The organism is Blautia sp. MSK18_10, assembly GCF_020553185.1.
Lineage (GTDB): Bacteria > Bacillota > Clostridia > Lachnospirales > Lachnospiraceae > Blautia_A > Blautia_A wexlerae.
In genome coordinates this window covers 1-57,671 of sequence record NZ_JAJCGT010000017.1, presented here as the reverse complement: position 1 = coordinate 57,671, position 57,671 = coordinate 1, and the positions used below count along the sequence as shown (strand labels likewise).

Annotated in this window: 48 protein-coding genes, 1 tRNA gene and 1 riboswitch (1 of these 50 running past the window's edge); of the genes, 3 read left to right on the top strand and 46 right to left on the bottom strand. The window is 42.5% G+C overall.

Annotated features, from left to right (window positions below; all coding sequences use genetic code 11):
- The 14 genes from LI074_RS08865 to LI074_RS08800 form a co-directional block, all read right to left on the bottom strand.
- Positions 1-120: the 5' portion of a DNA alkylation repair protein gene (locus tag LI074_RS08865; RefSeq protein ID WP_055151962.1), read on the bottom strand. It extends 603 nt beyond the left edge of the window; only the first 120 of its 723 coding nucleotides appear in the window; the start codon lies at positions 118-120; its stop codon lies off the left edge, out of view.
- Positions 121-435: 315 nt separating this feature from the next.
- Positions 436-1,710: a phosphoribosylamine--glycine ligase gene (purD, locus tag LI074_RS08860; RefSeq protein WP_055057206.1), complete on the bottom strand. Its 1,275-nt coding sequence runs from the start codon at positions 1,708-1,710 to the stop codon at positions 436-438.
- Between the two features lie 19 nt (positions 1,711-1,729).
- Positions 1,730-2,371, bottom strand: coding sequence for a phosphoribosylglycinamide formyltransferase (purN, locus tag LI074_RS08855; protein ID WP_025579492.1), 642 nt, complete (start codon positions 2,369-2,371; stop codon positions 1,730-1,732).
- A complete protein-coding gene (purM, locus tag LI074_RS08850) occupies positions 2,365-3,390 on the bottom strand; it encodes a phosphoribosylformylglycinamidine cyclo-ligase (RefSeq protein ID WP_008705483.1) in 1,026 nt (341 codons plus the stop codon). The genes purN and purM overlap by 7 nt, the downstream gene beginning before the upstream one ends.
- A gap of 49 nt (positions 3,391-3,439) precedes the next feature.
- Positions 3,440-3,940 (bottom strand): 5-(carboxyamino)imidazole ribonucleotide mutase, encoded by a 501-nt coding sequence (gene purE / locus LI074_RS08845; protein ID WP_008705484.1) that lies wholly within the window; start codon positions 3,938-3,940, stop codon positions 3,440-3,442.
- Between the two features lie 233 nt (positions 3,941-4,173).
- Positions 4,174-6,192 (bottom strand): aminopeptidase, encoded by a 2,019-nt coding sequence (locus tag LI074_RS08840; protein WP_008705485.1) that lies wholly within the window; start codon positions 6,190-6,192, stop codon positions 4,174-4,176.
- 53 nt (positions 6,193-6,245) lie between these two features.
- On the bottom strand, positions 6,246-6,566 hold the full coding sequence (locus tag LI074_RS08835) for a DUF6142 family protein (RefSeq protein ID WP_008705486.1): 321 nt from the start codon (positions 6,564-6,566) through the stop codon (positions 6,246-6,248).
- Positions 6,550-7,023, bottom strand: a complete 474-nt coding sequence (locus LI074_RS08830) for a VanZ family protein (RefSeq protein WP_008705487.1) — start codon at positions 7,021-7,023, stop codon at positions 6,550-6,552. Before LI074_RS08830 ends, LI074_RS08835 begins: the two co-directional genes overlap by 17 nt.
- 25 nt (positions 7,024-7,048) lie before the next feature.
- Positions 7,049-7,201 carry a hypothetical protein gene (locus LI074_RS08825; RefSeq protein WP_022380872.1) on the bottom strand — a complete coding sequence of 51 codons (153 nt, stop codon included), beginning with the start codon at positions 7,199-7,201 and terminating at the stop codon, positions 7,049-7,051.
- Positions 7,202-7,279: 78 nt separating this feature from the next.
- Complete coding sequence (pyrE, locus tag LI074_RS08820) at positions 7,280-7,960, bottom strand: orotate phosphoribosyltransferase (RefSeq protein ID WP_008705489.1); 681 nt, start codon at positions 7,958-7,960, stop codon at positions 7,280-7,282.
- A gap of 26 nt (positions 7,961-7,986) precedes the next feature.
- The gene (locus LI074_RS08815; protein ID WP_008705490.1) at positions 7,987-8,889 is read right to left on the bottom strand and encodes a dihydroorotate dehydrogenase; all 903 of its coding nucleotides are present in this window, start codon (positions 8,887-8,889) and stop codon (positions 7,987-7,989) included.
- Complete coding sequence (locus LI074_RS08810) at positions 8,889-9,677, bottom strand: dihydroorotate dehydrogenase electron transfer subunit (RefSeq protein WP_008705492.1); 789 nt, start codon at positions 9,675-9,677, stop codon at positions 8,889-8,891. The genes LI074_RS08815 and LI074_RS08810 overlap by 1 nt, the downstream gene beginning before the upstream one ends.
- 10 nt (positions 9,678-9,687) lie before the next feature.
- Complete coding sequence (gene pyrF, locus LI074_RS08805; protein ID WP_008705494.1) at positions 9,688-10,614, bottom strand: orotidine-5'-phosphate decarboxylase; 927 nt, start codon at positions 10,612-10,614, stop codon at positions 9,688-9,690.
- 33 nt (positions 10,615-10,647) lie between these two features.
- Complete coding sequence (locus LI074_RS08800) at positions 10,648-11,934, bottom strand: dihydroorotase (RefSeq protein WP_008705497.1); 1,287 nt, start codon at positions 11,932-11,934, stop codon at positions 10,648-10,650.
- Positions 11,935-12,208: 274 nt separating this feature from the next.
- On the opposite strand from LI074_RS08800, the gene LI074_RS08795 reads away from it, so the two are divergent.
- Complete coding sequence (locus LI074_RS08795) at positions 12,209-12,409, top strand: cold-shock protein (protein ID WP_008705499.1); 201 nt, start codon at positions 12,209-12,211, stop codon at positions 12,407-12,409.
- Positions 12,410-12,541: 132 nt separating this feature from the next.
- Here LI074_RS08795 and LI074_RS08790 read toward each other — a convergent pair whose 3' ends face one another.
- Both LI074_RS08790 and LI074_RS08785 read right to left on the bottom strand, forming a co-directional pair.
- A complete protein-coding gene (locus tag LI074_RS08790; RefSeq protein WP_020993366.1) occupies positions 12,542-13,015 on the bottom strand; it encodes a hypothetical protein in 474 nt (157 codons plus the stop codon).
- Positions 13,016-13,089: 74 nt separating this feature from the next.
- Positions 13,090-13,929, bottom strand: coding sequence for a DegV family protein (locus LI074_RS08785; RefSeq protein WP_008705503.1), 840 nt, complete (start codon positions 13,927-13,929; stop codon positions 13,090-13,092).
- A 254-nt stretch (positions 13,930-14,183) separates the two neighbouring features.
- Here LI074_RS08785 and LI074_RS08780 point away from each other — a divergent pair, with 254 nt between their 5' ends.
- Positions 14,184-14,684, top strand: a complete 501-nt coding sequence (locus LI074_RS08780) for a DUF5721 family protein (RefSeq protein WP_020993367.1) — start codon at positions 14,184-14,186, stop codon at positions 14,682-14,684.
- A gap of 13 nt (positions 14,685-14,697) precedes the next feature.
- On the opposite strand, the gene LI074_RS08775 is transcribed toward LI074_RS08780, so the two are convergent.
- The 7 genes from LI074_RS08775 to LI074_RS08745 form a co-directional block, all read right to left on the bottom strand.
- Complete coding sequence (locus LI074_RS08775; protein WP_008705507.1) at positions 14,698-15,027, bottom strand: sporulation initiation factor Spo0A C-terminal domain-containing protein; 330 nt, start codon at positions 15,025-15,027, stop codon at positions 14,698-14,700.
- A 353-nt stretch (positions 15,028-15,380) separates the two neighbouring features.
- On the bottom strand, positions 15,381-17,453 hold the full coding sequence (htpG, locus tag LI074_RS08770) for a molecular chaperone HtpG (protein WP_173698112.1): 2,073 nt from the start codon (positions 17,451-17,453) through the stop codon (positions 15,381-15,383).
- 268 nt (positions 17,454-17,721) lie between these two features.
- The gene (locus LI074_RS08765) at positions 17,722-20,430 is read right to left on the bottom strand and encodes a COG1470 family protein (protein ID WP_020993368.1); all 2,709 of its coding nucleotides are present in this window, start codon (positions 20,428-20,430) and stop codon (positions 17,722-17,724) included.
- A gap of 323 nt (positions 20,431-20,753) precedes the next feature.
- Complete coding sequence (locus LI074_RS08760) at positions 20,754-21,011, bottom strand: glyoxalase (protein WP_008705512.1); 258 nt, start codon at positions 21,009-21,011, stop codon at positions 20,754-20,756.
- Between the two features lies 1 nt (position 21,012).
- Entirely contained in the window at positions 21,013-21,816 is an 804-nt protein-coding gene (locus LI074_RS08755; RefSeq protein WP_020993369.1) for an HAD family hydrolase, read from the bottom strand.
- The gene (locus LI074_RS08750) at positions 21,809-22,474 is read right to left on the bottom strand and encodes an HAD family hydrolase (RefSeq protein WP_173679492.1); all 666 of its coding nucleotides are present in this window, start codon (positions 22,472-22,474) and stop codon (positions 21,809-21,811) included. The genes LI074_RS08755 and LI074_RS08750 overlap by 8 nt, the downstream gene beginning before the upstream one ends.
- A gap of 6 nt (positions 22,475-22,480) precedes the next feature.
- Positions 22,481-23,074, bottom strand: a complete 594-nt coding sequence (locus LI074_RS08745) for a Maf family protein (RefSeq protein ID WP_173679491.1) — start codon at positions 23,072-23,074, stop codon at positions 22,481-22,483.
- A 219-nt stretch (positions 23,075-23,293) separates the two neighbouring features.
- Between LI074_RS08745 and LI074_RS08740 the strand changes: the two genes are divergently transcribed.
- Positions 23,294-23,698, top strand: a complete 405-nt coding sequence (locus tag LI074_RS08740) for a hypothetical protein (protein ID WP_173698111.1) — start codon at positions 23,294-23,296, stop codon at positions 23,696-23,698.
- A gap of 109 nt (positions 23,699-23,807) precedes the next feature.
- Here LI074_RS08740 and LI074_RS08735 read toward each other — a convergent pair whose 3' ends face one another.
- The 23 genes from LI074_RS08735 to LI074_RS08625 form a co-directional block, all read right to left on the bottom strand.
- Positions 23,808-25,475, bottom strand: a complete 1,668-nt coding sequence (locus LI074_RS08735) for a glutamine--tRNA ligase/YqeY domain fusion protein (RefSeq protein WP_008705518.1) — start codon at positions 25,473-25,475, stop codon at positions 23,808-23,810.
- Between the two features lie 760 nt (positions 25,476-26,235).
- Positions 26,236-26,307 (bottom strand) — tRNA-Thr (locus LI074_RS08730).
- Between the two features lie 113 nt (positions 26,308-26,420).
- Positions 26,421-27,023 (bottom strand): RNA polymerase sporulation sigma factor SigH, encoded by a 603-nt coding sequence (gene sigH, locus LI074_RS08725; protein WP_049947391.1) that lies wholly within the window; start codon positions 27,021-27,023, stop codon positions 26,421-26,423.
- A 115-nt stretch (positions 27,024-27,138) separates the two neighbouring features.
- Entirely contained in the window at positions 27,139-27,876 is a 738-nt protein-coding gene (rlmB, locus tag LI074_RS08720) for a 23S rRNA (guanosine(2251)-2'-O)-methyltransferase RlmB (protein WP_019161073.1), read from the bottom strand.
- Positions 27,873-28,352, bottom strand: a complete 480-nt coding sequence (locus LI074_RS08715; protein WP_226824671.1) for a Mini-ribonuclease 3 — start codon at positions 28,350-28,352, stop codon at positions 27,873-27,875. Before LI074_RS08715 ends, rlmB begins: the two co-directional genes overlap by 4 nt.
- Entirely contained in the window at positions 28,337-29,746 is a 1,410-nt protein-coding gene (cysS, locus tag LI074_RS08710) for a cysteine--tRNA ligase (RefSeq protein WP_118633840.1), read from the bottom strand. Before cysS ends, LI074_RS08715 begins: the two co-directional genes overlap by 16 nt.
- Positions 29,747-29,773: 27 nt before the next feature.
- Entirely contained in the window at positions 29,774-30,256 is a 483-nt protein-coding gene (gene ispF / locus LI074_RS08705; protein WP_008705528.1) for a 2-C-methyl-D-erythritol 2,4-cyclodiphosphate synthase, read from the bottom strand.
- A gap of 2 nt (positions 30,257-30,258) precedes the next feature.
- A complete protein-coding gene (locus tag LI074_RS08700; RefSeq protein ID WP_118330053.1) occupies positions 30,259-31,533 on the bottom strand; it encodes a sn-glycerol-1-phosphate dehydrogenase in 1,275 nt (424 codons plus the stop codon).
- A gap of 181 nt (positions 31,534-31,714) precedes the next feature.
- Positions 31,715-33,208, bottom strand: a complete 1,494-nt coding sequence (locus tag LI074_RS08695; RefSeq protein ID WP_173698110.1) for a serine hydrolase — start codon at positions 33,206-33,208, stop codon at positions 31,715-31,717.
- Positions 33,209-33,333: 125 nt separating this feature from the next.
- Positions 33,334-35,691 carry an ATP-dependent DNA helicase gene (locus LI074_RS08690; RefSeq protein ID WP_173698109.1) on the bottom strand — a complete coding sequence of 786 codons (2,358 nt, stop codon included), beginning with the start codon at positions 35,689-35,691 and terminating at the stop codon, positions 33,334-33,336.
- 357 nt (positions 35,692-36,048) lie between these two features.
- Positions 36,049-37,368, bottom strand: coding sequence for an aspartate kinase (locus LI074_RS08685; protein WP_008705535.1), 1,320 nt, complete (start codon positions 37,366-37,368; stop codon positions 36,049-36,051).
- A gap of 145 nt (positions 37,369-37,513) precedes the next feature.
- Positions 37,514-38,224, bottom strand: coding sequence for a tRNA (N6-threonylcarbamoyladenosine(37)-N6)-methyltransferase TrmO (tsaA, locus tag LI074_RS08680; protein ID WP_173698115.1), 711 nt, complete (start codon positions 38,222-38,224; stop codon positions 37,514-37,516).
- Between the two features lie 226 nt (positions 38,225-38,450).
- A complete protein-coding gene (gene tenpIN, locus LI074_RS08675; protein ID WP_173698108.1) occupies positions 38,451-38,717 on the bottom strand; it encodes a type III toxin-antitoxin system TenpIN family toxin in 267 nt (88 codons plus the stop codon).
- A gap of 321 nt (positions 38,718-39,038) precedes the next feature.
- Positions 39,039-41,174, bottom strand: a complete 2,136-nt coding sequence (locus LI074_RS08670) for an Ig-like domain-containing protein (protein WP_161233744.1) — start codon at positions 41,172-41,174, stop codon at positions 39,039-39,041.
- Positions 41,161-42,051: an ECF transporter S component gene (locus LI074_RS08665; protein WP_022380417.1), complete on the bottom strand. Its 891-nt coding sequence runs from the start codon at positions 42,049-42,051 to the stop codon at positions 41,161-41,163. Before LI074_RS08665 ends, LI074_RS08670 begins: the two co-directional genes overlap by 14 nt.
- A complete protein-coding gene (locus LI074_RS08660) occupies positions 42,030-43,787 on the bottom strand; it encodes an ABC transporter ATP-binding protein (RefSeq protein ID WP_173698107.1) in 1,758 nt (585 codons plus the stop codon). Before LI074_RS08660 ends, LI074_RS08665 begins: the two co-directional genes overlap by 22 nt.
- The gene (locus LI074_RS08655; RefSeq protein ID WP_161276301.1) at positions 43,784-44,776 is read right to left on the bottom strand and encodes an energy-coupling factor transporter transmembrane component T; all 993 of its coding nucleotides are present in this window, start codon (positions 44,774-44,776) and stop codon (positions 43,784-43,786) included. Before LI074_RS08655 ends, LI074_RS08660 begins: the two co-directional genes overlap by 4 nt.
- Positions 44,769-46,019 carry a DUF4430 domain-containing protein gene (locus LI074_RS08650; RefSeq protein WP_025580293.1) on the bottom strand — a complete coding sequence of 417 codons (1,251 nt, stop codon included), beginning with the start codon at positions 46,017-46,019 and terminating at the stop codon, positions 44,769-44,771. Before LI074_RS08650 ends, LI074_RS08655 begins: the two co-directional genes overlap by 8 nt.
- Positions 46,016-48,553 (bottom strand): Ig-like domain-containing protein, encoded by a 2,538-nt coding sequence (locus tag LI074_RS08645; RefSeq protein ID WP_173698106.1) that lies wholly within the window; start codon positions 48,551-48,553, stop codon positions 46,016-46,018. The genes LI074_RS08650 and LI074_RS08645 overlap by 4 nt, the downstream gene beginning before the upstream one ends.
- A gap of 356 nt (positions 48,554-48,909) precedes the next feature.
- Positions 48,910-49,380 (bottom strand): hypothetical protein, encoded by a 471-nt coding sequence (locus tag LI074_RS08640; RefSeq protein ID WP_022381184.1) that lies wholly within the window; start codon positions 49,378-49,380, stop codon positions 48,910-48,912.
- Between the two features lie 58 nt (positions 49,381-49,438).
- Entirely contained in the window at positions 49,439-54,685 is a 5,247-nt protein-coding gene (locus LI074_RS08635; RefSeq protein ID WP_173698105.1) for a fibronectin type III domain-containing protein, read from the bottom strand.
- Between the two features lie 91 nt (positions 54,686-54,776).
- Entirely contained in the window at positions 54,777-55,703 is a 927-nt protein-coding gene (locus LI074_RS08630; RefSeq protein ID WP_173698104.1) for a hypothetical protein, read from the bottom strand.
- A riboswitch (cobalamin riboswitch) is annotated at positions 55,694-55,908 on the bottom strand. (Overlaps the previous gene by 10 nt.)
- A 551-nt stretch (positions 55,909-56,459) precedes the next feature.
- Entirely contained in the window at positions 56,460-57,332 is an 873-nt protein-coding gene (locus tag LI074_RS08625; protein ID WP_173698103.1) for a hypothetical protein, read from the bottom strand.
- Positions 57,333-57,671 lie beyond the last annotated feature (339 nt).

The window sequence follows — 57,671 nt, the reverse complement described above, 5'->3', positions numbered from 1 at the left end:
ATCCACACCCGGCAGAAGATTGCTGTGAAAAACCCGATAACCGGTATCTTCATTCTCCTGCAGAAACTGGCGCACCATATGTGTCGTCACCTGAATCTCTTTCTGACTTTTCCTGTTCATAATATTTCTCCCATTACTGTGCATATGCTGAACAGTAACTTTCTCCTTGCTGTTTCTGCTACGTTACAATTCATCTCAATCTGTAACTTTGCTTTACAGCACTTTTCTATTTTATAACAGATTGCATGAAAAGTAAAGGAAATCGCTCGTATTATTTATGCAAAATAATTTATGTGGATTCTATCGTTCTTTCAAAAAATATTACATCGAGATCATTTTGGACAGAAGAAGTATCTGCCAACCATAAAACAGGAGACAAGAATGGGACTTTTATCCCAGCTTTGTCTCCTGTTTATTTTTAAACATCAATATTTTTTATGCTTCATCAATTGCTTTTCCAATATCATGGCGCATATATTTATTTGCGAATGTAATCCACTCTGTAGCTTCATATGCATTCTTTCTTGCTTCTTTTAAATCTTTGCCTGTCGCAGTAATTCCCAGAACACGGCCACCATTAGTAACAATCTGACCGTCTTTCAGTTTGGTTCCTGCGTGGAAGCAGTAATATCCGTCTTTGCCTTTGAAATTTTCAAAGCCGTACATTGGGATACCTTTTTCATATTTTACAGGATATCCATCACTTGCAAGTACTACGCACACTGCTGCATTATCCTCGAACTGAAGGTCTACCTGGTCCAGTGTTCCATTTACGCAAGCTTCCATTACTTCAATGATATCATTCTTCATACGTGGCAGGACTACCTGTGCTTCCGGATCTCCGAAGCGTGCATTATATTCCAATACCTTCGGGCCATCTGCGGTAAGCATAAGACCAAAGAAAATGATTCCCTTAAATGGGCGTCCTTCTGCAGCCATTGCGTCCACTGTCGGCTGATATACATATTTCCTGCAGAATTCATCTACCTCTTCTGTGTAGAATGGACTCGGGGAGAAAGTTCCCATTCCGCCCGTATTCAATCCCTGATCACCGTCCTGAGCGCGTTTATGATCCTGTGCGGATGTCATTGTACGGATAGTTTTTCCATCTACAAATGATAACACAGAGACTTCACGTCCTGTCATAAATTCTTCGATGACCATGGTATTTCCGGCATTTCCAAATTTCTTATCTTCCATGATCTCTTTTACGCCATCTTCTGCCTCTTTCAGATCCTGACAGATCAATACTCCCTTGCCGAGTGCAAGACCATCAGCCTTCAGAACAATTGGAAATCTGGCTTCTGTGCGGAGATATTCCAGTGCTTTCTCAGGATCATCAAAATTCTCATATGCCGCTGTGGGAATATTGTATTTTTTCATCAGATCTTTTGAGAACGCTTTGGAGCCTTCAAGGATAGCTGCATTCTTTCTCGGGCCAAAGACTTTCAGACCACGTGCTTCAAATACATCTACCACACCGCCAACCAGAGGATCATCCATACCGATAATGGTAAGATCGATTGCTTTCTCCTGAGCAAAATCAGCAAGTTTCTCAAACTCCATAGCACCGATATCTACACATTCTGCAAGTTCTGCAATCCCTGCATTTCCAGGTGCACAATAAATTTTATCCACTTTCGGACTCTTTGAAACACTCCATGCAATGGCATGTTCTCTTCCACCGCTGCCTACGATCAAGACTTTCATTTTATTTTTGCTCCTTTATCTACTCTTCTGTATCAAATTCCTCTGTTTCTACTCTTCCATCCACCACTTTCACTTTGTCATTGGCAATAAGATTGATAGCTTTCGGAAGAATCTTCCACTCCGCTTTCTCCATAACACGTCTCTGAAGAACTTCCGGGGTATCATCAGATTTAATCTTTACGGCCTTCTGAAGAATGATCGGACCTGTATCTGTACCTGTGTCAACAAAATGTACGGTCGCACCTGTCACACGTACGCCTCTTTCCAGAGCTTTCTCATGTACATGCAATCCATAATAGCCCACTCCACAGAAAGACGGAATCAGTGACGGGTGGATATTGATGATCTTATTTGGATACGCTTCCACGATCATTGGAGGAATAGCCACAAGAAATCCCGCCAGAACGATAAGCTCTACACCACTTTCTTTCAGCTTCGCAAGAAGTGCCCTGTGAAATTCTTCTCTGTTCTCAAACTGTTTTGGGGAAATACATACAGCTTCTATGTTGTGATTCTTTGCTCTCTCCAGCGCATAAGCCTTCGGATTATTGCTGATAACCAGAGAAACTTCTGCATTTGTAATCTTTCCACAGTCAATGGCATCCAGGATAGCCTGCAGATTCGTGCCGCCTCCTGAAACCAGTACACCGACTTTTAACATAAAGTCACTCCCTTTTCACCATCTTCGATACGTCCTACTACATACGGAGTGTCACCTGCTGCTTTGATCGCTTCCATTGTTTTGTCCACATCTGCTGCATCTACAGCAAGGATCATTCCAAGTCCCATGTTATAAGTATTGTACATCATCTGTTCATCAATATTGCCTTTTTCAGCAAGAAGTTTGAAGATTGGAAGTACCGGATAGCTGTTCTTTTCCACAACTGCACGTGTTCCCTCTTTAAGCATTCTCGGAATATTTTCATAAAAACCGCCGCCTGTGATATGACTGCATGCGTGCACACGAACTCCGGCATTTTTAATGCTCTTTAATGCTTTTACATAGATTCTGGTTGGTGCCAGAAGTGCTTCACCAAGTGTTGTTCCAAGTTCTTCATAATAAGTATCAAGAGATTCCTTTGTCATATCAAAAACTTTACGGACAAGAGAAAATCCGTTACTGTGAACACCTGTGGATGCCATACCGATCAAAACATCTCCTGCTTTCAGTTCTTCACCTGTGATCATCTCTTTTTTATCGCAGACACCTACTGCGAAACCAGCCAGGTCATATTCGTCTTCCGGCATCAGTCCCGGATGCTCTGCTGTCTCACCACCGATCAGAGCTGCATCTGACTGCACACAGCCTTCTGCAACGCCGCCTACGATAGCTGCAATCTTTTCCGGATAATTCTTACCACATGCAATATAATCAAGGAAGAATAATGGTTCTCCGCCTGCACATGCAATATCATTGACACACATGGCAACTGCATCAATGCCAATGGTGTCATGCTTGTCCATAACCATAGCAAGTTTTACTTTAGTTCCACATCCATCTGTACCTGATAATAATACCGGTTCTTCCATTTCTTTGATCTTAGCAAGAGAAAAGGCACCGGAAAATCCTCCCAGTCCTCCCAGCACTTCTTCACGCATGGTTCTCTTTACATGCTCTTTCATCAGCTCTACTGATTTATATCCTGCTTCAATATCTACTCCAGCGGTCTTGTAATCCATGATAATCCTCCGTTTTTACCCCTGATCCTGTTTATGGACCTGAGTTATCTTAGTAATTTTTATATCCGACTTCCTGTAATCTTGCGTCTTTTGCTTCCACCTGTTCTTTTAATTCCTGGCTGTAAGCCTTTAATTTTGCAAGAAGTTCCTCATCTGATGTTGCAAGTATCTTAGCTGCCAGAAGTCCTGCGTTTGCGCCTCCGTTGATAGCGACTGTTGCAACCGGGATTCCTGACGGCATCTGTACGATAGAATAAAGGGAATCTCTTCCTCCCAGAGAAGTGGTGTGCATAGGAATTCCGATAACCGGCATCGGGAAGATTGCTGCGCACATTCCCGGCAGATGAGCTGCCATTCCTGCACCTGCAATGATTACTTTAAAGCCTTTTTCCTCTGCTGTTTTTGCATATTCAAAAAAGACATCCGGTTCCCTGTGTGCGGAAATGATCTTTATCTCGTAATCAATTCCCAGTTTCTCCAGAATGTCTGCTGCTTTGCTCATGATCGGCATATCTGAGTCGCTGCCCATCACAATTCCTACTTTTGCCATGATTATTCTCCTTTTCTTCTCAAGTATTCTCAGACAGACCAGATTTTATCTGTCCGGGACTTTGTTTTTATTTTATTGATAAAAAAAGTACGGTCAGAAAAGATTTTATCAAAACCCTCTCTAACCGTAGATTCTACTAAGATTCCCTTTTTCTGTCAATAAAATTAATGCAAAGAAATATTTTAACGAACTAATAAATTTTTTTGTATTCCGAACTTAATAGGAAAATGCCTTTATTCCCCAAACGGCTCGTTCAGAGCTTCCGTACCCGGAAGGACAAATCTTCCATCTTCAATAATAGAGATCATATCCCCCTCATCATCAATCGTACGGATGCTTCCCAGTTCGTCATATGGGATCGTAATATCTGTGTGACATCCATAATAAGCAAGGCTGACGTCTTCTTTTCGCATCTCGGAAATCTCATTGTCTCTTGCGATGATCTCTTTACCATCCGGATTATAGACCGGAGTATCTTCTGACCAACTGTAACAGGTATCACCAACTGCAAAATGCGGTCCCATTTTCTCCGCGATCAGAATCGGAAGTTTGTCTGCGATATTATATTTCTGCGCTGCCACATAAGCTGTTGTATTAGTTCCGATCGCAAATTCTCCCATTGCAAGTTTCGGATGATGGAACAGAATATTATCTTCAATATATTTACGGTTCTCTTCCTCTGTCTCAAAATTAGAACAGCTGTAATCGATCACCTGTCCGCAGTCAAACACAAGCTTCAGGTCACAAAACTGCAGTCCGTTAAGATATACTTTTGAAACATGAAGCATTCCGCCTGTTCCTGCAAGCACCGGTGAAGTAAATACTTCACCCAGAGGAATATTTACATCTGCCACACAGTTCTCAAAATTTGTCTGTGTTTTCGCATCTGTTAATGTATGAAGATGAATGAGCAGATCTGTCTCATTCTCTCCCTTTCCCTTGATTTCCACCCATTCACAGGTATCAAGAGTATCTATGATCGTCTGCTGGATCTTCTGATATTTCTTATAATCCAATGTATTGATCTTTACGATCTCGCGGAAAATTTCCGGAAAATCCTCTCCGATCTCAGGTATCGGATAAGCAATGATCGTAAAACTTCTTTCCTCACCTTTGATATAACGATTTGTGATTTGACCGGATTCATTGTCCAGTTCCAGCTGAAGCTTCTGCTGTGCTTCTGTAAACGCCCAGCTTTCCGGTTTACTTACCGGTGAAAACGGCTTCTCTCCAAATGTCTCGATCACAGCCGGTCCGCCATGTACATCTGCCAGATCTGCATATTCATCATAAGAAGTCTGCATGGCACGAAGTTTACGCTTTACAAAATCCGGATTCAGAAACAGCGCACTGTCCTGTCTGTGGTCATAATCAAACTGCGGATTTGCAATTCCTCCTGTAAATCCATTTCTGAACTGATTCCGTCTGTTCACCGCATGAAGTGCATGGCGGTAAATAACCGTCTGCAGCCCCATCTCCCGGAACTGAAGAACAGCCGCTTTTACCATACGCTCAAAGCCAAGATGATAACGTATATTAACCGTTTTCTTCTTTGTAATATCTTTTCTTCCTGTGATGAATCCCATCCGATAGCCTTCTGTATAAGTACGTGCCATCTCATCAATTTCCCTCTGGGAAAGTGAATTCATAAATTCTGCTGTTTTCAGTTCATTTTCCGATACATATTCGCCGGACTGATACAGATAACTCAGATCGCTCAGATCAGAATCCATGATCATTTCAACCACAAAATTATTCTCAGGATCAATCGCCTCTCTGATCCGATTTTCCACCATATCCTGGCAGTAGTCATTCACATAGGAAACGAGAATTTCTTTCACCTGTTTCTCAGCAGGAATTTCTTCCTGCGTAAATGCAGAATAGATTTCCAGAAACAATTCAAGTACAACCGTAAGATCCCATGCTTTTTTTTCAAACGCATAAGCAATCGTGCCATGAAGCTCTGTATAAAGAAAGGTAAATACTTTTCCGTATTCTCCCAGCATTTTCTGTGCATATGCAGGATTTCCATAAGAATTTTCATAATTTTCGGGCAGAATATCCTGATATAATTCATGATTCTGTTCCTGAAGTTCTTCAAGATTTTTCCCCGCAATTCCATGGTCCATCACATGAATCACCTGCTGTAAAAACATTGCTTCCTTTGTAAAAAAATCGCAGTACGGTTCTTCTGCCATTTTCTCGTCCGGTATCTGAGCGATTCTTTCTTTCGCCAGTTCATACCGTTCCATAACCCATTCGTCCAAACTATATTTCTCCTTTTTCTATCAGACTTCCCTGTTAATCAGCCGGAAATTCCCATCAGAAAGATTCCCAGCCATCCGATCATTATGATTCCGTTTGCAATAGAGCCGATCATACCTGCTTTGTGTGTCCGGTTTTCTTCTGAAAAGCTTTTCAGTCCCATCGCAAATCCATATACAGACAGAAGCATTGCGCAAAGACTGATCCCGCCTACAATATATCCGTATTGTCCCTGCAAAAAAAATGCCAGCAAAACTGCAGTCACAAATAAAACCAGTGAAACAGCCGCCAGCACTGCTGACAGTTTTCCCTGCTGTGCCTCTCTTTTCTTTGCAAACGCATATCTATATCTTTTTGCCATAAATTTTTCTCCTCAGGTGATCGCAGATAAAAAAAAGCAGATATCCAAGAGCCGCCCCTGCTGTATTCAATATCATATCATCTACGTCAAAGCACCCAACCTTTGTAATAAGCTGGATGACCTCTACCGTAACACTAAGCCCAAATCCTGCCAGTACGATCAGCCATCCGCTTCTCATTTTGTCCAGAATAACCGGCAGTATAAATCCAAATGGAAGAAAACCAATTACATTTCCAAAAAGATTTGTAACTACCGCCATAAGTCCAAGCTGTTTTCTGTATACCCAGAAACGCCTTATCTCAACAAACGGTATCAGATTATATCTGTACTGTCTTTCTTCCATTGCTGCTCTTCCGTATTCTTCTGAAAAGAACAGAAAATAAATCAGTGCCAGAACATACAGGATAAACAAAATGGTTCCCAGTGTCCGTATGATATGCTTCGTTTCTTTTTTCAATGTTTTCTCCTGTTTCTGAAGCCTTTTATATCAATATCTCTGATTTCTTTTTCAGCAGTCTTGCACCGTTTACGATCATCATGATCCCTGTTACGATTCCCGTTGCCAGTACAATGATCCCGACTGTCAGACTGCAGGCTCCTGTGGAAGACATGGTTTTATAAATTTTTTCGTTCATAATCGTCCTCATCAGTATCATGATCTGCTTTCGCAGATCATGATATCTTATTTATAAATCGCTGTTACCTGTATTTGCTTATTTTGCACCGTACTGCTCATAATATGCGTCGATTGCGGCTTTCAATGTATCGTCAATGATTACTTTTCCTTTATATTCTTTATTATAAAGATGTTCAATGACCTCTCTCATTGTAACAATCGCATTTGTTTCAAACCCATAAAGGTCATGGACTTCGTCAAGGGCACACTTCACGCCGCCTTTTCCGACTTCCATGCGGTCCAGAGAAACCATAAGACCGACGATTTCCACATCAGCCGCACCTTTTACCTTCGGTACTGTCTCTTCCATGGATTTACCGGATGTTGTTACATCTTCGATCATCACTACACGATCGCCGTCTTTTAATTTACTTCCGAGGAAGCTTCCCTTATCTGCACCATGGTCTTTTTCTTCCTTACGGTCTGAACAGTAGCGGATTTCTTTTCCATATAATTCGCTGAATGCAATTGCAGTTACAACACTTAACGGGATTCCCTTATATGCAGGTCCGAAAAGCACATCGAAATCATCGCCATATTTATCATGAATGGCATGTGCGTAGTACTCACCCAGTTTCTTTAACTGAGAACCTGTCACATATCCGCCTGCATTCATAAAAAACGGGGACTTTCTTCCGCTTTTAAGGGTGAATTCTCCGAATTTCAGAACTTCACTGTCTACCATAAATTCAATAAATTCCTGTTTATACTGTTCCATCTTATGTTATGCCTCCTGTATCTGTTTTATTTTACAATACCAACCATCTCTTTTACGGAATTGAATCCATTCTTCTTCATGTACGCTTCAATTCCATCGATCACTTCCAGTGTCACTGCCGGATTGTGGAAATTTGCCGTACCCACAGATACTGCGCTGGCTCCTGCAAGAATAAACTCAATTGCATCCTCTGCGCAGGAAATTCCGCCCATTCCGATGATCGGGATATTGACTGCCTGTGCAACCTGATAAACCATACGGACAGCAATCGGTTTCACGATCGGTCCGGAAACACCACCGGTTTTATTTGCAAGCGCAAAAGTCTTCCTGTTGATATCAATCTTCATTCCTGTCAGTGTATTGATCAGGGATACCGCATCTGCACCGCCTGCTTCCGCACCTTTTGCAATCTCTGTGATATCTGTGACATTCGGTGTTAACTTCATGATCACAGGCTGTTTTGCAATCTTTTTGATCTGAGCGGTAAGTTCCTCTACATGATGTGCATCCTGACCAAATGCAAGGAATCCTGCGTTTACATTCGGGCAGGAAATATTAATCTCCATCATATCAATTGGCTGATCTGCCAAACGTTCCACCACTGCCAGATATTCTTCCGGCGCATGACCGCATACATTTACAATGATCTTTGTATCATACTGTTTCAAAAAAGGAATATCCCTCTCACAGAAAAGATCGATACCAGGATTCTGCAGACCAATCGCATTCATCATGCCTCCGTAAACTTCAGCCACACGCGGAGTCGGATTTCCGGCCCACGGGACATTGGCTACGCCCTTGGTTGTCACTGCTCCCAGCTTATTAATATCTACATAATCAGCAAATTCTGCTCCTGAACCAAAGGTTCCGGATGCCACTGTTACCGGATTTTTCCACTCTACGCCGGCAATATTTACACTCATATCCATCAGATTTCCACCTCCGTAGAAAGAAATACCGGGCCATCCTTGCAGATTCTCTTATTATTCACATTGCTATGTGCATCTTTTTCTCTGGATTTGCACACACAGGCAAGGCAGGCACCGATTCCGCATGCCATACGTTCCTCCAGGGAAATATAACATTCAATCCCATTTTCTTCGGCATATTTCTTGATTGCACGAAGCATCGGAGTTGGTCCGCAGGCATAGATCACGTCCGCTTCCAGAGCATTCTCTCTGATAGCATCCATAACATTGCCTTTTGTTCCCACACTGCCATCCTCTGTGGCAATATAAAGTGTTCCCGCCGCCTCAAATTCCTCTCTGAGGAACGTATGACAGTCCCTGTATCCTGCAATGATCTGTTTTTTCTCACATTTCATCTGCTTTGCAAGTTCCAGGATCGGAGGAACACCGATTCCACCACCCATAAGGAAAACTTTTTTCCCCTCAGCCTTCTCTACAGGAAAACCATTTCCCAGAGGTCCCAGTACCGGAATGGTATCTCCGGCTTTCATCTGTGAAAATTCATCGGTTCCGGTTCCCTGTCCGGTCACTCTGTAAACCAGATGAAGACGGCCATTTTCTTTGTCAATCTCACAAAGACTGATCGGTCTGGGAAGAATTTTGGATTTATCATTTGTATAAAGAGATACAAACTGTCCTGGTTTCGCATCTGCTGCAATTCTGTCAGTCTGGATCCACATACTGTAAATGCCTGCACCAATGCTCTCCTGACTTACAACAGTGCAGATTTCTCTTGTCTTTTCGCTCATTTCATGCCTCCTAGCGATTGTTTAAAGCAGTACTGATGTCTTCGATCATATCTTTTACCGCCTGGCGGGATGCATCTGCATAATTTAATTCACCAAAGGAAGCATATTTTTCCTGTTTGTAAGCTGCAATGATTCCTCTGGAGGAATTGACGATCGCACCAAGTCCGTCTTCATTAAAGAAATGAACAAGATCGGCACCTTTTCCGCCCTGTGCACCATATCCCGGTACCAGGATGAAGGTTTTCGGCATGATCTTACGGAGAGTTTTTCCCATTTCCGGATAGGTTGCACCTACTACAGCACCTACATAGCTGTATTCATTTCCCATATGTGATTCTCCCCACTGGGCAACCTTCTCTCCAACCCACTCATAAAGCGGACGTCCGTCAATGATTCTGTCCTGAAACTCTCCGCTGGACGGATTGGATGTTTTTACGAGTACAAAAAGCCCTTTGTTCTCTTCTTTACATACATCGATAAACGGGTTGACACTGTCAGATCCCATATATGGATTGATTGTCGCAAAATCTTCGTCAAAACCTGCGATTCTGTTACTTCCCACCTGAACTTTACCCAGATGTCCGACTGCATATGCAGCAGATGTGGAACCAATGTCACCTCGTTTGATATCTCCAATAACTACCAGACCTTTTTCTTTGCAATAATCAATGGTGTTCTTATATGCCATTAAGCCCGGAATACCAAACTGCTCATACATTGCGATCTGTGGTTTCACTGCAGGGATCAGATCGCTGATCGCATCAACGATTCCTTTATTATACTGCCAGATAGCTTCTGCTGCTCCCTCTAATGTTTCCCCCAGTTCAGAAAAAGCTTTCTTCTGAATATGCTGCGGGATATAGTTGAGCATCGGATCCAGTCCTACTACGATAGGAGCGTTTGTTTTTTTAATGTTTTCAATAAGTTTGTTGATCATGAGTCTTTCCTCCTGAATATTGATATGGTATTTTTATGCATTCTGGTATACAACTTTTCCATCACAGATTGTATAGAGAATTTTTCCCTTTACTTTCCATCCGTCAAATGGTGTGTTGCGTCCTTTGGAAGCAAATTCATTTTTATCTATTTTATATTCGTGATCAATGTCTGCAATGACAATGTCTGCCGGATGTCCCTTCTGAAGTGTACCTCTGTCACTTCCCAGAATCTGTGCTGGGTTCCAGCTCATTTTCTCAATAAGCTGTGAGATTGTAAGAATTCCAGTTTCTACAAGTGCAGTATAAGACAATGCAAAGCTTGTCTCAATTCCCACAATGCCAAAAGCCGCATTCCGGATAGAGCCTGTCTTCTCCGGCACTGCATGAGGTGCATGATCTGTACTGATCACTTTAAAGGAACCATCCTTCAGTCCTCGGATCAGTGCATCTACATCTTTCTTCGTACGAAGAGGAGGGTTCATCTTATAGTTTGGATCATCACATTTAATATCATCGGAAGTGAGGATAAAATGATGCGGGCAAACCTCTGCTGTGATATTGTCCAATCCCTCTTCCTTCACAATCTCCATCATCTTCGCAACACCTTCTGTGGAACAATGGCACAGATGCAGTCTTGCCCCTGTCTCTCTGGCAAGAAGAATATCTCTCGCTGCGATCACATCCTCAACTGCATTGCAGATACCTGGCAGACCAAGTCTCCGCGCATTCTCATCCTCATTCATACATCCATCACCGCGCAGATCAATATCCTCACAGTGAGCAAAAATCGGAACATTGAATTTCTCTGCCACTTCCATAGCTTCTTTGCAAAGTCTGGTATTCATAACAGATTTGCCGTCTTCAGATAATGCCGGGATTCCCGCTTTTACCATTCCTTCGATATCAGAAAGTTCCTGTCCCTTCTCCCCCTGCGTAATGGCACCTGCTTGGAGCACATGAATGCCGGCAAGCTGTTTTGCCTTATTATGCACATAATTTACACGATCCGGACTGTCAATTACCGGTGTTGTATTCGGCATTGCAACAACCGTTGTCACACCACCTCTTGCAGCAGCCCGGGAACCTGTCTCTATATCCTCTTTCTGTGTCTGTCCCGGATCTCTGAAATGAACGTGAAGATCGATCAGTCCCGGCATTACCAGACATCCCTTCGCATCTATTACTTTGTCGCTTTTATCTTTTATTTTAAGTTTCTCACCGATCTCGGTGATCACGCCATCTTCCAGATAAATATCGCCTTTTTTATCAGTGTCAGTAGCCGCATCTACGATACGTCCTCCCTGAATCAGAATACCCATGCAATTCTCTCCCTTCGTTGTCGTTTGACAATAACTTTCTGATATACATAATACACGAAACTTCTTCTTTTATAAAGCCTTTTTTTACTGATGTGCAGTCTTTTTTGCTTGACAATTCAAAATGCGGGAGATATAATCAGTTCATATCTGGATTATTTAATGTATAGTCACTGGTTTTTAGAGATTATATAACAGTATATAATCTGTAAAATCTGGTGATTTTTTTATTTGCCAGAAACTATATAATTTTTTTATTTTTTATGGAGGTAACAACATGAACAAGGGAACTGTAAAATGGTTCAACGCAGAAAAAGGTTACGGATTTATCACTGGTGAAGACGGTGCAGACGTATTTGTACATTTCTCCGCTATCAATGGTGAAGGATTCAAATCCCTTGAAGAAGGACAGGCTGTAACATACGACTTAACAGAAGGTGCTCGTGGTATGCAGGCTGCAAACGTTACAAAATTATAATTTATAATTTTTGTTAACGCGAGAGGATTGAATTCCGCACTTTTCTATACGGATTAAACCTCAAAAAAATCCCCGGATCATCCGGGGATTTTTTATTGCTTTTCTTCTGTGAATCCATCAGAGATTCAATTTCTATTTAGCATCTGCGCTGTCTGCATCCGTTGTTGAATCTGCTGTTTCTGCAGCTTTATCGTCTGCTACATTTGTATCATCTGCTTCTTCAGATTTATCTGCGGTTTCCGTTTCAGAATCATCTGCGGTTGTGTCTGCTGCATCAGCATCTTCACTGTCTGTATCAGTGGAAGCTGTTGTATCTTCTTCCTCCGCTGTATCTGCATCAGTGCTGTCTGTACCATCGGATGCATCTGTTGACAGATTCGAAATGTAATTGTCAAGTGCAGTAGTATCCATTACTGTATTCTGAACCACATTCTCTTTGGCTCCTGTCACTTTTACATATGCAGAATAACCAATCCATGCAACAATCACAACACAAATGAATGCCCAGGCAAACATTTCCAGTCCAAAAAGTACTTTTTCTTTTCTGTCTGTTTTGTTATGCAGTCCTTTTCTGGCCTTATAAGCATCGACTTTCTTCTGGCTCATGATAGATCTCCTTTGCATCAATATTTCGTATTTTCTGATTATAGCACACTTTACTGCAAAAGAAAACAATTAGTTTATACTGCAACGATCACTCCGCCGTCATTTGCATACATAGAACTTACACCCGCTGTATCAAGGACTACGATCTTTGCAAGTTTCATTCTCTCTTCAAAAGCCTCTTTGAGCACCTGTGCTCTTGCCGGACAATTGCAGTGACTGATGGCAAGAACCTTCTCTGCACTGTCCGGAGTTTTCTCGATTACCTGCTCTACAAGCTTGATCAGAGCACGATTCATGCCTCTTGCCTGATCCAGCTGGCAGATATTTCCATCATCCGTAGAACCCATGACCGGTTTGATTTTCAATGCACTGGCCACTAACGCTTTCACTTTGCTCAGACGGCCGTTCTTTCTCAAAGTATCAAGATTCTCAAGTATAAAAAATGTATGCTGTCCTTCAATATAATGTTCCACAGTTGAAACAACTTCTTCAAAACTCATCCCTGCTTCTTCGCATTCCTGTATCTTCATTCCGATCAGGCTTTCCCCGATGGATGCGGAACGTGAATTAAACACATGTATTTTTTTATCCGGATGGTCTTCCATAATAAGATCTCTGCCAAGTAACGCACTGTTATAGGAACCACTCAGCTCAGAAGACAAAGTCACTGCATAAATATGCTCAGCCTCGCAGTCATATGCTCTCATATATCTCTCAGGTGACGGGCAGGCTGATTTCGGACATTCCGGGCAGGCTGCCACTTTATTAATAAACTCTGCCTGATCAAATGTTTCATCATCTATGATCTGTTCAGCTCCTACCATCAGCGTCAGTGGAATGGATTCAAAACATTCATCTTTCTTCCATTCGTCCAAAAGTTCTCCACAACTATCTATGATAATCTTATATCTCAATTATATCGTCCTCTTTTCCATTATATGTAGTATTCAATACCAGATATATCTTATCACACCGCTTTACGTTTGAAAAGACTTTTTAATAAAAACACTGTTCTTTTTTTCAAAAGTGCTTTATAATAAAAAGACGCTTCCCGCAAAGTGCAGGAAGCGCTGCCTGATCCACAAAATATGTTCAGAAATATGCAGCAATCCAGAAGTCTTTTTTTAATTCTGAACAGCTGTAAATCATGTTATCAGAGAGGTGTTGTATGCTTGCTTTAAAAATTACTGATGTAAAAGATTTTATGAATAAACTCCTGATCGGTGAGGTATTTGACCGTTTTTCTCTTGTCGAGGCATCTGTGACAACCTTCAACACTTTTACCATAAACGGAAAACTTCATTACGATTTCTTTGATACTGACACAAAGGCTGCTTTTGAGGAGAATTCCACAGAATATTCCCTGTGGCATGATGTAAAACCTTATTGTTTTTCTATCATACGCGGCAGACGCACACCTTTGAATTTCAGGATTGTATTTGAACTTTCTCATGATCAGACACAGTCGTTGTTAAAAAATGAACAGCATATTGCAGATATTCCTGTGCAAAGCTTTTATCTGAATATCCGGTACAAGAACCAGTCCCTTTTATGTACAACAGGTGTTTCTTATACTTCATTCAGTCCGGATAAACGTCTGGAACATCTCTGGGATGATTCCATGACTGTTTTTCTCTCCAGTCATCACATTCCCTGTGAGAAATTATGAGTAGATTCTGTTATCAGTCTTTATCCGAATAACGCAGATAATAGACCAGAATATCTATAAACTCACTGTTCGTCGGTTTATCTGCCATTGTACACCCTGCCATTTCTTCCAGTGTATCCTTATGATTCATCCAACATAAGTTTACCAGTGTTCTTATGTTGTGTTCTACATTAGACGGCGTTGATTTATATTTTCTTGCAATGACCGGATAAATATCTTTGGTGACTTTTACCGGTCGCTCATAAATTTTCTGTGCCATTTCTACTGCATCCACAACATAATAATATCCTTTATACTTTGATGTTGCACCCAATTTTCTAATAACTCCATAAACTGCACTCATACATCGTTCCTCCTGTAACTTCCATAATCTGTGTTTTTACAGATTTGGATATCTCATTTATTTACACACATTTCTCTATAAGTAAATGAAAGTCACGATATTGGCTGCCCGGAAGCACCATTGCAGTCACTATTCTCTGTAACCCGTTATATCTTCTGCGGATTCGGCATATTCATTAAAATATCGGCAACTTAATAATAGGAATTCATAAGACATTTGTCAATACCAATGTAATTGTTTTCCACAAAAATAAGGAGCAAAAATTATTCTCTGCTCCTTATTTGATATTCTGCTATTCTGACAGGCGTATCTGTCCTCTCATTGATCTGCCGGCAAATTGCCTGCTTTCTATCTTATTTTGCAATCATCAGCAAAATTTCATTGCTTCTCTGAACAAATCTGGTCATTTCGTCCGGTGAAAGCTGTTTATGGCTCATCATCGCAAGGTCATACAACTGTTCACAGATAAGCGGAGCCTTGTCAGATTCCTGATTCTCTGCCAGATATTTAACCAATGGATGATTCGCATTCAGAACCAGTGTTTCCTGTCCGCCAAACATATTCGGATCCATTCCATACATATTATACATCTTCATCATATCCTGCATACGGCGGCTCTCTTCGGAAAGAGTCATCATTGCTGATACATTTTCATTTTTCAGATTCTCAACATGTACTTCCAGTTTATCTTTATTAAGGCTCTTGCGGAAAAGTTCTGTCAGTGCTTTGACAGTTTCTTCATCGGCAGTACCCTCACCCTTCATTTCTTCGGTCAGATCCGCATCAATACGCTTAAACTGTACTTCCTGATGTTTCTGCTCAAGACTGGAAATAAATGCACTGTCAATATTATGCTTCAGGATAACGGCATCTTTTCCTGCTTCCTTAAACATATTGATATACTGACTCTGCTGAACTTCATCAGTTACATAGAAAATTACTGTCTTCTCAGGTTCTTTCGCTTCCGCATTGTCTTTGTTTTCAGACTCTGCTGCATCTTCTTTCTTTTCTTCTGTCTGAGCCTCAGTTTCTTCTGTTTCTTTTTTATTCTCTTCAACGCAGTCCTTTAATGTGAGATATTTGCCATCAAGATTCTTAAAGAGTACATAATCTCCCATTTTCTCTGCAAATTTAGCATCTTTAATACAGCCATATTTAATAAACGGGCTGATATCATCCCAGTATTTCTCATAAGATTCTCTGTCAGTCTTGCACATTCCGGTAAGCTTATCTGCCACTTTTTTGGAAATGTATTCAGAAATCTTCTGTACAAATCCGTCATTCTGCAATGCACTTCGTGACACGTTCAATGGAAGATCCGGACAATCGATCACACCTTTCAGAAGAAGCAGGAATTCAGGAATTACTTCCTTGATATTATCTGCGATAAATACCTGATTGTTATAAAGTTTGATCGTTCCTTCAATGGAATCATACTCTGTATTGATCTTCGGGAAGTACAGGAGACCTTTTAAATTAAACGGATAATCCATATTCAGATGTATCCAGAATAACGGTTCCTTATAATCCATAAATACTTTGCGGTAAAATTCCTTGTATTCATCATCTGTACATTCATTCGGATGCTTCATCCAGAGAGGATTAATATCACTGATGGAAACCGGACGTTTATTGATCTTTACTTTATCCTTTGCAGGAGAAATTTCAACAACTTCCTTTTCACCTTTATCATTTTCTTTTTCTTCTGTCTTTGCTTCCTCATGAATATGTTCAACAACTACATCATCGTCTCTTAACTCAGATTCATCAATTGTCTCATATTCCTGAGGTGCATTTGCTTTGGAAAGGTAAATATGAACCGGCATGAAGGAACAGTATTTCTCAAGAATCTCACGCATACGGTATTCATTTGCAAATTCCAGGCAGTCTTCATTCAGGAACAGGGTGATTTCTGTACCAATCGTATTCTTGTTGCCTTCCTGGATATCATATTCTGTTCCGCCATCGCAGGACCAGTGTACAGGCTGTGCACCTTCTGTATAGGAAAGTGTATCAATATGCACTTCATCCGCCACCATAAATGCAGAATAAAATCCAAGTCCAAAATGACCGATCATCTGATCATCTGTAGTTTTGTCTTTATATTTCTCAAGAAACTGAGTTGCACCTGAAAAAGCAATCTGGGTAATGTATTTCTCTACTTCATCAGCAGTCATGCCAATACCATTATCGATGAATTTCAAAGTTTTCTCATCAGGATTAACAATTACCTGAATCTCCGGTTTATATCCTTCCGGAAAAGTATATTCTCCCATTACTTCCAGTTTTTTCAGTTTAGTGATCGCATCGCATCCGTTGGAGACCAGCTCTCTTACAAAAATATCATGATCGGAATATAACCATTTCTTGATGATTGGGAAAATATTTTCACTGTTAATTGATAAATTTCCATGTTTTACAGCCATGCTGTCCACACTCCTTTTTGTTTTTAATCATTTGCCGCAACTTTATCTGTCAATATACTGCATTCTTATCTGCTCTGCCTCCGGAGCCAAAACTATCCTCTCCTGTTTATCCTTTGAAATAGCTTTTGACTCCTGTAAGTTGCTTCTCTGAAAGATATAGTAATACCATTTATTCCAAAAGTCAAGAAAAAATTAGCACTCACCAAAAATGAGTGCTAATAATTTTATATTTTACATATTCCCCTGTATTTTTTTCTTCAGATAACTCTTATTTCTTTCGTCTTTTGTATACCACAACTCCCACAATACATCCCGCTGCAATCGCCAGAATAATCACAAACGGTGTAATATTAGTCGTATCTCCTGTCTTTACCGCTGATTTCGCAGTTGCTCCATTCGGCTGCGGAGTCGGAGTTGCGGTTACAGTCTGCGCCTGTGTAATACTGAAATTCACCTGTTTAGTATCCTGCTCCCCTGTATTCTCCCATTCACTTCCATTATACTTCTGACGGTCAAATGTAACTGTCAATGTGTAGGTTCCGGCCTTTGTAATTCCAAATGCAGCAGTATAAGGTGCACTGCTCCAGCTATTTGTATTGATCACTTTCCAGTTATACGGTACATAGCGGACATCTCCCTTTCCCGGACTTTCATTGTCCATACCCGCTCCGACTGCTGTAAATGTAATCTTTGACTGTGTTGTATATCCATCTGAACTGATTCCTGTAATCTTATTATCTGCCGGATCTGCAATTTTCGCCTTGCGGGCAGCTTTAACCGTAAACTGAACTTTCACTTCTGCACTGATCTGCTGTTCATTATCAATCACAACTGACTCTGTATAGGAGCCGGCCTTTAAACCCGCCTTCGGGCGGATTTTAAATGTACAGCTCTCCCCCGGTGCAAGCTCTGTGGCTGAAAGTTTCCCGATTTTAAAGTTTTTACCTGACGGTGCATTTAAAGTTACATTTGTATTCCCCTCATTCGTCACTGTAACTTTCTGCGCTTCCGGTGCCTCACTATATCCTTCTTTTGCTTTTCCAAAATTCAGTTCTTCCGGTGTTACGGATAATTTATAAATCTTTTTCACTTCCGAAACAGTCGCAGAAGCTTTGATCGTTGTCAATACATCCTCCTGTCCTTCCGAACTGGTCTGGGCTATCTGAATACTGTCCAGATAATTGCCGACTTTCAGACCGGTCACCGGTACTGCTGTAAATGCAGCAGAATCTCCCGGCTCCAGCACTGATGCCGAAAGTTCCCCAATATCAAAATACTCTGCATATGGCTGCATCAGCGAAACAGTTGTATTTCCTGTATTGGTAAGTGTAATGGTCGTCGCTTCAGGAGTATCATAACCTTCCTTCAGATCATCATAACTGAAAGATTCCGGATCTGCCTGAACTGCTGTGATCTGTTCCTGTTCTGCCTCTTTTACAGACACTTCCGCAGTTACCTGCGCTGCTACTTCCGAATCCTCTTCACTTTCAAATATCAGGGTATCACTGTAATCCCCCTTCGTCAGACCGGTTTTTGGCTGTACCATGAACATAAGAGAATCACCTTTTGCAATCTGTATTCCTGATACAGCTTCACTTCCATCTTCGTTCATCACCTCAAAATAATCTGATTTCGGTATCTTTAAAGTGATAATTCCGTCCCCTGTATTTATTACGGTTACAGACAGTGTCTCATTGGCCTGTGTATAATTTTCTTCGATATCGCTGAAATTAAGACTTCCTGTATTTACCTCAAGAGACTGTGCCTCAAGAGATGCATCTGCATTGTCACCTGCCGATGGAGCCTCGCTGTCATCCGGCGTCTCTGTCGGTTCTGCAGAAGGCTCATCCGAAGGCTTCAGGTCTTCGTCATCTGATGAATCATCCTCACCTTCAACTGCAATCTTCGCTTCAAAAGAAACCTCAATACCTTCTTCCGTCCGGTATGTGATCATATCATCATATTCACCCGGTTCCAGCCCTTCCCTCGGCTGTATCCATACGCTTACAGATTCACCTGCACTCAGCGGTTCTATAATATCCTGAGCCATAAAATGTTCCGGACTGATCTCCTGAAAATTCAAGCTCTCATTTCCGGTGTTCGTAATCTGCACATACTGTGCTTCCACATCCTCAAGATCACTCTTTACTGTTCCAAAATCACAGATCTGATCTTCGCTGTCCTCTACAGTGACAGTCGCTTCGTAAGTCTTTTTATCTTTATCATCTTCACCTGCTGCCTGTCCATCTTTCTCTGATCCATCTGTCTGCACATTTCCGTTCTCATCCACCTGCAGCTGATCTTCTGTATAAATTTTCATCTGGGAATCATCAGTACCTTCTGTTGTTTCCTCCGGCTGACCTTTTGTGTTCTGAGATTCATCTTCCTGTTCATTCCCTGCATTCTGCTGTACATCTTCTGTTCTATCTACATCCTGATTTTCAGAATCCTGACTGCCTTCTGCATTATCTGCTGTTTCTTCCAGCTGTGCATCCTCTGTTCCATCTGCCGTTTCTTCCAGCTGTGCATTCTCTGTTCCATCTGCCGTTTCTGTCTGCTGTGCATCCTCTGCTTCCTGTTCCACTGCTTTCGCCTCTTCTTCAGTTGCAGCTACCTCTAACGTCTTTGCAGTAAGAGTACCTGTCAGTCCGCTTCCATCTACAGGGGTCAGATCAAGCACCAGTCTGCATCCCAGATCATCCTGAGTGATCGTATAGGTCTTCTCAGTACCTACCTGTGTTAACTCCTTCTCCCCGGTCTGTCTTGACCAGGAAAAAGTAAAATCTTCATCCGTAACCTCTTCCGGTGTAACCTTTGCATAATCTGCACTCAACACTACGCCTACAGCTGCAAGTCCCTTAATCTTAAGCTTACCGCCCAATTCTCCTGACGGAGCTGCCGCAAAAACCATGGATGGAATCATTGAAATAACCATCATCACAGTCATTACAACTGCAAGAAATCTCTTTCTCTCCATCTGTAGTCCTCCTTTTCATTTATAATAAGATTTGTAATTATTCAGCAGCCACTCTGAAGGTACTGAATAATTACAGTTCTGTGATGCTTCTGTGTCTGTCTGCCCTTTTCATTCCCATCACAGACCACAACATCGTTTTTTCTCTGTATAAAAGCATTATAGCATCACATTTTCCGGAAATGTAATCTGTATTTTCTCCCTTAAAACAACTTCAGCCCCTGAGTATCAGAGTTCAATTTTCTCCAATATTCAGGGACCGAACTGTGTTTTACAGTTATTTCTCCGATATATCACGTGATATCCATAATTTGACCGAACAGTTTTTATCCTTCTACTATCAGATATTTTCCATCCGGCAGAGCAAATACTTCACTTGCATCTTCCAGTTCTTCATCTGACATTCCTTCCACATCAGCGCCTGACTCTTCCAGATATTCTCTCACTTCTTCAATAGAATCCACAACCTGCGCCATGCAATCCTCAAGGAATGCTTCCGCTGCTTCATATGATTCTGCTACCGCCTGTGGAAAAAGCTGCTCCTGATTTTCAAGAAACGTATTAATACATTCTTCTGTAAACAATTTAAATAACCTCCTCAATCTTTCCCTTTGCCCGGATCAGCTTCTCAAGGACCGGTTCAACCTGTTTTGTCATATAGGACGTAGCTGCCCGTACCCCCTCCTTGGAATGCTCCATGGCAAAGCCATATTTTACCGCTTTAAGCATCTCTATATCATTATATTCGTCTCCGAACGCAATACATTCTTCCGGCGAAATATGATATCTTTTCTGATATTCTCTGATTCCTTTTGCCTTGTTTGTTCCAAAAGGAATAAAATCAATCCACTCATTTCCCGAAGTGACAACAACACATTCTTTTCCAAATCTGTCCATCCAGTATTTCACAGATTCTTCTGTAAGGCCGGCCGGTTCAAACACAGCCAGCTTCATGATAGGAGCCGTCATCTCTTCCATGCTGTTTACAAATCTGCATTCATTTTTTACTTCATATAACATATGGTCATGAAATCTCTTTGTCTTCGGCATCAGGTAGTGGTAATCCTTTGCAGAACAGGTAAACTCGGCATCCTTCTTTTCCAGGATTGCAGAAATAATCTCCCCTGCCAGCTTTCTGTCAAAAGAATCCTGATACAGTACCTCTCCATGATCCACTGCCAGTGCACCATTCTCCGAAATATAGGAAATCTCTGAAGCAACAGGCGCAAACAGCTTTGTCATATTCGGATATTGCCTTCCACTGGCTGCTACAAACATAATCCCCAGTTCCTCTAACTGCCTGATCAGCGAAAAAATTTCTTCAGGCAGAGACTGTGCCTTATGTAAAAGTAACGTCCCATCCAGATCACTTGCAACCAACTTAATCATTTCCTTGTTCCTCGCAAATCTTTACCAGATCTGTCGGTTTCTCAGCGACAAAATCTGCTCCATTCTCATTCAGTTCTTTTCGGTCACGAAAGCCCCATAGCGCACCTACTGTATACATTCCTGCTGCTTTACCGGTCTTCATATCTGTACTTGTATCTCCCACATACATACATTCTTCCGGTTTTACACCAAATTTTTCCGCAACCATAAGCGGACCATCAGGTGCCGGTTTCCTGCGGATTGCTTCACTCTGACCAACTACCATATCAAATTCCCCATCAAAAAGCTGCGCAATTACTTTCACAGCTGCAGGATGAGGTTTATTTGAACAAACTGCCAGCTTCACTCCATGTTCCTTCAATTTCTTTAAGGTTTCCGGCATTCCCTTATAGGGAACTACTTTATACATCGGATCTGCTTCAAACATTTCCCGGTAAAGCTTCTGTCCCTCATCATAATGCGCAAGTTCCGGATCCCCCGCATCCTTAAGTGCGCGGCGAATCAGCATATTTGCCCCTTCTCCGCTGTAATATCTGAAATTATCCACCGGAAGTGTTTTTAACCCGAATTTTTCCATAATAATATTAGTCACATAAGCCATGGAATCCAGCGTATCAGCCAGTGTTCCATCCAAATCAAATATACATGCTTTAATCATCTTTTGTCATCCTCTTAAGTTAATTCCTGATTTCTTCATTTCATAAAATAATCTGGCAACCGGGAGTCCTACCACATTATTGTAATCTCCGTTGATCCCCTTTACATAAATTCCGAAAAGTCCCTGGATGCCATAGCTTCCAGCCTTATCCATAGGCTCTCCTGTAGCAACATACTCTCTGATCTCCTCATCTGAAACCGGATAAAACGTCACATCTGTACTTTCATAAAAAGTATGTTCTGTCCAGACTTTTTCTTTCTTTTCCCATACAGAAACGCCGGTATATACCTGATGAGTATTTGCCTGAAGTTTCTTTAATGTATTCACTGCATCCTCTGTATCATGAGGTTTGCCAAGGATCGCATTCTCAAACACTACCACTGTGTCAGATCCGATCACAATTGTTCCGTCGGCACTATCTTTCATAGTGCGGATAACAGAAGCTGCTTTATCCGAAGCCAGCTGTTTTACTGCCTCTCCCGGATTGTCTGAGATACGATTCTCATCACCTGATGCAGGCAGCACTTCAAAATCCACGCCAGCCCGTTCCAACAGTTCTTTTCGTCTGGGTGAAGCAGATGCCAAAATAATTTTTCTCATAATAACCTCTTCTTTCCTGTCATAGTATACCTTGTATCTTTTTGGTATGCAACTGCTTTCATTAACTCTTTCCATAAAATTTCGCTTTCCTTTTTATCTGAAAAGTATTAAAATAACAATAACCTATAGCTGAATAAAATGGTGTCAGGAGTAAAAGATATTTTTATCCTGACTCGCTGTCAAAAATAGGAGAATATCAGAAAGGAGTTTATGATTATCATGGCTAAAATTAATAAATACTGGGGATATGTTGCAATAGGTGCCCTTACAGCAGCTGCTGCCGGTGCTGTAGCTGCCCTTATTGCCAAAAAAGGATCCTGTAAAGAGGATTTTGATTTTGAAGATGACTTTGATGATTTCGATCTGACTGATGAAAAGGAAACTGCTAAGGAAGATCAGGAACCTGCCGAAGATTTCCAGTCCTGGGAACATACAGGCGAACAGTCTGCAACAGATGACACCGAAAGCGAAGAAGCTGAAAAAGCTGCTGATACAGACGATTCTGAGAAGTCTTCCGATAAAGCTGCTGAAGTTGAGATTAAAGATGCAGAAGAGGAAGAAGATGCCGATGAACCCGAGAATTTTGAAGAGACTATGGACGCTGCATCTGAATCTGAAGAATAAACGTTACCGTTCACAGTAACGTAACCAAAAAGGAATGTTACTTCACGATTATACAATCGTAAAAGCAACATTCCCTTTTTATTCTGATTATATTACTATTTCAGTCTCATTATGCTTTCGGAAGTTTAAATGAGCTCTTCAGAGACACGATACGGTTGAATACCGGTGCACCCTCTTTAGAATCATGGATATCTGCACAGAAAAATCCTGTTCTTACGAACTGGAAGCTGTCATAGCCTTTTGCTTCCATAAGTGCTGGTTCTACATATGCAGTAACTTTTGTCAGAGAGTTCGGATTTACATTCAGAGAACCATCTTCTTTGTTGTATACACCCTTCTCCTCGTCTACGATATTCTCATAGAGACGTACTTCTGCTTTTCCTGCCTGACTTGCTTCTACCCAGTGAATGGTTCCTTTTACTTTTCTGCCATCCGGCGCATTGCCACCCTTTGTTGCAGGATCATAAGTACAGTGTACAACACGTACAGTTCCATCTTCATCAGCTTCATATCCTGTACAGGTTACAAAATATGCGTTCATAAGACGAACCTCTGTGCCCGGGAACATTCTCTTATATTTCTTAGGCGGATCTACCATGAAGTCTTCTCTCTCAATATAGAGTTCTCTGCCAAACGGTATTTTACGGGTTCCCAGTTTTTCATTCTCCATATTGTTCGGAGCTTCCAGATATTCTACTTCGCCTTCCGGATAATTATCGATCACAAGCTTAATCGGATCAAGAACAGCCATCAGACGTGGACGTTTCAGTTTCAGATCCTCACGGATGCAGTATTCAAGCATTGCATAGTCAACAGAGCTGTTTGCTTTGGATACACCGCAGAGTTCTACAAACATCTTGATGGATTCCGGTGTAAATCCACGGCGGCGCAGTGCTGCGATGGAAACCAGACGCGGATCATCCCATCCGTCTACGATGCCTTCCTCTACCAGTTTCTTGATATAACGTTTACCTGTAACTACATTTGTCAGATACAGTTTTGCAAACTCAATCTGCTTCGGTGGCTGTGGGTATTCCAATTCTTTTACAACCCAGTCATACAGTGGTCTGTGATCCTCAAACTCCAGAGTACAGATGGAATGTGTGATTCCCTCAATCGCATCCTCGATGGGATGGGCGAAATCATACATTGGATAGATGCACCATGTATCACCTGTTCTGTGGTGAGTCATATGAGCAACACGATAGATAACCGGGTCGCGCATATTCATGTTCGGAGATGCCATATCGATCTTGGCACGAAGCACTTTCTCTCCGTCTGCATATTTGCCTTCTTTCATCTCTTCAAAAAGCTGCAGGTTCTCTTCTACGCTTCTGTTTCTGTATGGACTTTCTTTACCCGGCTCTGTAAGAGTTCCACGATATTCACGGATCTGATCTGCTGTCAGGTCACATACATAGGCTTTGCCTTTCTGGATCAGCTTTACAGCAGCTTCATACATCTGTCCGAAATAGTCAGATGCAAAAAACAGTCTGTCTTCCCAGTCTGCACCAAGCCATTTGATATCTGCCTTGATGGATTCTACAAACTCACTCTTTTCTTTGGTCGGGTTTGTATCATCAAAACGCATGTTGAACTTGCCGTTATATTCCTGTGCAAGACCATAGTTTAAAAGAATAGATTTCGCATGACCGATATGAAGATATCCATTCGGTTCCGGCGGGAAACGCGTATGCACGGTGTCATAAACACCCTCTGCTAAATCTTTATCAATGATATTCTCAATAAAATTTTTGGAAACTGTTTCGTTCTCCATCTTTTTCCCTCCTGTTGTCGTATTTTATACTGTTTTATCACACATCTATATATAAAAAATACAACTGAATATTTTTTATGTCGAATGAATTTATATTATCATTGGAAATTCCATCTGTCAACCGTTTACACAACAGTGACAGGCCTTATATTTCTCAGACGTTACTGTTCACTCCGTTCACAGTAACGTAGCCAAAATTCATTCCAGATTGCCTGCGGCAATGGAATTTTGGCTTGTATGTCTCGGGATTTTGGCATATTCATGCCAAAACACCTCGCGGGACAGTGGTGTGTGAACAGTAACTTTTTATTTGTTTCAGAATGTTTCAGAATCACTTGCATATTGATTTCCTGATCTGCATATGCTATAATGCCAGTAGGCGAAAAGAAATAGCAAGTCCATGTAGACAAAAAGAATGAAGCCCTCAGTAGTGCGAATACTGGGGGCTTCTTCTTATTTTTTATGGTAGACAAGAAACTGCCAGGTTAGTGTTGCCCTACTTATCTCCGTCTAACCATTTGCAAACATAATAGGCGGCTATGCTTGCCATAAAGGAGACAAGAAAAGAAATAGCAAGATTCTCCATATAGACTTCACCTCCTCCCGTTGCCGGGTATCGGTTGGACAACACTGTAAGTATAACATATCTCTTGTCATTCTTGAAGTACAAACAGTTCTTAGAAGTATATCAAAACTTCTGTTCTGATTACTTTTGAGTTACTGAAGTTCAAGAAACCCTTTATTTTTAAGCAATAAAAAAAGCTGATGACGGGAATTGAACCCGTGACCCCTTCCTTACCAAGGAAGTGCTCTACCTCTGAGCCACATCAGCATTGTGTCGGATTTACCGCTCACATTTAAATATACTATCAGAACTTGTTTGTATTGTCAATCCCTATTTTTAACTTTTTGATTTTTATTTTTGGGTTTTATACAGATATCTTTCTATTTTTGATATTGCTCCAACTGCTCTCTGATCTTGATTCGGATACGCTGTAATGCATTATCTATGGATTTGGGTGTTTTTCCCATGATCCGGGCAATCTCTCCGTATCCGTTTCCTGCCAGATAATATTCAAGAACCTGGTTCTCCATTGGACTTAACGTTGCTGTTATCTCCTGCTCCAGATCCTGGACATTCTCCTGGTCAATAATGATAGACTCCGGGTTCTCTCCCCAGTTATCTCCAAGATGTTCTTCATTTTCCCCATCCTGTTCGCTGAGGGAAATATAGGAATTCAGCGGCTGGTGCTTCTGCCTGTTGGAGCTCTGGATGGCGTTGTAGATCTGTCTGTCCACACATATACTGGCAAAGGTCTGAAATGCAGCATCTCTGTCCGGCTGGTAATCGCGGACTGCCTTAAACAGTCCGATCATACCTTCCTGTATCAAATCATCGTTCTCCCCGCCTATCAGGAACATGGTCCTTGCTTTCTTGCGGACCATGTTCTTGTATTTTTCCATCAGATAGTCGAGGATTTCTGATTCCCCGTTTTTGAAACGGGAAATTAATTCTTCATCTTTAATTCCGTCATACTGTTTCATCAATTTAACCCTTCCGTTTTTCTGAAAATCTCTATCATTCGCCCAGAGGGCTTCTTATAACATAACAATATTGTGGAATAATTTTCTGCTGCAAAAATTCAAGCAGTCTGAGATAAACTTACTTCTTCTGCAGTCTCTGACGTACAATCTCATATCCAAGTACTCCGGCTGCCACAGATGCATTGAGGGAATCAATGTCACCCTTCATAGGAATAGATGCCACGAAATCACACTTCTCACGGATCAGTCTGCTTACACCTTCACCTTCATTGCCGATCACTACGCCGATCGGACCTGTCAGGTTAAGATTGTACATGGTTTCACCGCCCATATCCGCACATACAAACCACATGCCCTGTTCTTTCAGTTCATCGATGGTATGTCCCAGATTGGTAACCTTTGCAACAGGTGTATAGTTTAATGCACCTGCTGAAGTCTTGGCAACTGTGGAAGTCAGTCCAACTGCTCTTCTCTTGGGAATAATCACCCCATGTGCACCTGCAAGATTTGCTGTACGGATGATTGCACCAAGATTATGAGGATCCTCAATATTATCCAGGATAAAGATAAAGGGATCTTCTCCTTTTTCCTTTGCCTTCGCAAGAATATCTTCTACACTTGCATATTCATAGGCTGCCACCTGAGCGATTACGCCCTGATGTGCGCCTGTCTCACTTAACTGATCCAGACGTTCTTTTGCCACATAGTTAATAATCGTATCTTTTTTTCTTGCCTCTCTGGCAATAGTGCGGACCGGTCCGTCCTGGCATCCGTCCAGGATAAAAAGCTTATCTACACATTTGCCGGAACGAAAGGCTTCCAGAACCGCATTGCGTCCTTCTATCTGTTCACTCATATCTTATCCTCTCCGATCCCTGCACGGACCAGTTCTATGATCCTGCTGAAATCATCTTTTAAATATAAATAGCCCATCAGAGCTTCAAACCCTGTTGCCCTGCGGTAGTCTGCCATGGTTGCATGTTTGGCCATTGTAGGAGAATGAGCATTCCTTCCTCTTCTGTAAACGCTGTGTTCCTCCTCTGTGAGCATGGGTTCAATCACTTCCATCATGGAAGACTGGGTTCCTGCCTTAACCAGACTGCTGGCTTTTCTGTGAAGCTGGTTTACCGGACAGTTGCCTTTTTTTACAAGGATCGTGCGGATCACCAGTTCATAGACGCCATCTCCGATATACGCCAATGTCAGCGGAGAATAGGTTCGCAAGTCTTTATCTTCCAAATGAAATACCTGATTAAGCAAACCTTTCAAACTACTCAAATTCTCTTCATTAAGTCCGTTTGTTTCACTCATATCATTTAAGCTCGTTTCCATTTTACTCCCTCGCGGGTATCCTTAAGGATGATTCCCTTAGCCAGAAGCTCATCTCTGATCTCATCTGCTCTTGCGAAATTCTTTGCTTTTCTTGCTTCCTGACGCTCTGCGATCAGGTCTTCGATTTCTTTATCAAGGATTTCTTCTGTTTTCACAGCCTTCAGACCAAGTACATCGCATAATTTCACCATTGTGTCAAGAAGTGCTCCTGCAAATTCTGCGGAACTTGCCTCTGATACATTTGTATTTGCAAATTTAACCAGTTCAAAAATTGCTGCCAGTGCATCTGCTGTGTTGAAATCATCATCCATAGCTTCTTCAAATTTCTTTACGAATTCCTGTGCCTGTGCAAGCAGTTCTTTCTCTGCATCTGTTGCAGTTTCTGTCTGTGCTGCTGCTTTTCTGTCCTTTAAGTTTGCTGCTGCATCTGTGATACGTTCTAATGCATTCTTTGCAGCTTCCATCAGATCTGCGCTGAAATTCAGCGGACTTCTGTAATGGGCGTTCAGCATGAAGAAACGAAGCACCTGCAGGTCATACTGTTCACTGATTTCACGAACAGTACGGAAGTTTCCAAGAGACTTGGACATTTTTCTGTTATCAATATTTAAGAATGCATTATGCATCCAGTATTTTGCAAAGATTTTGTCGTTGCAGCATTCACTCTGTGCGATCTCGTTCTCATGGTGAGGAAAGATCAGGTCTTCTCCGCCTGCATGGATATCAATCTCATCACCAAGGTATTTTTTCGCCATAACAGAACACTCAATATGCCATCCCGGACGTCCGTCACACCATGGTGAAGGCCAGGATGGTTCTCCCTCTTTCTTCGGTTTCCAGAGAACAAAATCCAGTGGATCTTCTTTCTGGTCTTCACCGGATACCTGCAGAGAACGGAAGCCGGACTGCAGATCATCCAGGTTCTTGTGCGAAAGTTTGCCATATTCTTTGAACTTCTTAACTCTGAAATAAACAGTACCGTCTGCTGCCGGATAAGCATATCCCTTATCAACCAGAGTCTGGATCATACTGATCATTCCGTTGATTTCCTGGGTTGCCTGTGGATTGGTTGTGGCAGGTTTTACATTCATGCCATCCATATCTTTCTTACACTCTGCAATATAACGCTCGGAAATTTCCTGTGCGCTTACGCCCTCTTCGATTGCTTTCTTGATGATCTTGTCATCTACGTCTGTAAAATTGGAAACATAGTTTACTTCATATCCTTTGTATTCCATATATCGGCGTACGGTATCGAAAATGATCATCGGACGTGCATTTCCGATATGGATCAGGTTGTATACAGTCGGACCGCAGACATACATACGAACTTTTCCCTCTTCGAGAGGTACGAATTCTTCTTTTCTACGTGTCAGTGTGTTAAAAAGTTTCATGTTCTATTCCTCCAGTTTTCTCTATCATTAACTCTCTTTTCTTTCATTAAGAAGACAGATTGCCTGAGACGCAATTCCTTCTTCTCTTCCCGTAAATCCCAGTTTTTCCTCTGTAGTGGCCTTAATGTTCAGCTGAGACTCATTGATTCCCATTGCTTTCGCCATATTGGCTCTCATCTGTGGAATATGAGGTGCCATCTTTGGTTTCTGTGCAATGATCGTTGCATCTATATTTCCGATCTCATAATGGTGCTCTCTCAAAAGCTTCGTCACATGTTCCAGCAGCAGAATACTGGAAATTCCTTTATATGCAGGGTCTGTATCCGGAAAATGTTTTCCGATATCGCCCAGTGCAGCAGCTCCCAGAAGTGCATCCATAACTGCATGGATCAGTACATCTGCATCTGAATGTCCCAGGAGACCTTTTTCCCAGTCTATCTTCACACCACCCAGGATCAGATCTCTGTCTTCGGTCAGTCTGTGTACATCATATCCCATTCCAACACGCATAATCATTCTCCTCTTATATCCAGCATCTTGCTGATTCTCAATAAGCTTAACCGTCTCCTTGTATAAGGAGCAAGTCTGAGACTTGGCAAAACAGCCGATTCATCGAGTCCGATATCATAAACGGTTTTCGCGCATCCGGCTTTCTCCAGCAAACGGAACATAGTCTGTTCACTGGGAAGCTCATCAATAATCTCCTCTATCCCGTTCAGGCATTTTTCCAGATGCTGGGGTGAAATAGTTTCTAACAATTCCGGCTCGTTTTCTTTTCTTATTTCTTCCAGAAGTCCTTTTTTTCCAAAAGTTTCTTTCAGAAGCTCCTCGTCCTCATTCTCATAGGGTTTTGCGTGACATCTTCCCTGTGTGATGGCTGCAGCGATACGCTTGTATTCTTCCAGTACAAGAAGTGCTGCTACAGAAACCTTCTCTCCGTGGAGTGCATCCAGCGGACCATTGATCACTTCCATATCCCACAGATGTGTGACCTGGTGCTCTGCACAGGACGCAGGCCTTGAATTACCAATCATCTGCATTGCAAGTCCGGAAAGAATCAATGCATACATAAGCTGTTCGCATTCATCTTCCTCTCCCTCTGTAATATCCTGAATCGAAGATTTCACAGTTTTTAACGCTTTCTCTTCCAGCTTTACAGTTTCGCAGCAAAAATACTCTCCGGTGACCAGGTTCGCGATCTTCCAGTCTGCAAGACAGATGTATTTCGCCATCAGGTCTGAAATCCCGGCTGCAGTCAGGCGCTGTGGTGCTTTTGAAAAAATATCTGTATCTGCATATACACAGATCGGAGCTACTGAAGGCACAGTCTTCTTTACTCCATCCAGGGTCATTGCTGCTACTGTTGTTACAAATCCATCTCCACTTGCTGCGGTAGGCACTGAAATGAAAGGTACTTTGTAATTATGTGCAATATAACGGCTGATATCATGGATCGTGCCTGCTCCTACTGCAAGGATCAGGTCAATGTCCTCTTCCATGTTGTTCTCCACAATTTTTATTGCATGCCGGTCTGCCTGAAGTCCCTCTGCATCCAGAACAAGTACCTGGCACCTGTCATAGATATCCTCCATAAGTTCCTCTGTTGCCGCATAGATATTGGTATCGCAGATGACCAGCGGAGATATGTACTCTCTGAGCATTCCCTCTGACATCTCTTCTTCAAGCTTCTCTACAGCTCCGGCTTCTATCAAAATCTCTTTCACTGCAATCTGGTGTTCCCTGCCGCAGCTGCAAGGTCGGGCAAAATCGTCCGCATCAACTCGCATTTAAATTCTTCCTCCTGACTTTCCTGAATCAATCGGATAAAATCATCCGTTTGACTATCTGCTCATAATTGAATAGTTGTTTCACAGCCTGATTCGGTTAAACTTTTTTCTATAGGCATAGTTCGTTGGTATTATACATGATTTTCCTGTAAAAATCAATCATTCCGCGCAGGTCTGGCGGCTACAGGTTCAAATAATTATATACAATCTTTGAAATATTCTGTATGTTCGTCACCGCCGTACTCTCCGGGCAGTTTTCAGACATCACACATAGGATATAAGTTGTCTTTTCGCCATAGACAATTGCGATATCGTGCTGATCCTGGTCTGTCTCGCCGGTCTTGTTGGCAGATTTTATTCCATCCGGAAGTCCCTGGGGGATTTTCCAGGTGTTTTCCTGATTTGACAGAAGATTTAACATTTCTTCTGACGCCTCTTTGCTGACACATTCCCCCTTGTAGATTTTTTCAAGCAGAGTGCCGCAATCTTTTACAGAAGTCATGTTTCTGCCACCCAGACTCTCCTGTGCGGATGCTGCAGGATGGAGGGTGTGCTGCACACTTGTCTCTGTATAGCCCTCTTTTTCCAGATATTTGTTAATATCCTCCGCACCTTTTTTGAAATCAAGGGAATCTGTCTGAAGCTTCACCAGTTCATTGCAGGATTCATTGTCACTGACTGTGATCATATTCCACAGCAGGTCATTTAATTTTACATCTACAGTTTTTGTATCTGCAGTATTTAATTTCTTTGTCTCATCTGCCTTTACCTGCTCCATGTCCTCATATGTCTTTGCCATTACAAAGGCTTTGATCAGACTTGCAGAATAAAGGGAAGTATCATTGATCAGAATTTCCTTTTCTTCATTAAGGTCTTTCACATAAACACTCCAGGTTCCCTGATATCCGGACAGCATCTTCTCAAGCTGGGGCTTCAGATTATCTATCCCAAGATCATCCATATTCACGATCTTTCCCGTATCATCCACAATAAAACCATCATCCGTCACTGTGCTTTCCTGAAGCAGGGCGCCATTTGTACCGCCAAAATAATAGCTCCCGTCAAAATTCATCTCATAACAGTCCATCTCAAGCGAATGGATGCCAGGTTCTGTTACCAGTCTGCCATTTTCATCAAAATAATAATATCCGTTCAGAGTAATCCCGTCTATTGCCAGATTGTCAATATACCTTACCTGCGGTGCTGCTGACAGACGCCCCAGATTGTTCACAAAGTAATATCCGTCAAATTTCTCTGCCTCCTGGGTATTCTGTGTATCAGCTTCCTCATCTGTCTTATCCCCAAACACTGCAACACCTTTCAGATGCTCCATATGAGGACTGCAGGCTTTGAATTTCCCATCTGTATCATGGTAATAATATCCGTCAAATACAGTTCCGTCTATCTCATAATCCTGAAAATAATGGATCTCCGCCTGGGTACTTCCGGCACCGTTCACATCCAGACAGTAAAATCCGTCACTCTTCATCATATATTTCCCGCTTCCGTCTCCCATGGGCTGAATCTGTGCCTGCCCGGTGACAGATGCAAGACTCTGCTGTGCAGCCATAACAGGAACCGGCAAAACCAGTGCCATGGAAATGGCTCTGACCAGACTTCCGGCTATGATATAACTTTTAATATAATATTTCGCTGTTTGTCTATTTTTTCTCATGCAAAACTCCTTTTACGGTTTCTTTTCACATCCCATTCACAGTAAGCAAAGTATATATTGTTTTATTCAGGATAGCAAGATTTTTATCTTTTTTCCAGCAAAGACCAGAATCTCAGTATCCGTGTTCAGTTCTTTTCTCTGATCCTGTTCCAGAAGCTTCCCAGCTGTTCTTCCACAGTATTTAAAGTACAGTTTCCCCTGTCAGACCATTCAGCAGGAAACAGATTCCTGTAATCTTTTCCTGTAAATCTCTCGTCCAGCAGAAGTATGATCCCTGTGTCCTCCTGGGTTCTGATCACACGCCCGGCTGACTGCAGCACCTTATTCATTCCCGGATATCTGTATGCATAATCAAATCCATTCACACCCTTTTTATCATAATACTGCCTGAGGATCTCCCTTTCTGTTCCAATCTGAGGAAGACCAGTCCCTATGATGATTGCTCCGATCAGCTTCTCTCCCATCAGATCAATCCCCTCTGAAAAAATCCCGCCCATCACGCAAAATCCTACCAGCGTTCCCTCTGATGCAGAAAATTCCTCCAGAAATTCCTCTTTCTCCCTTTCATTCATTCCCGATGTCTGCGAAATACAACGAACCCATTCCGCTGAAAACTCATTCTCATACACCTCCAGAACATCTTCCATAAATTTATAAGAAGGAAAGAATACCATATAATTTCCTTTTCTTGTCCATACAGTTCTGGCAATGTAAGATGCGATCCTGTGATATTCCTCATATCCTCTTCTGGTATACCTGCTGCTCACATCCCGTCCTGTGAGAATGCACCTGTTCTCCTGCCTGAAAGGAGAAGTCACATAAATCCCATAGTCATCCTTTCTGGTGCTTAAAAGTGCACGGTAATAATCCATGGGAAGCAGAGTCGCAGAAAAGAACACCGCACTTTTTCCCTTTTCCAGACATCTGTGAATATTTGCTGCAGGATTTACACAGAAAAGCCGCAAAATCACCTTTCCCCCTTCTCCCATTTCTGTATAAACCACATAATTTTCATCCAGAAGTTCATCAATGTTCAGGAAATCTCTCACACAGAAGTAAAATTCCAGCAGCTGCTCCGGAAGTTCCTTTCCATGAAGTTCCTCCAGGAGCTTATCCATCTCCCCCATCACCTGAAGCATTCCCAGAGAAACTGCTCCGGGATTTGGCAGGATTTCGTACTCTGTACACTCCTTTTCCAGAGTTCGAAGCTGTCTGTTCACTTTTTCCAGTGCACGCACCAGACCTTTGCTGTAATCAACAGCCAGCTTCTTTGCCTCCAGTACATCTGCTCTGTCCACATGGGCACTGTACATTTCCCTTCCCCTGTCCACCAGATTGTGAGCCTCATCGATCAGAAAAATGTATTCTCCAGAAGTACCCTCCCCGAAAAATCTTTTCAGATAAACATTGGGATCAAATACATAATTATAATCACAGATCACAGCGTCCACCCAGACTGCCAGATCCAGACACATTTCAAAGGGACACACCTGCCATTTCTTCGCATATTCCAGCAGAGTATCCCTGTCATAGTTGTCCTGCGTGGTCCACAGTTCAAAAACAGCATCATTCACTCTGTCCAGATGTCCTCTCGCCCACAGACAGTTCTCAGGATTGCATTCTGTTTTATCGCAGAAGCACAGCTTTTCCTTAGCGGTAATGGTTATCACTTTAAATTTCAGTCCATGCTCCTTTAATATGGAGAAAGCTTCTTCAGCCACAGTCCTGGTAATGGTCTTTGCTGTAAGATAGAAAATATTTTCCCCCAGTCCTGCACCAACTGCTCTCACTGCCGGAAAGATCGTGGACATGGTCTTTCCTACTCCTGTAGGTGCCTGGACAAAAATCTGTCTTTCTGTGGATATAGTGTGATATACACCGGATACGATTTTTCGCTGTCCCTCACGATATTCAAAAGGGAACTCCAGATCACTCATGGACACATTCCGTTCTTTTTTCCATGCAAGCTGGTATGCGATCCATTTATGATACCTGTCCAGAAGCTTCTGGTACCACAGCCCGAGTTCTTCCAGCGTATATTCTTCTCTGAAAAACTTAAGCTCCTCTGTGTCCAGATTCCCATATGTCATCTGCACTCCGATCTTCTCTGCTTTCTGTTCCTGCGCATAGATCCAGGCATAACACATTGCCTGTGCGCGGTGAACCTCTACAGGCTTCTCCAACTGACTGACATCTGCATAGACACCCTTGATCTCATCGATCCAGCACTGTCCATCCTCTGTAAAAATTCCGTCAGCCCTGCCCTCTACCTGGATACTTACATCTTCATATTCTGTTTTATATTTAAGAGAGACCTCCGCTCTGTAATGGCTTCCCATCCTGCCCTGTATTTTTCTGTGCAGTCTGCTGCCCTTCTGCATTGCTTCTCTGTCAGAAGATCCTCCCCGGTTGTCAAGATCCCCGCTTCTTAATATAAACTCCACCAGATTTCTGACGGAAATACGAACCACCGGCTTATCCATATCAAAACACCTCACGCAACAATAGCTATCAAATAATTATCCAACATCGTCCGTTCATTATAACACAGAATTCATCATCATGTAAAAACTCCTGAATTTAAGAAAGAATCCTGCTTGCAGGATTCTCCGCCTGCAACGGGTCGCTTCAGCGACATAATTCCTCTCCGTCGCAGTGCGATCCTGCCCGGAGGGCTTTTTTATGTTATAGGAACATTACGGAGTAATTTCCTATAATATAAAAAGCCGCCAGAAATCTCTATGCTGATTTCTGACGGTCCATTATTTTATTTATCCTATAATTGGTAAACATCATATCCACAAATTGCTCCGCTGTGAAGGAGCTCCTGCAATTCTCAATTAGATCTGGGTAATTACAAAGATATCATAAATTGCCTTTACCGCAGTCTCAAAATCTCTGTTCTCCACACCGATAATGATATTCAGCTCACTGGAACCCTGGTCGATCATCTTCACATTTACATTTGCATGGGCAAGTGCTGAGAAGATTCTTCCTGCTGTACCTCTGGTGGATTTCATACCACGTCCTACAACAGCGATCAGTGCAAGGTCAGATTCCATTTCTACGAAATCCGGCTGTACTGCACGATGAATTCCGGCAATTACCTGCTGTTCCTTTTCTTCGAATTCATCCTGATGTACATATACAGTCATTGTATCGATTCCTGATGGAACATGCTCAAAGCTGATTCCCTGATCTTCGAATACCTGAAGTACCTTACGTCCGAAACCAACCTCACTGTTCATCATGGATTTCTCAATATTGATAGAACAGAATCCCTTCTTACCTGCAATACCTGTGATTGTAAATTTCGGTTTCTTGCATGTGCTCTCAACAATAAAAGTACCCTTGTCTTCCGGTCTGTTTGTGTTTTTGATGTTGATCGGAATTCCCTCTTTACGAACCGGGAAGATCGCATCTTCATGAAGAACAGTTGCACCCATATAAGAAAGCTCTCTGAGTTCTCTGTAGGTAATGCTCTCGATCACTTCCGGATTTTTAACAATACGCGGGTCTGTTACCAGGAAACCGGAAACATCTGTCCAGTTTTCATAGAGGTCTGCCTTGATAGCCTTTGCCACAAGAGAACCGGTTACATCAGAACCTCCTCTGGAGAAAGTTTTAACTTTTCCATCTTCACCAGCGCCATAAAATCCAGGGATAACGGCATGTTCACATTTTGCCAGCTTTTTGGACAGAAGTCTGTCTGTCTTCTCGGCATCCAGATTTCCGTTCTTATCAAAACGGATCACATCTGCTGCATCAACAAATTCATAACCCAGATATGCTGCCATCACCTTACCATTGAGAAATTCTCCTCTGGATGCTGCATAGTCTGTGCCTGCCTGTGCCTTGAAATCAGCTTCGATCTGAGCAAATTCATCTTCCAGAGAAAGATCAAGGTTCAGTCCGCGGATAATCTCATAATATCTTCCCTTGATCTCCTGCAGAATCGGGATGAAATCTTCCCCTTCAACTGCAGTATTATAACATTTATAAAGTAAATCTGTAACCTTTGTATCTCCGTCAAATCTCTTTCCGGGAGCGGACGGAACCACATAACGTCTGCTCTCATCACTTCTGATGATCTCCCCTACTTTCTGAAACTGTTCTGCATTTGCCAGAGAACTTCCTCCGAATTTAACAATTTTCTTCATTTTTCCTGCTCCTCATATGTCACTAAATATTTTCAGACCGATCTCCCATCAGTCTTTGTCACTCTACCAACATAAAGTCTGTTTAATATTGTATTGAATAAACTCCAATTTTGCAAGCCTTTCTTACAGAAATATCCGAAAATGGTTATTTTCCACAATCTGCCGAAGATTCCTGCTGTTTTTTTACAAATTCTGTCACATTATAAACACGAAGGATATCTCCATCCACCCGAAAATGAATATCCTTCTCTCCAAAAGGCATTCCGTAAGACCGTTCCGGATCATTCTGATAAGCAGGACGGGGATCATCTGCAAGAACTGCGATCAGAGCCTCTCTGCTTTCCCCGGGTATTCTTTCCAGAAGCTCCTTGGGAAATTCTACCTTCAGATGATGATCTTTGGAATATTCGGTAAAACTTCCTGTTGCTTCCGGATGGCAATCCGCATAAGGAATATATGGTTTAATATCGAAAATCGGTGTTCCATTCATCAGATCTGCACCTTCTACATAAAGTACAGGGCTGTCCGGCTCATCCAGAGCTACTTTCTCAAGCTTCACACAGGATAATCCTATGGAATTGGGACGAAAGGGAGATCTTGTGGCAAAAACTCCTTTTCTCACATTTCCCCCAAGTCTGGGCGGGCGGACAGTCGGTGACCACTTTGTCCTCTTTGCCTCCGAAAACTCCCAGATCAGCCAGATATGACTAAACTCCTCCAGACCACGGCAGGCATCCACATTGCGATATTCCGGCTCAAATACAATTCTCGCTTTAAGCGCCCCTACACGGCCACTCTGCCTGGGAATACCGAATTTGGTTGGAAAATTATTTTCTATATGTGCGATTGGAACCATTGTATTATTCTCCTTTTGTAACTGTTCAGTACCTTCACAGTTACGAGTCAAAATCCACAAGAAAGAATCCTGCTTGCAGGATTCTCCGCCTGCGACGGGTCGCTTCAGCGACATAATTCCTCTCCGTCGCAGTGCGATCCTGCCCGGAGGGATTTTGACTTGTATGTCTCGGGATTTTGGCATGTTCATGCCAAAACACCTCGCGGGATAGTAGACTGCTGAATAGTTACGAAATATCTTTTATAATAGCAATTTTAGTATAATCAAGTCCTGATCTATGTTTTTGCGAACGAGACGATTTGCGAAAGTGATATGCATATTTATGGGAAATCTCCGTTCTATATGGAATGCATATAAAATATCCATAATGACTTTGAATAAGTAAACAAGCATATCCTCTTTCCTTTTTCTTCAAAAGTTCTTTATATGGCGGATTCGGATATTTCTCGTAAAATCTATCTGAAAGGCTATAAACAGCATAGTCAATTTCCAATTTTATTCTCCTTATATACATATAAACGAGAGGGAAAATGAACTCCCTCTCGTTATACTCTTCGCTCGGTCATATTTTATTTTACCGATGAGTCAGAACCGTCACTCATCTCATCTCTCGGTTATATTTATTTTACCGATGAGTCAGAACCGTCACTCATCTCATCATGCGAATAGAGAATTAACTCTCTATATATTGTATTATATAACATATTTTCTTAAATAGCACAATCCTATATTTTTAATTCTTCAAACACGCTCTAACATCGTTTCTGTTCACAGCAATATGCTTTCTAACACACTGGACTTGTGTGAATTTATATTATTTGATCTTAGCGCTCTTTGCTTTAGAATAGCTGCTGTATATTCTTTTACCGTTTTCGGTACGATATGCCCGCACCTTGTAATAGTATGTTTTCTTAGACGTAAGCTTCTTATTTATATAAGAAACAGTGCTTCCCTTTTTAATCGTTGATACTGCCTTATATTTACCGGATTTGGATGTGGCACGGTATACTACATACCCTTTGGCACCGCTTACCTTTTTCCATTTCAGTGTAGCCTGTTTCTTACCGGCAGTTACTGTGACAGCCGGGGTTTTCGGTTTTACTGTCTGTGCCGGAGTTGGTGTCGGTGCAATTCCATTGGTTGTTACAGAGAAGTTTTTGTCATAACTGCTTTTAATAGCACCGCCCCATTTGGTGGAAACAGCCTGTACACTGTAATAATAAGGAGTTGACGGAGAAACCGCTGTATCTGTATAGGAGAGGTCTTTGACCGTAGCAATCTTTGCGAATTTGCTTTCACCCATCTTACGTCTTAAAATAATGTAAGAATCTGCATTTTCATATTTATTCCAAGTAAGAAGAACTGTATTTCCTGCCGCCTTGCAGGTTGTGATCTCTGGCATTCCTGCTGCAAAGAGGTCTTTCGCAGTACCCTTTACAACTACATGGCACACTGCGGTTACATTCTGATCTGTTTTTACACGGATATCGGTTTCTCCTACAGAAACAGGTGTGATAACACCCTTCTGGTCTACTTTGGCAACGCCTGCATTATCAGAGGTCCATACCAGTTCCCCGCCGCTTCCCTTCGGACTGAATGTCCAGGTCAGGGTATAGGTTCCCTGATCAATTGCCAGAGTCAGCGTTTTGTCACTCAAAGCAATGCTCTGTGCCGGCGCTGTAACAGTCACGTGGCAGGTGCCTTTCGTTCCATTGTCCGTAGTCAGTGTAATATCTGCAGAACCGGCACCCACAGGAGTTACCTTGCCGGAGCCATCTACGGTTACTACAGAAGAGTTGGAAGATTCCCAGTACAAAGAGGACGGTTTTGCGCCGTTTGGCGTGATCGTGTAATCCAGTGTCCTGGAACCGCTTTTCGTTGAGAGATTCAGGCTGGACGGAGAAATACTCACCCCTGTCACACTGACCGGTCTGGAAGAAACGGAAATATTGCAGGTCGCATAGACACTTCCGGAAACTCTCGCAGTAATCACCGCAGAACCTTCTCCCACTGCTGTTACCACACCACCGTTTACACTTGCAACAGAATTGTTGGAAGAAGTCCAGCTTACAGTTCCCACCGCATCAGACGGAACAATCGTATAAGTCAGTGTATAGCTGTCTCCCTTTGTAAGAGTCAGATCAGAAGCATTTAAGCTGATCAGCTTCGGTGCTACCGGAAGCTTTGACTCAATACTTTTAAGCAGCTGAACCGCTTCATAAACTCTGTTTGCAGACGCATCCAGCGTAGTCAGCGCACTGTCCGCTTCGGCATATGCACCGGAGAATCCGCTGACCTGGGACCATCTGGAACGCTCTGCATTTGCCTTTCCCATCATGCGGATAAGCTCGCTCTTATCTGCCGCCTCAAAAATCTGCCTGTTATTATTATACGGGTCACATCCTGTAATGTCCGTACCACCGCAAAGGGCAAACATAACACGCAGGACACTTCCGTCTGACGGATGACTCGCACCCATTCCGACACCCATAAATACATTATCCAGAGTATACGTCCATCCGGATGCGGAGCAGTAGGAAAATTCTGTCAGATCCGGTGCATATTTGTTATCAGTAAGCTTATAGGCATCACCGGTCCAGGTGGAAGTCTCGGAGAGAACCTTCTGGATACATGCCGGTGGATTCAGGCTTCCACTGTCACAGTTGGCAATTCCCCTTAAGTAGAAACCATAACTTGTATTTGTGTCATAAAGCGGCGTAATCCCGTTCTCACTTAACCCGCGGAGCAGAACATCTGCACAGGTTTCTCCTTTCGCAAATTCCACCTGTACAGGATCCAGGATCATACCCTGGCCGATCGTGTTCTTCTCCACAGTCAGCGTCAGGGTATCTGCCAGAACATCGGTCTGTCCCAGCGCAAAAATCCCCACTGCCATTCCGGCTGCAAGAGTCAGCCCCTTAATGGCCTGCCATAGCTTATTCTTTGTCATATTCATTTTCCTCCTTATTTTCGGGCCGCTGCAGCAGCCCGTATTTTCTTTTTACTCTCTCCAGTTTCTCCAGCAGAGGCCTGCTTAGGATCCACAGGAAGATTACCGTAGAAGTTGCCTGCACCAGATCTACCGGTGCACCTGAGATATAAAACGCGATCAGGCTCTTCTTTGTGATGTATCCGTATGCCATCAGAATAGATGCCGGATTCATGATCCCGCCGAAGATCAGAAACACACTTAAGAATCCGTAAATACACAGATCCACCTTCCTGGCTTTGAGAATCCCTTTCTGAAAAAGGATTCCTGCCAGATATCCGATCATTCCATAGGAAAACATCTGCCAGGGTGTCCACGGTCCCTGCCCGAAAAACATATTTGAGATCATCATGATCAGACAGGCACACAGAAACCCCGCCTCACCACCTAATGAAACCCCGGTAATGATCACGATGGCCGCAATCGGCTTAAAGCTTCCGATCATAAAGAAAGCACTCCTGCCTGCGACCCCAAGAGCCGCCATTACGGCAATGACCATAATCTCTCTTGCCTGTGGATGCCGGCCCTCAAATACCATAAAGAACGGGATCGTGGCATAGGCAAGTATTAAAAGACTGATCACTACATCATGCTTACCATGAAACTTATGAACCAGGATAAAAAGCACCAGCGGAACAAAAGCCAGAAACATAATCAGACCAATCCAGGTACGCTTCTCAATCTTTCCTTTATGGATCGGCTGGATAATGATTCCATCCTCTTTCAGTTCATATTCCTCTAATTCCTGTCCGGATTCCTCTTCCCCGGGCAGGCTCTGTGCACAGGAATCCCCGAAGAAACGGTCCATAAACTGGTCTAAAGCCTTGCCTTCAAGCACGCAGCCACCTCCTTTCCGGTAACAGCATCAGGAAAATAATGCCTTGCCATGCGATTGGCAGCAGTCGTATAAAAGCTGTTTCCCGCAAAGAAATCCCTTGCACTCTTACACGTCACCACATTTCCCTGAAAGAACAGGCCGACCCTGTCTGCATATTCTGCGACAAACTCCACATCATGCGAGATCATAAAGATAGTGATCCCGTGAGCTTTGAGCTTCTTTAAAATGTCTCCCAGTTCCTGTTTATATTCTGCATCCAGCCCCTTCGTTGGTTCATCCATCAGAAGAAGCCTCGGCTGCAACAGCAGAACCTTAGCCAGTGCAAGACGCTGCTGTTCTCCACCGCTTAAATCATACGGATGACGGTCAAGCAGTCCTTCCAGTCTGGTCAGACTTACGATTCCCTCGATCGCCTCTGCCTTCCTCATATTGGCAGTGTATTCGGAAGATTTCTTCTCCTTTGCCCCACCGATGATAGAATACAGATCCTCCCGGACTGTCTTCTTGATAAACATGCTCTGGGGATTCTGTGGCAGCACACCCAGATACCCTCTGTAAAGCTGGGTATCCGTATACCTGCGGATATCAATCCCATTCAGGAGAATCTTGCCTCTGTAGGGAGCACGGACACGACTGATCAGCGATAAAGTCGTACTTTTCCCCGTTCCGTTTCCACCGACAAGCGCATAAAATTCTCCCTGCTTTACTTTCAGGTTCAGATCCTGTACAACGTCCTTTCCGTCTTTTTCATAGCGAAACCACACATCCTTTACCTCAATCGCCGGTGGCAGAGAGCTTTTGGAATCAGGCAGCAGTTTATCTTTGACTGTATTCAGCTTTTTTTGCAGTTTTTGTTTATTTTTGCAAAAATAACTTTCTTCAGAAGCAGAAACTGTATTAGAAGCTGCTGCCATCACCTGTGTGATCCAGTTCCTTCCCTCTCTTACAGTCAGCGGACATGGCAGATCATTTTCTACCTCTGCATAGACCTGCATGGGAACCGGCATGGACAGAAACATTCCATGATGTTCCCTCTTCAGAAACTCACCGATCTCCCGTGGTGCCCCCTGCGTGAGCAGACTGCCCTTATCCATCACATATACCCTGTCCGCCCATGGGATGACATCTTGCAGCCGGTGCTCCGTCAGAATTATGGTAGTGCCGATATCCCGGTTAATCTTTCTCACCGTTTCCAGAAAATCAGAAGCCGCGATCGGATCAAGCTGAGAAGTCGGTTCATCCAGAATCAGAAGTTTCGGGTGCATAGCCATGATCGCCGCCAGGTTTAAAAGCTGCTTCTGCCCTCCGGACAGCTCCGAGACATTCTTATAAAACCACTGATGAATCCCGAAATAGCTTGCCATCTCTGCCACTCTCAGACGAATCGTAGGCGTATCATATCCCAGACTTTCCAGACCAAATGCAAGCTCATGCCACACCTTATCTGTCACGATCTGATTTTCGGGATTTTGCAGTACATAGCCAATTTCCTGGCTCTGCTGCCGGTGGCCGACTTCCTTCAAATCCCGCCCATAATAACAGATTTTCCCGGAACTGCTGCCAAAAGGAGCCAGATCCGACTTCAGCTGGCGAAGCAGCGTACTCTTGCCACAGCCACTCTTACCGCACAGCACATTAAAGGTACCCTCCTCCACATCCAGTGACACATGAGACAGTGACTCCCTGCTGCCATTCTCATAACGGAAGGAAAAATCTCTCACTTCTATTATCTTCATCTCGCTTCTCCTTCCATATCTTCATAAATCTTTCTGTAGGTCACTGCCATCTCTCCCTGTACGTGGCTTCTGCTTTTCTTCATGGCAGATTCCTCACACAGATCCAGAATCAGCGGCAGAAAACAGAACACACCAAAGCTGACAAATGTGACAGCAGCCAGCAGCAGACTGCACGACTGCTTCGGAACCCTTCCGAAAACAGTAAAACCGGCAAGCAGGATTCTGGGATTGTACTGTGCAAAAGCAGCTCCCCGGTAACATCCATATCCGAAAATCACACAAAGCCCGACAAGCATAGTTCCCAGTAGTTTATCCCTTCTGTTGAAACGGTAAATAGAAAAAGCCGTACGTCCTCTTAACCCATAGCCACGGCTTTTCATGGAATCAGCCGTCTCAATCGCATTTTCCAGTGCCCATGTGACAAGAATGGACACCATATTTAACGCATAACGGATCTTCTTAAACCATTTGCCATTGCTCACATCCATCCCCACGCATTTCTGTCCATTGCGGATCACCTTCAGCTGGGCCATAAAGTGAGGCACAAACCGAAGCGCCATAGACAGCATCAGAGACATCGCAGGGATAATCCTGCCAAAAAGATAGATAAATTTATCACTTGTCATGATCTGGTTATAGCAGGAGAACCACAAAATCATAATAAAAAGTACACATCCCAGAACGATTCCATATACCATTGCCTCCAGCGTAACCCAGTTTCCGCTGCTTTCTATATAAAGAAGCGGTGTGACTCCGTAATGGTTAAACATCGGGTTTAAGAGTGCCACGATAAGGAGACTCGGTAGCGTCAGAAGAAAATTGATTTTCAGAACCTTCTTTACTCCGTTAAGCCACATGGAGTAAGCTGTGGCAGCCACAAAAGAGACTGCCAGGTAAACCGGGTGCTGGATAAACATGGTAAACCCCAGCACCACGGCAAAATAAAAGAAATTTAAAACAGGATGGCACCTGGAAAAAGCATCAGTCATAATACTGATCCCCCACATCCCTGCCAAGATTGCAGGTATAACGCCATTCTACCGTATCGCCGTCCTCCAGCGTATATTTCGAGCAGCCATAATTCGGATACCAGCCGTTGACACAGTACATCCATCCGGAATCCTTGCCACAGTCAAACTCATACAGGTTATTGATACCGGATACATAATAACTGTTATACATAGGTGTCCACTCCGACTCCATCTGAATACCGGCCTGATTACATACACGCTTCAGCACATCAAATACCGTCTCCCCCTCATAGAACTCCACCTCCGAAGGATACAGGATCCAGCCGTCCGCAGGCACAAATTCTGCCTTGGACTCTTTCAGATCATCCCAGTTATTCAGGATCGTAGAACACTCGATAGAGAAAGTACAGGTCATGGCTGTATCTGAGCTGTCATCGCCACCGGAAGTGTCTGTATTGCCTGTTCCATCGCCGGAAGAGTCTGTCTGTCCGGAACTGGTATTTCCATCTGTGCTGGACTGACCGCCAGAACTTCCAGTGGAATTTTCACCGTTTTGTGTATCCTTATTATCAGCAGTGCCCTTGGATTTGTCATCGGATTCATCCGTAGATTCACCTGTGGTAGAACCGCCGATCAGATAGAAATCTCCTCCTGTCTTAGTCACGTTAAAGGTAAGTGTTGTGCGCTCTGTTTTTTTCTTTCCGGTTTCTCTGGTAGTAATCTTTGCAGTATCAAGCTGATAAAGCTTTCCATCTTCTTCCAGACAGTAAAGAACCTTATCCGCGTCCCATTTTTCTTTCAGATTCAGGGTCAGCTTCGCAGGCGCTGCCAGATTCATCTTCTCCAGTGTGACTTTCAACGCATAAGGCGCATCATTGGCAAGCTTCTTTACCTCTTCTGTTCCATCTTCACTGCACTGTACCAGAAGTTTTTGCTCCACCGGATTCTGAATCTGGCTTCCATTGTAAGTCCACTTATAACTGATCCCGCTGTCCGTTTTTCCGGTAAAATAATACTTTTCGTCCTTTCCGGCGATCGTTTCCATCTGCGCCTGGGTGATGATTCCGTCCTCAGGAAGCTTTGTTTTCTGCTTCAAAGGTTCCACATCTGTATCAGAGTCTTCCTCCGTGCTGTTTAAGATCTCAGCTCCTTTTTCGGAAAGCTGTGTCATGCCATCATCCCCGCCGCCACAGCCTGAGAGCGAACTTACCCCCAGAAACAGTGCAAGCCACAGGGCAAGTCCCTTTTTCTTTATCCTCATTTCTTCTTCCTCCGCTTCTTAATAAGAGCCCTCACTCCGGCCTTAATGCCACTGCCTGCCAGTCCTCCCGCCAGAGCACCGCCTGCCGCAAAACCAAAGATCATACCATATTCTTTCTTCTTTGAGGTCAGACTTCCGGTTTCACTCTCCCCGGCAGTTTCCTGATATCCATCCTCACCGGTATCCATCTGTGAAGTCTCTTCCGACTCTGTATAAGGCTCTGCTTCGAAATCCCAGCCGCCGGAATTCTTATCCTTTGATGACTTACTGTTCTTTGATTTACTGTTTTTAGAATCCTTTGAACCGGAGCCACTATCCTTTCCTGAGCTTTCGGAACCCGTGGAGCTTTTGCTGCCGGAAGACTTACCACCCAGAGATTTCCCGGATCCACCCGGCGTTTTCGTATTGCCGCCTGACGGTGTTGTGGCAGGAACCGGCGTCGGGGTAGGAATCGGCGTGGGTTCTTTCAGACCGGTACCGGAACCATCTCCCTTGCCACCTTTTTTGATACTCACATCTGACATATCATAAAGGCTCGTCTTGCCATCCTTCAGGCGCTGGTAGGCAACCAGTGCGTAATATCCCTGCTCCGTAGCCATCCCGTCCAGAGTGCCTGCTGCCGCCCCGCCGTTATTTCCGGCACCCGCCTTTACATGCATAAATCCACTTCCATCGATATGATAGGAAAGAAGATTCTCTATTGTCCAGTGGCCGCCCTTGATGAAACGCGAATCCGTCTCCGGGTCAATCCCAAGGCTGCATAAAGCCGTGATGATCTGTGCACAGGACTCCTCTGTCTCCACACCCATCGTGGAATATCCACCGCTGTCGTTCTGCATTTCCGACAATTTATTCAGCCCTCTGTCAATGGCAGCAGTCACATTCTCATAACCTGATTTATGATAATACGGTGCCAGCGCCTGCAGTGTCATGCCGGTGATATCAGAATCTGCATTACTCCCCATCAGCGTCCATCCGCCACCCGAGAGTTCACTCTGCAGCAGGAAATTCACCAGCGCAGATTCCGAATTCTGCTCCTTCGCAGACGGGTTCTCCGGGAAAGAATATTCCGGGTGGCAGTTAAGGGCAAGGAGTGCCCAGATCGGGCCGTTTAATCCCTGTTCCTTCACAAGGCTGAGATCAGAGATATATTGAAACAGATTGTAACCCCCCACATTGCGGGCATCCTTCCCCTCTGAGGTCAGGACCAGGATTCTCTTGGAATACTCTGTATATTTGGAAGTATTGGTAAGGATTCCCTTCTTTTCCTCGATATAATTTGCCGTGTGATTATAATAGGTAGAGAAATATTTCTCCTTCAGGCTTAAACCGCCTCTCGCCAGTCCAAGCACATACCATTCGCTGCCAACAGAAGGATTGGTATCTGTTGCACGCATATAGGCGCTGGTCTCTGCCATAACCTGACTGACCGATTTCTTCAGGGCATTTGCTCCCTGCATGACCGTTACCTTACAGGAGGCCGTCATTTCCGGGTGTTGTGTTACAGAAGCGGTAATCGTAGCTTTGCCATTCTTTACTGCTGTGACAACTCCCTTTTTGCTTACTTTCGCAACAGAAGTGTCACTGCTTTTCCATGTCACTGTATACTCTTCCGTAACCGATTCCGGTATCGGAACCACCTTCAGGGTGTATTTCTGCCCCCGGTTGATCTTAACGGATTTACTGTTAAGAGAGATTCCCTGAAGTCCTGCGGGAAAGTCAGCAATGATCAGATGGTTTAAAGTTCTGGCACTATCCAGATAGAAACGGTTATCTTCTGTCGTCTGAGGAGTCAGTTCCATAAACGAATCCCCGGTACTTCTAAGGATCCTCGGCTTCGTCAGACTCTCATAGCCATCCGGAACAGGAAAGGTCAGAGAGATCATCGTCATTGGCTGATAGCTTTCTCCTGTACGGATATCCGTATAGGAAATATTTATATCATAAAGAAGCTGTGGAAGAGTCCCCGGATATGCTTCGGAGAGCTCCTGTATAGTCTGTTCCTGATCCGGATTCTCCTGCACGTGAGTCTGCACATACCAGGGATTTCCCGTAGCGGTCACTCCACTGTCAGAAGAAATCAGTGCCGCGATACGGTTTCGGACAGTTTCAAGAGCCTCTTTGATCTCAGGGTCAATTTCTGCCTGTTCCTCTTCTGTCAGACTGTCATAGGTGTCACTGGCAAGAAAGAACTTCGAGACCGTTTCTGAGGACAGATCAATTTCTTCGAGCGCCGCTGCTTCCTGAATACAGGAAATCATGGCTGGTATATCCAGCTTTTCTTCACCGGCTTCATTATTTTCTTCTTCATTTCCGGCCGCGCCATCGTCTGTCTCTGACTGAGATGGTTCGGTGTCAGACTGGAATTCATTCGCAGTTTCTCTGTCGTCAGAATCATCATGCTGTACAGGGACAGAAGTTTCTTCTGCCTCCCCGTGTATCTGCTCAGCCGGTGGCATCTGGGCTGCGGGTACAGGACATGCGGTCACAGCAATTCCTGTACTGAGAAGCAGTGCCATCCATTGTTTATTCATTTGTTTCCTCCGCGTTGTTAATCTAAAAAATTACATCCGGGTAAAATAGCACCCGCAATTCCTGAAATTACAAAATGACAGATGACTCTCCCCCTGTCATATAGCAGGTGGAAAGGACATCTGCCTTATTTTTTTGTATCATTCTTTCCAAATTTTGCAGCAATTATCAGAGCGATTATTACATTTATCAGAAAATTCCATCCATAAGTATCTTTCCATATGTTTAACAGGCAGCTCAAATCTGAAATTTTATTGTGGAATATAAATTCTCTTGATATAAATATAGCTGCCAGGCTCGCCAAAAACATTAATGAAATAGTCAGCAAAAATATTTTTATTTTATTCATATATATAAATTATACAGGATAGGAATCTGTAGACATTTTATATTCAGAAACTAATTTTGTTCTTGCTGAATCTGAATATATCGATATAATCACGCGCAATTTTGAACCATACATAGCTGTAATTGAAGTACCATATCCCTTTTTTTTGAATTTACTGTAATGTTCCTCTATACAATCACTCGCATAAGAAGAAATTCCCGCTCCAATTGCACTTCCTGCTATAGCTGCTCCTTCACCTCCGCAAGATCCAATTGCTGTTCCAGTTGCAGTTAACACAGCACTACATAATGCCTTTATAGTTTTCTTTTCGGTAGATACATTAAATGAAAAATTATACTTAGCGCGCTTCCATTGATTAAATTCCCGTGATTCATAATTATCAGCGCTTACAATATTTACATTGCTATCATTTGCATATACAGTAACTGTAAAAATTTGCAAAATCATACATAAAATTATAATTATAAATGCTTTTTTCATTCTCTTACCTTCTTTTGGGGTATGCAGTGTGTTGATAACACACTGCATACTGATTTTATTATTTAACAGTTACTTTTTTAATCTTTGAGAAAGAGCCATAAACTGCTTTTCCGTTTACTTTTCTGTAAGCACGTACTTTATAGTAACGGGTCTTTCCGGTGAGGAGGCTCTCGTCTGTCGCACCTGTACCTTTGGTGATCTTTATGCGGGTATAGGTACCATTTTTGGAATCGCTGGCATATACCTGATAGCCATCGGCACCCTTTACCTTACTCCATTCAAGCACTGCTGTCTTTGAAGTTGAGCCTGCGGACAGGGTCGGAGCAGAAAGTACTGCCTTTGCTTTCTCTGTTGCTGAATAGCTTCCGTATACTTTCTTTCCGCTTACATTGCGGTAAGCACGTACTTTGTAATAATAAGTCTTACCGGTAACTGCTTTCTTATCAAGGAAAGTAACTGCGCTGTTCTTTGCAGTAGAACCAATGGCTGCATATTTGCCATCCTTTGAAGTAGAACGGTATACCTTATAGCCATTTGCACCGGAAACCTTATTCCATGTTACGCGGATCGTACTGTAGCTTTCAGAATTTGCCGTAGCAATCTTTACTTTGCCAAGTCTGGCTTTTCCTGCAACACCATCTTTGTCATAGCTGCTTACAGTCATCTCGCCCCATGCGTAAGAGTACGCCTTAACAGTATAATAATAGGTTGTTCCTGTAACTGCTTTCTGATCCTTATAGGAAATGTCTGTTACCCGGGATGCGATCTTCTTCCATCCGCTGTCTGCAGTTCTGCGGTATACCATGTATCCGTCTGCGTTATCCACGCTGCTCCAGCTGATCTGGGCAGTCTTATAGTTGATTGCCTTTGTCTGAAGATCTGCAGGCATATCTGCCTTAAATGCACCCTGTTTACCCGCAAGTTCAATGTGGTAATCTGCCACGATCGTCTTGATCAGCCCTAACTGCTTCGCATTCCACATATAGGACTTGCCTTCCACACTCATGCCGTCGATCAGCTTCTGAAGTGCTGCAAGCTCTGCTTCTACATTTGCAATGTTCTCTTTGGTAACAGCAGTCGGAAGATTGCTGATCCACTCATCTGCCTGCTGTGCATCTGAAATGTCCTTACCTGCCTTGTCAGCCTGTGCCGTCAGTGCTGCGATAACCTCTGCAAAAGTCATCTCCTGACTGCCGACTTTGACTTTCAGGCCTGCCATGGCATCTTCCTGTCCCTGATAATCCTTAGCATAACGGTCAAGGAAAGCCTTAACATCTGCGTAGGAATCTCTGTCTACCGGGTGATCTTTTACTGTTGCATAAATCTGTGCTGCTTCATCTGCGAAGAACTGCTGATATGCACTCTGGCCTTTCTCATAAGTCAGTGCCATGGCAAGAAGCTTCTCCATATTCTCAACCAGTGCAGTGTTTTCGCTTCTGAATTTCTTCTCTTCTGTTTCTGTTAATCTGTCATAAGCATTCTTGGCTTCTGCGATCTGTTTCAGCTCTGCTTCTGTAAGTTCACGCTTAGAGGTATCACCTGCTGCCGGAACTTCCTCATCAGAGGAGAAATCAACATCTGTCTGGACATCTTCAGTATCTTCAGCTTCTGCTGCTTCTGCCTGAGGGATATCCACTGTCTCAGCTGCCTGCTCATCAACTGCATCACTGCTGAATGCGTCCGCACTTCCATCTGAGAAATCAGATCCCTCAGACTGTGCCGGTACCGCCTGTTCCTCTTCAACAGAAGCTGCCTCCTGTGCTGATGGAACTGTAGTCGGCTGAGGTGCCTCATATCCTCGTACTGTCTGCGCATCCGGGAGTGCTTTAAGCATTGCCTTGAGCGCATCGGCTTTCAGCTGGTAAATATAACCTTCTGCTTTCTCCAGAGAAGCTGTATTTGTAACCTGGGCTTTCTGCTGGTCATCAAGCGTATCATACAATGCCCTTGCATTTACCACATAAGCCTTCCAGTCATTCCAGATCTTCTCTGTTGGAACATTGTTATTCTTCTCTGTCAGTCTCAGAGGTCCGTCAGAAAGAGCACCTGAAGATGAAGTAGTGATATTCAGTTCATCGATAAAGGAGATCACATAAGCAACCTTCTCATCTGTACTCTGTCTGCTGATAAACAGTTCTGCTTTTTCAAGCTCTGCATAGTTTGTCACACGCTTCTTCTGATCTGCTGTCAGGGCATCATAAGCCGTTCTGGCTTCCACTACAAGAGCCTGTTTCTTCAGATAATTATCGGAAGTAACCTCACCGATCGCCTTGATCTTATCAACAACTGCAGCCGCAGCCTTCAGATCAGGGATCAGATTTCTCAGATACTGTAACGTACTGTAATTCGTAACCAGAGCCTTCTGCGCATCCGTAAGAGCATTGTACTCTGCCTGTACGCGGTCAAGAAGCTGCAGAACATACGGATCAAGAGTCAGTTCAGAAGAAGAAGGAAGCGCATCAATATCAGCGATAACCTTCTCTGCCGCTTTCTTATCCTTATCTTTCTGCTCCTGCTGTTTCTCAAGTTCTCTGATCTTAGCCTCTGCTTCAGTCAGCTTAGAGTAATTTGTAATTACAGATTTCTCTTCATCATTCAGTGAATCATAAAGAGTTCTTGCCTTCTCTACAGCCGCCTTGTCATCCAGTGTCAGCTTATCCGCTGCCGGAATCGCATCAATGGCTGCCATAGCTTTTTCAATAGAATTACCTGAACCAGTCTCTGCTGCAAGAAGCTTTCTGAGTGTATCCTTGTTAAAGATTGCCTTGTGAGTTTCGTCTAATGCTTCGTAAGCGTCTCTCGCTGCTTTGATCTGCTTTTTCGTACTGTCATCGTTAAGGGCAAGGATCTTGTCGTTAACGTCTTTTGTTGGAACAGTTACGTCTGAGAAATCCCAGAATACAGTTACCTGATCTTTCTGTCCCAGATTATTACGCTGATAGCATCTGACAAATCCATCTAAGCCTCTGGCAATCTGTGCCGGATCATACCAGTAAAATCCGGGAATTGTTCCTTTTTCAAAATTAATCAAATCAAATGTCGCATCCAAAATGGTGTTTCCATTTTTAATAAATCCTGCATTCTTGTCTAAAATATCTCTATCATATGTCGATGCATACAAAAGTCCCTGCGCATCGTTCCATGCATTATTTCCTGCTACCTGCGGAGGAGTTGGATTTTCATATGCAGCTGTACATAATGCTCCCGTTGCGCGCTGTACCTGCATTGGAACATATTCTGTTTCAAACGACTTGTTAATTGTATTTGTGACATCTTCAAATCCGGATTTGTTATACCAGTAAAGCAAAGTCTGCCATGCCATAAAATTGTCCGCATTATCCAGATTATGATTACCATCTTCTGATTCTGTCAGAGTTGCCGCTATATTTGCAGCTTTTTCATGAGCCCATTTGTCCATATCTTCATTTGTATAGTTTTTGGATTCATAACCAACTGCTTTCAATGCATGAATCGTATATTCTTTAGCTAAATAGTTCTTGCTGTTTACGATATCCGGTTGAGAAATAAATTCCAGAAGATCATAACTGTCAATGTCTCTTGGATCATATCCAATTGCTTCAATGGTAAGTACAAGTTTCTGATAAACATTATATTTGTTAACGTCTAATTCTTCACCATTATCTTTCATTTCCTGAAGTTTCTTTTTTGTATTAGCAAACCATTTGTCAAAATACTGTTTATCCCCATTCGGATAGTAATGACATCTTGCAGCAGTAAACACAAACCAGACCGTCGAATCAGTCCAGCATGGATTTTCTACATTATAAGAACCGCCTTTCAAAATAAGTTCTATCGCATCCTGAGCTTTTTGATAATACCAGTCATTTGTATGAGCTACCTCAGCTCCATTATCAAGAACTTCACAAGACCCTTTAAGAACATTAACACGAAAAACATATCCATCTTCTTTTGCCTGATCTGCTTTTGCAACTGTCAGACTTGGAGTTGTATTATCCTTCCATTCTACAGTCACAGGTCTGTTTCCAAGATAACTCATTTCTACATTAGCAGATTTGATGTCCTCTGTATTAAGTTCCGGTGTGACTCCATAAGTATCAATCAATGTTTGTTGTTTTGTTGTTATATTTGCAAATTCAAAATGATCAATATTAACAGTTGTATCACCCACATAAGGATAATAATAAGTATTCGTAGTACTGTATTTATTTTGATCTTTTGGCGTTTCTGTATTCCATACTTTTTTTTCAGTAATTATTGGCTTAACATCTAAGGTTATAATTGCTTCACGTGGAAAATAATATGGATATCCATCATTTTCGTCAGCAGACATTTTCCAATATTTATCAAAATCAAAACCTTCGTATGTCTCTTGGGAATGCATCTGCTCGGTTGTACGTGAACATGATTGATTGAGATCTTTTAAATCAGAAAGATCATCTTCTGTTTTACTTCCAGATATATAGGTATTTATAAATTTTTCATTATCGTAGTAACAATTTTCAAAAGTACAACAGCGATCTGGTAAAAGATCTGTAAATGGTACAATCATTATATTTCTTTCGAAGATTGTATCAGATGAAAACTGCTCAGCAAAATTATTATTATATGCTCCATAAGCAAAACAATTTACAAATTCTGTACCAGTATATAATTCTGCATTTCCAAATTCTGACAGACCTAAAACTACGTTAAAATTTTTTTGCTCCTCTTGTTCTGCATGAATAGAAAAATCCACACCTGAACTGCAATTTTTTATTAATCCTCCTCCCGAATCAAAAATTGAAAACAGCAAATTATTATTAAAATCTGTCAGATATACATTTACTGTACCTGTGACTTCAATTCCAAGTAATGTACCGCATGAATACTCATTTACCAAAAAAGAAGCACCAATATCATCATTATTCGTTAAATTAAATCTATCTATGTTAATTTTTAAGTTTTCTATGCTTCCTTCTACATCAAAAGGAAAAACTTCTTTTCCCTTCTCAAATTGATTTGTAGAATATTCAATGCTATGATTTTGTCCGTTAAACTCACCATCAAATTCTAACCAATTTGAATCATCTACACTTTCATCCACCTGAATTGAAATATCATTTTTTAATAATATGGTTTCTCCAGCAAATTTTTTTCCATTAATAATTTGATCTTTAAAAGTATAAAATCCCGTACTATCCCATATTTCATACTCACCAGCATCATTTTTTATGAATCCGGTTTCTGCTCTTACATCTATGATGGATAAACACAAAAACATAAATAGCATTAATGCTATAGATGGGATGAAATGCTGCATATTACTCTTATGTTTTTTATTCATTTCATTACCTCAAAAAACAAAGACTAGACATAATTTAATGTCCAGTCTTTGCTCAAATTCCATTTATTTTATTAATATGTTTTGAAAACTTCTACCATGGATTTACCTGCGTCCATTCTCCTTCACTATTTTTAATGTAACCCGTCTGACCTAAATCTAGTCCTGTCATCATACTAAATGCAAGGCATACACTTCCGCTATCTTTGGTAAGAACTGTATCTACGCCATTGTTATTTGTATTTCCATTAATCAAAAGCATCCAGCCTGAATAATTATTATAATCTTTTTCAGATAACCAATCTGTAGCATGTATCTGATTATTAAAAGTGCTGTTTTTTGCTAACCCAAGTTTCGTTTCAGTTGCATTTAATTTAGGTAAATATTTGTATTTACCTTTTAAAGCTATTGGATCTGAACTTATAGTACCGTTGTCTCCAAAAAATCTATTATTTTGAGAGTGTCCTGGCATCTTAATTGCAGGAATATAATTACTTGTATAAGTTACACCATCAAAAGTATAAGAAGTCTGATACCATTTCAGATCACCAAGATAATGATATTCAACACCTGAAATAGTTTCTTTTGTTTCAGTTTCAGCTGGATACAGTTTTTTCAAAGCATCCAAAGCAGTATCACCCTCATTCAGTGTTACATCAGCAGCGCGAATTACTTTGCCATTCATAACTTGAGTCTGAATAGATACTGGTAATGTAAAGGTGTTTTTGTCTGTTGTTTCTGATGCAAAGGCTGGAACACACATTGCCACAACCATCATAACAGCTATTAACAGAGCCATGATACGTTTTGTTAATTTCATTTTTGAATTTTTCATATTGTTCTCCTTTCTTTTATGAAATGAAATTAAACTGTTACCGATTCGCAAAGCATTGCAAATCTTTATATTATCGGAAATTTGTTTCCTGATAATATCTTGATTAATGATTGCTTTTTCCCAAAAAGGGTACAAAAAATAAACCTCTGCTCTGCCTGCAGATGTCCATTCTTCATTTTCACACACATTCTAAAGCCCGTCTCCTGACTTAAAGTTCCAGAGTATTTTTCAGGCATACTCTAACCTACTTGCTGCCCTTCTCAGAAATAATTTCCAATGGCTTCGCAGTGTTCGTCCTTATTACAGTGGGGATGAAACCGTACCGGTATCTCACCGGATTTCCAAAAGCTAAAGATAAAGAGATAACGTTACTTCCGATATTCTGTTATCAAAGTGCAAAAAAAATCCCTGCCGGATTCGGCAGGGAATATCAATGTACAAACCAAGAATCCACTCCTATCCTTTATATTAAAGTATCCCTTATGAATACTTCTACAAGAATACAGTGAATTGCAGACTGAATATACTACAAGGGACGAAAGCCCTGTTTGGGATTCTCACCCAACGATTCTTCAATCATTACCGTAGTAATGAGCTGTACATGTGCGCTAAACGCTATTCGTTTTTTACGAAACCATCTTAACATTTTATCCATAATTTGTCAATATCCCGATTACAAATAAATTACTGTTCACTCCGTGCCCAGTAACACGCTACGCGATGCACAGAATTTATGCTAAACGCATAAATTCGCGCGGTATTTCTCGGGTTTTCTGTGACCTTCGCTCACAAAAAACACCTCGCGGGATACTACCAGTGAATAGTAATACAAATAATTACTTCCCTTATTATCCCCGGAATACGTCTGAGAAAACACTCTTTTACAGAATCTCCACAATGCGGAATATACAAATCAAAGGAATGATCTTCCACACCTCGGTTCTAAAGTCCATACTCATCATAATACTGCCTGCGCTTTTTAGCATCTGTCACTACGATCTGAATCTCATCATTTCTCTTATCAAGAATAAGTTTATTAATCAAAACACTAAGGCGTTCTTCTCCTCTGACTTCGCCAATTGCTTTGCCAATAGATTCGCCAATTGCCTTGCCACGCGCTTCTCCAATAGATTCGCCAATCGCCTTGCCACGTGCTTCCCCTTCCGCTCTTAACCTTTCCGATTCCAGTTCCAAAACTTTTCCACCCATAGCATCACCTATCCCTTTCTGGATCTTCTCTTCATCCTGGAAGATATAGTCCGAGATTTTTACAATCAGTTTTATCAGTTCCTTTTCAAGCTTTACACGTATCTCCTCATACTCATTCAACAATGTCTGAAATAACCGGGGATTCTCCCTCATATCATGGGCTCTTTTCTCATATCTCATGATATAAAACGGAAGCAGCATCAGCAGATTTTTCTCAAAAATACTTTCCGCTGTATAATCAGCCATTTTTACAGTTGGTACGCGGTACATCTGCTTTCTCCCATCCGGAAAAATCACATTCGTTTCCAGAAAATCCGGCGTATTCCCCGAACTTCTCAAAAACAACACGCAGGATCTCGGGAACTCTATCTCATACCTTCGTCCCTGCTTTGCCGCATGTTCAATAGCAATCGCAAAGTCATACTCTATCATACGCACTGCCATTGTCGTATCATCCGTACTCTGACATTCAATATGGTACATCTTCTTCCCGATCAGAAGACAGGAATCCGTGATGACCTCCCCGTCCGCCTGCTGGTGCTCATTGCGAAGCTGCGTGATCTCTACATCTTCCGGATAGGATGTATGAAACACCTCATTGATCAATGGTATAACCAGCCGCGGTATCTTGTGAATTAAAAACTTTATCCTCACACGACTGAAGTCGCGTGCTTCCAGACGCTTTAGGCGTCAGACTAAATATCGGCGGATACGCCTGTAACTTAGGCCAGCGCAGTTATGCGCATTTTTCCATGCCAGATATGGCAGGTTCCCACATTGCAGGTAGTCCGCTGTATATCTGCCTGCATTTATGCTGCCTTTAAGATTTCCATTTGTAAATGAAGTTCTTTCAGATCTGCATAAACACATGAGGTTCTACGCTTTACCGAAGGGACTTTTGCCTCCAGCAAAGACCTTTCCGTTACCGGAAGGGGTTTTAAAAGT

Excerpts from the sequence above, each read along its gene's own strand:
- purD (WP_055057206.1), bottom strand. The coding sequence starts at position 1,710 with ATGAAAGTCTTGATCGTAGGCAGCGGTGGAAGAGAACATGCCATTGCA.
- purN (WP_025579492.1), bottom strand. The coding sequence starts at position 2,371 with ATGTTAAAAGTCGGTGTACTGGTTTCAGGAGGCGGCACGAATCTGCAG.
- purM (WP_008705483.1), bottom strand. The coding sequence starts at position 3,390 with ATGGATTACAAGACCGCTGGAGTAGATATTGAAGCAGGATATAAATCA.
- purE (WP_008705484.1), bottom strand. The coding sequence starts at position 3,940 with ATGGCAAAAGTAGGAATTGTGATGGGCAGCGACTCAGATATGCCGATC.
- LI074_RS08840 (WP_008705485.1), bottom strand. The coding sequence starts at position 6,192 with ATGGAACGGTATGAACTGGCGAAAGAAAGAATCGCTCAGATACCGGAC.
- LI074_RS08835 (WP_008705486.1), bottom strand. The coding sequence starts at position 6,566 with ATGGCAAAAAGATATAGATATGCGTTTGCAAAGAAAAGAGAGGCACAG.
- LI074_RS08825 (WP_022380872.1), bottom strand. The coding sequence starts at position 7,201 with ATGAACGAAAAAATTTATAAAACCATGTCTTCCACAGGAGCCTGCAGT.
- pyrE (WP_008705489.1), bottom strand. The coding sequence starts at position 7,960 with ATGGAACAGTATAAACAGGAATTTATTGAATTTATGGTAGACAGTGAA.
- LI074_RS08815 (WP_008705490.1), bottom strand. The coding sequence starts at position 8,889 with ATGGATATGAGTGTAAATATTGCCGGCGTAGAGTGGAAAAATCCGGTA.
- LI074_RS08810 (WP_008705492.1), bottom strand. The coding sequence starts at position 9,677 with ATGAGCGAAAAGACAAGAGAAATCTGCACTGTTGTAAGTCAGGAGAGC.
- pyrF (WP_008705494.1), bottom strand. The coding sequence starts at position 10,614 with ATGATCAACAAACTTATTGAAAACATTAAAAAAACAAACGCTCCTATC.
- LI074_RS08800 (WP_008705497.1), bottom strand. The coding sequence starts at position 11,934 with ATGGGTATTCTGATTCAGGGAGGACGTATCGTAGATGCGGCTACTGAC.
- LI074_RS08795 (WP_008705499.1), top strand. The coding sequence starts at position 12,209 with ATGAACAAGGGAACTGTAAAATGGTTCAACGCAGAAAAAGGTTACGGA.
- LI074_RS08790 (WP_020993366.1), bottom strand. The coding sequence starts at position 13,015 with ATGAGCCAGAAGAAAGTCGATGCTTATAAGGCCAGAAAAGGACTGCAT.
- LI074_RS08780 (WP_020993367.1), top strand. The coding sequence starts at position 14,184 with ATGCTTGCTTTAAAAATTACTGATGTAAAAGATTTTATGAATAAACTC.
- LI074_RS08775 (WP_008705507.1), bottom strand. The coding sequence starts at position 15,027 with ATGAGTGCAGTTTATGGAGTTATTAGAAAATTGGGTGCAACATCAAAG.
- htpG (WP_173698112.1), bottom strand. The coding sequence starts at position 17,453 with ATGGCTGTAAAACATGGAAATTTATCAATTAACAGTGAAAATATTTTC.
- LI074_RS08765 (WP_020993368.1), bottom strand. The coding sequence starts at position 20,430 with ATGGAGAGAAAGAGATTTCTTGCAGTTGTAATGACTGTGATGATGGTT.
- LI074_RS08755 (WP_020993369.1), bottom strand. The coding sequence starts at position 21,816 with ATGATTAAGTTGGTTGCAAGTGATCTGGATGGGACGTTACTTTTACAT.
- LI074_RS08750 (WP_173679492.1), bottom strand. The coding sequence starts at position 22,474 with ATGATTAAAGCATGTATATTTGATTTGGATGGAACACTGGCTGATACG.
- LI074_RS08745 (WP_173679491.1), bottom strand. The coding sequence starts at position 23,074 with ATGAGAAAAATTATTTTGGCATCTGCTTCACCCAGACGAAAAGAACTG.
- LI074_RS08740 (WP_173698111.1), top strand. The coding sequence starts at position 23,294 with ATGGCTAAAATTAATAAATACTGGGGATATGTTGCAATAGGTGCCCTT.
- LI074_RS08735 (WP_008705518.1), bottom strand. The coding sequence starts at position 25,475 with ATGGAGAACGAAACAGTTTCCAAAAATTTTATTGAGAATATCATTGAT.
- rlmB (WP_019161073.1), bottom strand. The coding sequence starts at position 27,876 with ATGAGTGAACAGATAGAAGGACGCAATGCGGTTCTGGAAGCCTTTCGT.
- LI074_RS08715 (WP_226824671.1), bottom strand. The coding sequence starts at position 28,352 with ATGGAAACGAGCTTAAATGATATGAGTGAAACAAACGGACTTAATGAA.
- cysS (WP_118633840.1), bottom strand. The coding sequence starts at position 29,746 with ATGAAACTTTTTAACACACTGACACGTAGAAAAGAAGAATTCGTACCT.
- ispF (WP_008705528.1), bottom strand. The coding sequence starts at position 30,256 with ATGCGTGTTGGAATGGGATATGATGTACACAGACTGACCGAAGACAGA.
- LI074_RS08700 (WP_118330053.1), bottom strand. The coding sequence starts at position 31,533 with ATGCGAGTTGATGCGGACGATTTTGCCCGACCTTGCAGCTGCGGCAGG.
- LI074_RS08695 (WP_173698110.1), bottom strand. The coding sequence starts at position 33,208 with ATGAGAAAAAATAGACAAACAGCGAAATATTATATTAAAAGTTATATC.
- LI074_RS08690 (WP_173698109.1), bottom strand. The coding sequence starts at position 35,691 with ATGGATAAGCCGGTGGTTCGTATTTCCGTCAGAAATCTGGTGGAGTTT.
- LI074_RS08685 (WP_008705535.1), bottom strand. The coding sequence starts at position 37,368 with ATGAAGAAAATTGTTAAATTCGGAGGAAGTTCTCTGGCAAATGCAGAA.
- tsaA (WP_173698115.1), bottom strand. The coding sequence starts at position 38,224 with ATGGTTCCAATCGCACATATAGAAAATAATTTTCCAACCAAATTCGGT.
- LI074_RS08670 (WP_161233744.1), bottom strand. The coding sequence starts at position 41,174 with ATGACAAAGAATAAGCTATGGCAGGCCATTAAGGGGCTGACTCTTGCA.
- LI074_RS08660 (WP_173698107.1), bottom strand. The coding sequence starts at position 43,787 with ATGAAGATAATAGAAGTGAGAGATTTTTCCTTCCGTTATGAGAATGGC.
- LI074_RS08655 (WP_161276301.1), bottom strand. The coding sequence starts at position 44,776 with ATGACTGATGCTTTTTCCAGGTGCCATCCTGTTTTAAATTTCTTTTAT.
- LI074_RS08650 (WP_025580293.1), bottom strand. The coding sequence starts at position 46,019 with ATGAGGATAAAGAAAAAGGGACTTGCCCTGTGGCTTGCACTGTTTCTG.
- LI074_RS08645 (WP_173698106.1), bottom strand. The coding sequence starts at position 48,553 with ATGAATAAACAATGGATGGCACTGCTTCTCAGTACAGGAATTGCTGTG.
- LI074_RS08640 (WP_022381184.1), bottom strand. The coding sequence starts at position 49,380 with ATGAAAAAAGCATTTATAATTATAATTTTATGTATGATTTTGCAAATT.
- LI074_RS08635 (WP_173698105.1), bottom strand. The coding sequence starts at position 54,685 with ATGAATAAAAAACATAAGAGTAATATGCAGCATTTCATCCCATCTATA.